Origin of the sequence: Streptomyces sp. NPDC093094 (assembly GCF_044754345.1) — a bacterium.
In the GTDB taxonomy this organism is placed as follows: domain Bacteria; phylum Actinomycetota; class Actinomycetes; order Streptomycetales; family Streptomycetaceae; genus Streptomyces.
On sequence record NZ_JBIVOX010000005.1, the window covers coordinates 113,416 to 169,435 of the forward strand.

The 56,020-nt window shown below is 72.0% G+C and carries 50 protein-coding genes, 1 tRNA gene and 1 pseudogene (2 of these 52 running past the window's edge); 29 read left to right on the plus strand and 23 right to left on the minus strand.

Features of this window, described 5'->3' with window-relative positions; genetic code table 11:
- Positions 1–185: the 5' portion of a cell division protein CrgA gene (crgA, locus tag ACIQGV_RS11615; RefSeq protein WP_053711550.1), read on the minus strand. 70 nt of this gene lie to the left of the window's left edge; the window shows 185 of its 255 coding nt (coding positions 1–185); the start codon lies at positions 183–185; its stop codon lies beyond the left edge, outside the window.
- Positions 186–325: 140 nt separating this feature from the next.
- On the opposite strand from crgA, the gene ACIQGV_RS11620 reads away from it, so the two are divergent.
- From ACIQGV_RS11620 to ACIQGV_RS11645, 6 genes and pseudogenes are all read left to right on the plus strand, one after another.
- On the plus strand, positions 326–1,105 hold the full coding sequence (locus ACIQGV_RS11620; protein WP_402493369.1) for a DUF881 domain-containing protein: 780 nt from the start codon (positions 326–328) through the stop codon (positions 1,103–1,105).
- Between the two features lie 19 nt (positions 1,106–1,124).
- The gene (locus ACIQGV_RS11625; protein ID WP_402493371.1) at positions 1,125–1,826 is read left to right on the plus strand and encodes a class E sortase; all 702 of its coding nucleotides are present in this window, start codon (positions 1,125–1,127) and stop codon (positions 1,824–1,826) included.
- Between the two features lie 15 nt (positions 1,827–1,841).
- Positions 1,842–2,040 (plus strand): annotated as a pseudogene (locus tag ACIQGV_RS11630) (hypothetical protein).
- Positions 2,037–2,675: an aminodeoxychorismate/anthranilate synthase component II gene (locus tag ACIQGV_RS11635; protein ID WP_402493373.1), complete on the plus strand. Its 639-nt coding sequence runs from the start codon at positions 2,037–2,039 to the stop codon at positions 2,673–2,675. The pseudogene ACIQGV_RS11630 and the gene ACIQGV_RS11635 overlap by 4 nt, the downstream one beginning before the upstream one ends.
- On the plus strand, positions 2,672–3,979 hold the full coding sequence (locus tag ACIQGV_RS11640) for a class E sortase (RefSeq protein WP_402493375.1): 1,308 nt from the start codon (positions 2,672–2,674) through the stop codon (positions 3,977–3,979). Before ACIQGV_RS11635 ends, ACIQGV_RS11640 begins: the two co-directional genes overlap by 4 nt.
- Positions 3,980–4,017: 38 nt before the next feature.
- Positions 4,018–4,776 carry a class E sortase gene (locus ACIQGV_RS11645; RefSeq protein ID WP_402493376.1) on the plus strand — a complete coding sequence of 253 codons (759 nt, stop codon included), beginning with the start codon at positions 4,018–4,020 and terminating at the stop codon, positions 4,774–4,776.
- Between the two features lie 59 nt (positions 4,777–4,835).
- Here ACIQGV_RS11645 and pknB read toward each other — a convergent pair whose 3' ends face one another.
- The 6 genes from pknB to ACIQGV_RS11675 form a co-directional block, all read right to left on the minus strand.
- Positions 4,836–6,836, minus strand: coding sequence for a Stk1 family PASTA domain-containing Ser/Thr kinase (gene pknB / locus ACIQGV_RS11650; RefSeq protein ID WP_402493378.1), 2,001 nt, complete (start codon positions 6,834–6,836; stop codon positions 4,836–4,838).
- Positions 6,837–7,005: 169 nt separating this feature from the next.
- Entirely contained in the window at positions 7,006–8,475 is a 1,470-nt protein-coding gene (locus ACIQGV_RS11655) for a penicillin-binding transpeptidase domain-containing protein (protein WP_402493380.1), read from the minus strand.
- On the minus strand, positions 8,472–9,908 hold the full coding sequence (locus tag ACIQGV_RS11660) for an FtsW/RodA/SpoVE family cell cycle protein (RefSeq protein WP_402493382.1): 1,437 nt from the start codon (positions 9,906–9,908) through the stop codon (positions 8,472–8,474). The genes ACIQGV_RS11655 and ACIQGV_RS11660 overlap by 4 nt, the downstream gene beginning before the upstream one ends.
- A gap of 27 nt (positions 9,909–9,935) precedes the next feature.
- On the minus strand, positions 9,936–11,465 hold the full coding sequence (locus ACIQGV_RS11665) for a Stp1/IreP family PP2C-type Ser/Thr phosphatase (RefSeq protein ID WP_402493384.1): 1,530 nt from the start codon (positions 11,463–11,465) through the stop codon (positions 9,936–9,938).
- A 132-nt stretch (positions 11,466–11,597) separates the two neighbouring features.
- Entirely contained in the window at positions 11,598–12,113 is a 516-nt protein-coding gene (locus ACIQGV_RS11670; RefSeq protein WP_402493386.1) for an FHA domain-containing protein, read from the minus strand.
- Positions 12,114–12,123: 10 nt separating this feature from the next.
- On the minus strand, positions 12,124–13,023 hold the full coding sequence (locus ACIQGV_RS11675) for an FhaA domain-containing protein (protein ID WP_402493388.1): 900 nt from the start codon (positions 13,021–13,023) through the stop codon (positions 12,124–12,126).
- A gap of 483 nt (positions 13,024–13,506) precedes the next feature.
- Here ACIQGV_RS11675 and ACIQGV_RS11680 point away from each other — a divergent pair.
- The 4 genes from ACIQGV_RS11680 to ACIQGV_RS11695 all read left to right on the plus strand — a co-directional run bounded on the left by ACIQGV_RS11680 (position 13,507) and on the right by ACIQGV_RS11695 (position 16,751).
- Positions 13,507–13,590 (plus strand) — tRNA-Leu (locus tag ACIQGV_RS11680).
- A 299-nt stretch (positions 13,591–13,889) separates the two neighbouring features.
- Positions 13,890–15,293: a DUF2252 domain-containing protein gene (locus ACIQGV_RS11685; protein WP_402493390.1), complete on the plus strand. Its 1,404-nt coding sequence runs from the start codon at positions 13,890–13,892 to the stop codon at positions 15,291–15,293.
- Between the two features lie 68 nt (positions 15,294–15,361).
- The gene (locus tag ACIQGV_RS11690; protein WP_402493391.1) at positions 15,362–16,396 is read left to right on the plus strand and encodes a hypothetical protein; all 1,035 of its coding nucleotides are present in this window, start codon (positions 15,362–15,364) and stop codon (positions 16,394–16,396) included.
- A 25-nt stretch (positions 16,397–16,421) separates the two neighbouring features.
- On the plus strand, positions 16,422–16,751 hold the full coding sequence (locus ACIQGV_RS11695) for a rhodanese-like domain-containing protein (RefSeq protein ID WP_402494105.1): 330 nt from the start codon (positions 16,422–16,424) through the stop codon (positions 16,749–16,751).
- A gap of 10 nt (positions 16,752–16,761) precedes the next feature.
- On the opposite strand, the gene ACIQGV_RS11700 is transcribed toward ACIQGV_RS11695, so the two are convergent.
- From ACIQGV_RS11700 to paaA, 6 genes are all read right to left on the minus strand, one after another.
- Positions 16,762–17,907 (minus strand): acyl-CoA dehydrogenase family protein, encoded by a 1,146-nt coding sequence (locus ACIQGV_RS11700; RefSeq protein WP_402493393.1) that lies wholly within the window; start codon positions 17,905–17,907, stop codon positions 16,762–16,764.
- Positions 17,908–18,066: 159 nt separating this feature from the next.
- Complete coding sequence (locus tag ACIQGV_RS11705; protein ID WP_402493394.1) at positions 18,067–19,131, minus strand: 2Fe-2S iron-sulfur cluster-binding protein; 1,065 nt, start codon at positions 19,129–19,131, stop codon at positions 18,067–18,069.
- Positions 19,131–19,667 carry a 1,2-phenylacetyl-CoA epoxidase subunit PaaD gene (gene paaD / locus ACIQGV_RS11710; protein ID WP_402493396.1) on the minus strand — a complete coding sequence of 179 codons (537 nt, stop codon included), beginning with the start codon at positions 19,665–19,667 and terminating at the stop codon, positions 19,131–19,133. Before paaD ends, ACIQGV_RS11705 begins: the two co-directional genes overlap by 1 nt.
- Positions 19,661–20,395 carry a 1,2-phenylacetyl-CoA epoxidase subunit PaaC gene (gene paaC / locus ACIQGV_RS11715; RefSeq protein WP_402493398.1) on the minus strand — a complete coding sequence of 245 codons (735 nt, stop codon included), beginning with the start codon at positions 20,393–20,395 and terminating at the stop codon, positions 19,661–19,663. The genes paaD and paaC overlap by 7 nt, the downstream gene beginning before the upstream one ends.
- Entirely contained in the window at positions 20,392–20,679 is a 288-nt protein-coding gene (gene paaB / locus ACIQGV_RS11720) for a 1,2-phenylacetyl-CoA epoxidase subunit PaaB (protein WP_402493400.1), read from the minus strand. The genes paaC and paaB overlap by 4 nt, the downstream gene beginning before the upstream one ends.
- Entirely contained in the window at positions 20,676–21,695 is a 1,020-nt protein-coding gene (gene paaA, locus ACIQGV_RS11725; protein ID WP_402493402.1) for a 1,2-phenylacetyl-CoA epoxidase subunit PaaA, read from the minus strand. Before paaA ends, paaB begins: the two co-directional genes overlap by 4 nt.
- A gap of 1,081 nt (positions 21,696–22,776) precedes the next feature.
- Here paaA and ACIQGV_RS11730 point away from each other — a divergent pair.
- The 3 genes from ACIQGV_RS11730 to ACIQGV_RS11740 are packed head-to-tail and all read left to right on the plus strand — an operon-like array spanning position 22,777 to position 25,617.
- Positions 22,777–23,535 carry a DUF5819 family protein gene (locus tag ACIQGV_RS11730; RefSeq protein WP_402493404.1) on the plus strand — a complete coding sequence of 253 codons (759 nt, stop codon included), beginning with the start codon at positions 22,777–22,779 and terminating at the stop codon, positions 23,533–23,535.
- Positions 23,532–24,833, plus strand: coding sequence for an HTTM domain-containing protein (locus ACIQGV_RS11735; protein WP_402493405.1), 1,302 nt, complete (start codon positions 23,532–23,534; stop codon positions 24,831–24,833). Before ACIQGV_RS11730 ends, ACIQGV_RS11735 begins: the two co-directional genes overlap by 4 nt.
- 10 nt (positions 24,834–24,843) lie before the next feature.
- A complete protein-coding gene (locus tag ACIQGV_RS11740) occupies positions 24,844–25,617 on the plus strand; it encodes a TrmH family RNA methyltransferase (RefSeq protein ID WP_402493407.1) in 774 nt (257 codons plus the stop codon).
- On the opposite strand, the gene paaN is transcribed toward ACIQGV_RS11740, so the two are convergent.
- A complete protein-coding gene (paaN, locus tag ACIQGV_RS11745; protein WP_402493409.1) occupies positions 25,614–27,305 on the minus strand; it encodes a phenylacetic acid degradation protein PaaN in 1,692 nt (563 codons plus the stop codon). The two genes, ACIQGV_RS11740 and paaN, sit on opposite strands and share 4 nt — an antisense overlap.
- Positions 27,306–27,464: 159 nt before the next feature.
- Between paaN and ACIQGV_RS11750 the strand changes: the two genes are divergently transcribed.
- Both ACIQGV_RS11750 and ACIQGV_RS11755 read left to right on the plus strand, forming a co-directional pair.
- Entirely contained in the window at positions 27,465–28,982 is a 1,518-nt protein-coding gene (locus ACIQGV_RS11750; RefSeq protein ID WP_402493411.1) for a 3-hydroxyacyl-CoA dehydrogenase, read from the plus strand.
- Positions 28,979–29,569 carry a TetR/AcrR family transcriptional regulator gene (locus ACIQGV_RS11755; protein WP_402493413.1) on the plus strand — a complete coding sequence of 197 codons (591 nt, stop codon included), beginning with the start codon at positions 28,979–28,981 and terminating at the stop codon, positions 29,567–29,569. The genes ACIQGV_RS11750 and ACIQGV_RS11755 overlap by 4 nt, the downstream gene beginning before the upstream one ends.
- 132 nt (positions 29,570–29,701) lie before the next feature.
- Here the strand turns inward: ACIQGV_RS11755 and ACIQGV_RS11760 are convergent, their stop codons facing one another.
- Positions 29,702–30,187 (minus strand): Lrp/AsnC family transcriptional regulator, encoded by a 486-nt coding sequence (locus ACIQGV_RS11760; protein ID WP_402494107.1) that lies wholly within the window; start codon positions 30,185–30,187, stop codon positions 29,702–29,704.
- A gap of 188 nt (positions 30,188–30,375) precedes the next feature.
- Here ACIQGV_RS11760 and pdhA (ACIQGV_RS11765) point away from each other — a divergent pair, with 188 nt between their 5' ends.
- The 5 genes from pdhA (ACIQGV_RS11765) (at position 30,376) to ACIQGV_RS11785 (ending at position 36,383) form a co-directional block, all read left to right on the plus strand.
- Complete coding sequence (gene pdhA / locus ACIQGV_RS11765; RefSeq protein WP_402493415.1) at positions 30,376–31,518, plus strand: pyruvate dehydrogenase (acetyl-transferring) E1 component subunit alpha; 1,143 nt, start codon at positions 30,376–30,378, stop codon at positions 31,516–31,518.
- A complete protein-coding gene (locus tag ACIQGV_RS11770; protein ID WP_402493417.1) occupies positions 31,515–32,519 on the plus strand; it encodes an alpha-ketoacid dehydrogenase subunit beta in 1,005 nt (334 codons plus the stop codon). Before pdhA (ACIQGV_RS11765) ends, ACIQGV_RS11770 begins: the two co-directional genes overlap by 4 nt.
- Positions 32,519–34,054 (plus strand): dihydrolipoamide acetyltransferase family protein, encoded by a 1,536-nt coding sequence (locus tag ACIQGV_RS11775; RefSeq protein ID WP_402493419.1) that lies wholly within the window; start codon positions 32,519–32,521, stop codon positions 34,052–34,054. The genes ACIQGV_RS11770 and ACIQGV_RS11775 overlap by 1 nt, the downstream gene beginning before the upstream one ends.
- 92 nt (positions 34,055–34,146) lie before the next feature.
- Positions 34,147–35,046, plus strand: a complete 900-nt coding sequence (locus ACIQGV_RS11780; RefSeq protein WP_402493421.1) for an NTP transferase domain-containing protein — start codon at positions 34,147–34,149, stop codon at positions 35,044–35,046.
- On the plus strand, positions 35,043–36,383 hold the full coding sequence (locus ACIQGV_RS11785) for a molybdopterin molybdotransferase MoeA (RefSeq protein WP_402493423.1): 1,341 nt from the start codon (positions 35,043–35,045) through the stop codon (positions 36,381–36,383). Before ACIQGV_RS11780 ends, ACIQGV_RS11785 begins: the two co-directional genes overlap by 4 nt.
- 81 nt (positions 36,384–36,464) lie before the next feature.
- Here the strand turns inward: ACIQGV_RS11785 and ACIQGV_RS11790 are convergent, their stop codons facing one another.
- Positions 36,465–37,580, minus strand: a complete 1,116-nt coding sequence (locus tag ACIQGV_RS11790; protein ID WP_402493425.1) for a potassium channel family protein — start codon at positions 37,578–37,580, stop codon at positions 36,465–36,467.
- A 114-nt stretch (positions 37,581–37,694) separates the two neighbouring features.
- Between ACIQGV_RS11790 and ACIQGV_RS11795 the strand changes: the two genes are divergently transcribed.
- The gene (locus ACIQGV_RS11795) at positions 37,695–38,345 is read left to right on the plus strand and encodes a potassium channel family protein (RefSeq protein ID WP_402493427.1); all 651 of its coding nucleotides are present in this window, start codon (positions 37,695–37,697) and stop codon (positions 38,343–38,345) included.
- A 51-nt stretch (positions 38,346–38,396) separates the two neighbouring features.
- On the opposite strand, the gene ACIQGV_RS11800 is transcribed toward ACIQGV_RS11795, so the two are convergent.
- Positions 38,397–39,245, minus strand: coding sequence for an ABC transporter permease (locus ACIQGV_RS11800; protein WP_402493429.1), 849 nt, complete (start codon positions 39,243–39,245; stop codon positions 38,397–38,399).
- Positions 39,242–40,291, minus strand: coding sequence for an ATP-binding cassette domain-containing protein (locus tag ACIQGV_RS11805; protein ID WP_402493431.1), 1,050 nt, complete (start codon positions 40,289–40,291; stop codon positions 39,242–39,244). Before ACIQGV_RS11805 ends, ACIQGV_RS11800 begins: the two co-directional genes overlap by 4 nt.
- A gap of 137 nt (positions 40,292–40,428) precedes the next feature.
- On the opposite strand from ACIQGV_RS11805, the gene ACIQGV_RS11810 reads away from it, so the two are divergent.
- Complete coding sequence (locus ACIQGV_RS11810; protein ID WP_402493433.1) at positions 40,429–41,454, plus strand: NAD(P)H-quinone oxidoreductase; 1,026 nt, start codon at positions 40,429–40,431, stop codon at positions 41,452–41,454.
- 113 nt (positions 41,455–41,567) lie between these two features.
- Here the strand turns inward: ACIQGV_RS11810 and ACIQGV_RS11815 are convergent, their stop codons facing one another.
- On the minus strand, positions 41,568–42,491 hold the full coding sequence (locus tag ACIQGV_RS11815; protein WP_402493435.1) for a hypothetical protein: 924 nt from the start codon (positions 42,489–42,491) through the stop codon (positions 41,568–41,570).
- A 562-nt stretch (positions 42,492–43,053) separates the two neighbouring features.
- On the opposite strand from ACIQGV_RS11815, the gene ACIQGV_RS11820 reads away from it, so the two are divergent.
- On the plus strand, positions 43,054–43,596 hold the full coding sequence (locus tag ACIQGV_RS11820; RefSeq protein WP_402493437.1) for a bacterial proteasome activator family protein: 543 nt from the start codon (positions 43,054–43,056) through the stop codon (positions 43,594–43,596).
- A 94-nt stretch (positions 43,597–43,690) separates the two neighbouring features.
- Here ACIQGV_RS11820 and ACIQGV_RS11825 read toward each other — a convergent pair whose 3' ends face one another.
- Complete coding sequence (locus ACIQGV_RS11825; protein ID WP_402493439.1) at positions 43,691–44,131, minus strand: hypothetical protein; 441 nt, start codon at positions 44,129–44,131, stop codon at positions 43,691–43,693.
- A gap of 272 nt (positions 44,132–44,403) precedes the next feature.
- Complete coding sequence (locus ACIQGV_RS11830) at positions 44,404–46,044, minus strand: protein kinase (RefSeq protein WP_402493441.1); 1,641 nt, start codon at positions 46,042–46,044, stop codon at positions 44,404–44,406.
- A 342-nt stretch (positions 46,045–46,386) separates the two neighbouring features.
- Between ACIQGV_RS11830 and ACIQGV_RS11835 the strand changes: the two genes are divergently transcribed.
- From ACIQGV_RS11835 to ACIQGV_RS11850, 4 genes are all read left to right on the plus strand, one after another.
- On the plus strand, positions 46,387–48,039 hold the full coding sequence (locus ACIQGV_RS11835; protein ID WP_402493443.1) for a protein kinase: 1,653 nt from the start codon (positions 46,387–46,389) through the stop codon (positions 48,037–48,039).
- Between the two features lie 563 nt (positions 48,040–48,602).
- Complete coding sequence (pdhA, locus tag ACIQGV_RS11840) at positions 48,603–49,790, plus strand: pyruvate dehydrogenase (acetyl-transferring) E1 component subunit alpha (protein ID WP_402493445.1); 1,188 nt, start codon at positions 48,603–48,605, stop codon at positions 49,788–49,790.
- Positions 49,791–49,792: 2 nt separating this feature from the next.
- Positions 49,793–50,773 carry an alpha-ketoacid dehydrogenase subunit beta gene (locus tag ACIQGV_RS11845; protein ID WP_402493447.1) on the plus strand — a complete coding sequence of 327 codons (981 nt, stop codon included), beginning with the start codon at positions 49,793–49,795 and terminating at the stop codon, positions 50,771–50,773.
- A 10-nt stretch (positions 50,774–50,783) separates the two neighbouring features.
- Positions 50,784–52,220, plus strand: coding sequence for a dihydrolipoamide acetyltransferase family protein (locus ACIQGV_RS11850; RefSeq protein WP_402493449.1), 1,437 nt, complete (start codon positions 50,784–50,786; stop codon positions 52,218–52,220).
- A gap of 73 nt (positions 52,221–52,293) precedes the next feature.
- Here ACIQGV_RS11850 and ACIQGV_RS11855 read toward each other — a convergent pair whose 3' ends face one another.
- A complete protein-coding gene (locus ACIQGV_RS11855) occupies positions 52,294–53,196 on the minus strand; it encodes a D-alanyl-D-alanine carboxypeptidase family protein (protein ID WP_402493451.1) in 903 nt (300 codons plus the stop codon).
- Between the two features lie 185 nt (positions 53,197–53,381).
- On the opposite strand from ACIQGV_RS11855, the gene ACIQGV_RS11860 reads away from it, so the two are divergent.
- Both ACIQGV_RS11860 and ACIQGV_RS11865 read left to right on the plus strand, forming a co-directional pair.
- Positions 53,382–54,032, plus strand: a complete 651-nt coding sequence (locus ACIQGV_RS11860) for a GntR family transcriptional regulator (protein ID WP_402493453.1) — start codon at positions 53,382–53,384, stop codon at positions 54,030–54,032.
- The gene (locus ACIQGV_RS11865) at positions 54,029–55,333 is read left to right on the plus strand and encodes a nitrate/nitrite transporter (RefSeq protein WP_402493455.1); all 1,305 of its coding nucleotides are present in this window, start codon (positions 54,029–54,031) and stop codon (positions 55,331–55,333) included. The genes ACIQGV_RS11860 and ACIQGV_RS11865 overlap by 4 nt, the downstream gene beginning before the upstream one ends.
- Positions 55,334–55,468: 135 nt before the next feature.
- Here the strand turns inward: ACIQGV_RS11865 and ACIQGV_RS11870 are convergent, their stop codons facing one another.
- Positions 55,469–56,020 carry the 3' portion of a maleylpyruvate isomerase family mycothiol-dependent enzyme gene (locus tag ACIQGV_RS11870; RefSeq protein WP_402493456.1) on the minus strand. The gene runs 273 nt beyond the window's last position, so only the last 552 of its 825 coding nucleotides appear in the window; its start codon lies off the right edge, out of view — the gene reads right to left on this strand; the stop codon is at positions 55,469–55,471.

Below are 56,020 nucleotides of genomic sequence, written 5' to 3' on the forward strand. Positions count from 1 at the left end.
TCCAGGCTGTCGATCGGCAGGGATCCGTCGGTCACGTAGAAGACGACGATCCAGGCCAGACCGATGAGGAACATGGCCAGCATGACGGGCGCGACCCAGGCGCGGTTCGTGAGCTTGATGGCCTGCGCCTGCTTCGCGGGCGGCGGCGTGTAGTCGGCCTTCTTGCGGATACGTGACTTCGGCACGAGGGTCTCTCCTGTCGATGCGCTGCGTGGCCGCGCAGGGTCTGGGTCGGGCTCGGGGCAGCGTACTAGGGGACACTGAGTGCTCCCCCGGGCGTCCGTTAGCGTAGTGCTTCCGTGGCGCCGAAGGAGATAAGGGTACGTTGAGCAATTCTGCCGACTTCCCCCAGCCGGGATCCAGTCCCGACCGCAGAGGACGTTTCCGTCCCGTGCGTGTGCTCACGGTCGCCGTCTTCGCCTTGGCGGGCCTCATCTTCTTCACCAGCTTCAACACCGCCAAGGGCACCAACATCCGCACGGACGCGTCCCTGCTGAAGCTTTCCGACCTGATCCAGGAGCGCAGCCACAAGAACGGCGAACTGGACGAGTCGAACGCCGCCCTGCGCGAGGAGGTGGACTCCCTCGCCGACCGCGACGACGGCAGCACCGAGGCCGAGGACGCCCGGCTCGCCGCGCTGGAGAAGAACGCCGGCACCCAGAAGCTCACGGGCGAGGCCCTCACCGTCACCCTGAACGACGCCCCGCCCGACGCCACCGCCAGGCTGCCCGGCTACCCCGAGCCGCAGCCCGACTACCTGGTCATCCACCAGCAGGACCTCCAGGCCGTGGTGAACGCCCTGTGGCAGGGCGGCGCCCAGGGCATCAAGGTCATGGACCAGCGGCTGATCTCCACCAGCGCGGTGCGCTGCGTCGGCAACACCCTGATCCTCCAGGGCCGCGTCTACTCGCCGCCGTACAAGATCACTGCGGTGGGCGACCCGGAGAAGCTCCAGAAGGCCCTGAGCGCGAGCCCGGCCATCCAGAACTACATGGTGTACGTCAACGTCTACGGCCTCGGCTGGAAAGCGGAGGAGAACGGGACGGTGACTCTGCCGGGCTATTCGGGCACAGTGGACCTGCACTACGCCAAGCCCGTGGAGTGACTCCCCTCTGGAGGCGCCGGTGCGCGTCGTCGTGAGGACCGTCAGCGAGCTCTGCATCACCGTCGGCACCGTCGTCGTGCTGTTCGTCGTCTACGCGCTGTTCTGGACCGGGGTGCGCGCCGACGACGTCATGGACGAGCAGATCGACCGGCTCCAGGAGAGATGGGCCCAGGAGCGAGAAGTCCGGGACCGGGGTACCGGGGAGCCCGCCCGTCCCGCCGCCACGGCCCCTGCGCGGCCGGCGCCGTACCGGAACGGGCAGCCCTTCGCGGTCATGTACATCCCCCGGCTCGGTCCCACGTGGAACAAGCCGGTCCTCGAAGGAACGTCCACCGGCACCCTGAAGAAGGGCCTGGGCCACTACGCCGCCACCGCGCGGCTCGGGGAGCGGGGAAACTTCGCCGTCGCCGGCCACCGACGCACCCACGGTGATCCCTTCAAGGACTTCCCCCGGCTGCGGCGCGGGGACGCGGTGGTGCTCACCGACGGCACGACCTGGTTCACCTACCGCGTCGACAGAGGCCCCCACCGGACCGTCCCCGCCGATGTGGCCGTCGTCGACCCCGTCCCCCGCGCGTCCGGCTACACCCGCCCCGGCCGCTACCTCACGCTCACGACCTGCGACCCGGAGTGGGGCCACAGCCACCGGCTGATCGTCTGGGCCCACCTCGACAGGACCCGGCCCGTGGAGCAAGGCGAACCGGAGGCGCTGCGCCGTTAATCTGGTCCGGGCGGCGTGAGTCTGGTGCCGTGGTGCGGACGGAAGGGACGGCATGTACGGCTGGATCTGGCGGCATCTGCCGGGCAACGCGTGGGTGAAGGCCCTGATCTCACTTCTGCTGCTCCTGGCCGCGGTCTACGTCCTGTTCCAGTACGTCTTCCCGTGGGCCGAACCGCTGCTTCCCTTCAACGATGTGACGGTGGACAACCAGTGAGCGCGCGCATTCTCGTCGTCGACAACTACGACAGCTTCGTCTTCAACCTCGTGCAGTACCTGTACCAGCTCGGCGCGGAGTGCGAGGTGCTGCGCAACGACGAGGTGTCGACCGCGCACGCCCAGGACGGCTTCGACGGCGTCCTGCTCTCGCCCGGTCCCGGCGCTCCCGAGCAGGCCGGCGTCTGCATCGAGATGGTCCGCCACTGCGCGGCCACCGGCGTCCCCGTCTTCGGTGTCTGCCTGGGCATGCAGTCGATGCAGGTGGCGTACGGCGGTGTCGTGGACCGCGCGCCCGAGCTGCTGCACGGCAAGACCTCGCCGGTCGAGCACGAGGGCAAGGGTGTCTTCGCCGGACTGCCCTCGCCGTTCACGGCGACGCGCTACCACTCGCTCGCCGCCGAACCCGCCACGGTCCCGGCCGAGCTGGAGGTCACCGCCCGCACCCACGACGGCATCGTCATGGGGCTGCGCCACAGGGAACTCCCCGTGGAGGGCGTGCAGTTCCACCCCGAGTCGGTGCTGACCGAGCACGGCCACCGGATGCTCGCCAACTGGCTGACGGAATGCGGGGATCCGGGGGCGGTGGCGCGGTCCGCGGGGCTCGCCCCCGTGGTGGGCAGGGCCACCGCGTGACGTCGGACTGGTACGGCGCGGAGGGATACGCGGGAGCGCGGGAGCAGCCGTACGCCCCGTACCCGCCGGACGCGCCGTACCAGGCGCAGCAGCAGGTGCACGACACGCAGCGGCAGCCGTACGGGACGCAGCAGCCGTCGTACGAGGCCCAGACGCAGGCGTATGCGGCGCAGCAGCCGTACGACGCCCGGCAGCAGCCGCAGCCGTACGAGCCGCAGCCGCAGCCGTACGAGCCGCAGCCGCAGCCGTACGAGGCGCAGGCCCCCTCGTACGGGGGCCGGGAGGGGGCCTACGGCGCCCAGGAGCATCCCTACGAGCCCGACCCCGGTCCGCTGTCCGGCGCCCCCGCGGCGCCGCGTCTCGACGACGAGACGGTCGCCCTGCGGATGCCTCCCGTCCCCGGCGAGTCCATACCGGGCCCTCTGAGCGCCTCCGGGACCCCCGGGGGTGATGAGCACCCGGCGGGCGGGCGTGCGGCCCGCAGAAAGGCCGCCAAGCGCCGTCACGGGCGTCACGGCGGCACCACCGGGCCCTCCCACACCGATGACACCACCGACACCGCGGACACCGCGCCGGCCCCCGACCGCTCGCTCTCCCGCGTCGAGGCCCGCCGGCAGGCGCGGGCCCGCAGGCCGGGACCGGCCGTGATCGCCAGCCGGGTGATCGGTGAAATGTTCATCACCACCGGTGTGCTGATGCTGCTGTTCGTCACCTACCAGCTGTGGTGGACCAACGTCCGGGCGCACGCCCAGGCCGGCAGCGAGGCCGAGGACCTCCAGAAGGACTGGGCCAGCGGCAGGCGCAGCCCCGGTGTGTTCGAGCCCGGCGAGGGCTTCGCGATCCTGCGCATCCCCAAGCTGGACGTGGTGGTGCCCATCGCCGAGGGCGTCAGCGGCAAGAAGGTGCTCGACAAGGGCATGGTCGGCCACTACGGCGAGAAGCCGCTGAAGACGGCGATGCCGGACGCGAAGACCGGCAACTTCGGGCTGGCGGGGCACCGCAACACCCATGGCGAGCCGTTCCGGTACATCAACCGGCTCCAGCCGGGCGACCCGATCGTCGTCGAGACCCAGGACACGTACTTCGTCTACAAGATGGCGTCGATCCTGCCGGTCACCTCGCCGAGCAACGTGAGCGTCCTCGATCTCGTGCCGAAGGGCTCGGGTTTCACCGGTCCGGGGCGTTACATCACCCTCACGACATGCACGCCGGAGTTCACCAGCAAGTACCGGATGATCGTCTGGGGCAAGATGGTCGAGGAACGGCCGCGCAGCAAGGGCAAGCCCGATGCGCTCGTCAGCTAGGGCGCAGGCCGACGCGTTCAGTTAAGGGCGGAGCAACAGTGGCAGCGACGACCGACGGCACCGAAGAGCACACCGCGGCCCCCGGGTACGCCCCCGCCCGGAGGCGCCGCCGCCGCGGTGCCGGCCGGATCGCCACGGCGGTCAGCGTCTTCGGCGAACTCCTCATCACCGCGGGGCTGGTCCTCGGCCTGTTCGTCGTCTACTCGCTGTGGTGGACGAACGTCCTCGCCGACCGCAAGGCGCACAAGGAGGGCGACAAGGTCCGCGACCAGTGGGCCCAGGACGCCGCCACCGGTCCCGGTGCCCTGGACACCAGGGACGGCATCGGCTTCCTGCACGTCCCCGCCATGGGCGAGGGCGAGATCCTCGTCAAGAAGGGCACCTCGGCGGAGCTCCTCAACGACGGCGTCGCCGGCTACTACACCGATCCGGTCAAGGCGGTCCTCCCCGCCTCCGGGAAGAACGGCAACTTCTCCCTCGCCGCCCACCGCGACGGACACGGCGCCAAGTTCCACAACATCGACAAGCTGGACGTGGGCGACCCGATCGTCTTCGAGACGAAGGACAAGTGGTACGTCTACAAGGTCTACGCGGCGCTGCCCGAGACCTCGAAGTACAACACCGCCGTGCTGAAGGCCGTCCCCGAGGGCTCCGGCACGAAGAAGGCCGGCAAGTACATCACCCTGACCACCTGCACCCCGGTCTACACCTCGCGCCACCGCTACGTCGTCTGGGGCGAACTGGTCCGCGTGCAGCAGGTCGACAACGCCCGCACCCCGCCGAAGGAACTCGGCTGACAGCACGGAGCCCCGGCCCCCTGTGAGGGGACCGGGGCTTTGTCGTGTGCGGATCGGGGCTAGCCCGCCGGGCCGCCGAAGACGATCGTGCCGCCCTGGTTGTTGCCGCCCTGGTTGTTGCCCTGGCCGAAGCTGACGGTCTTCAGGGTGATCTGCGTCCCCGCCGGGTCCTCGGTCTTCTTGTCCGGCTTCGGGTCCTGGTCGATGACGAACGCGGTGTCGCTGCCGTCGCCGTCGAACTGGATGTTCGTGAACCCGGCGGCGTTCAGGATCGCCTTGGCCTCCGCCACGGTCCGGTTGCGGACCTCGGGGACCTGGATCTCCTGCTTCTCCTTCTTGCCGACGCTGATGTTCACGCTGGAGCCGGGCTCGACCTCCTGGCCGGCCTGCGGGGTGGTGCTGACGACCTTGCCGTCCTGGTTGTCGTCCTGGACCGGCGTGTCGGTGCAGTTGCCGACGAGGTTGCTGGCCTCGAGCTGGGCCTTGGCCTCGTCGCAGGAGCGTCCGATGACGTCCGGCACCGTCTCCTTGGCCTCTTCCTTGGCCACGGTGAGCGTGATCGTGGAGCCCTTCTCCACTTCCTCGCCCAGGCCCGGGTCCTGCTCCAGGACCGTGTCCTTCTCCTCGGTCGACGACTCCTCGTACGTCACCTTGACGTCGAAGTTGTACTTGTCGTCCGAGAGCTCCGCCTTCGCGTCCTCCAGGCTGTCGCCGGTCACGTTCGGCACGACGACCTTGGGCGCGCCCGTGGACAGCACGAGTGTGACGGTCGACTCCTTCTCGACCTCCGTGCCCGGCGCCTTGTCCTGGTCGCAGATCTTGCCCTTGGCCGTCTCCTCGCACGGTTTGGGGTCGAAGGACAGCTTGAGGTGGACGTTGCCGGCCTGTTCCTCGGCCTGTGCCTGCGTCAGGTCGACGAAGTTGGGCACCTTGGCGGTGGTGTTCCCCACGCCGTTGCCGCTGAAGATCCACTTGCCGATCAGGACCGCGCCGACCAGGACCAGGACGGCCGCCACCGCCAGCAGGACCGTGGAGGTGTTGGACTTCTTCTGGCGCCGCCGGTCGGGGCGGTCGTCGTAGCCGAAGCCGCCGTCGTCCGGGTTCGTCGGGGGCAGCATCGTGGTCGCGCCGCCGTCCGCCTGGCGCAGGGCCGTGGTCGGCTGGTCGTCCGGGTAGCCGCCGTAGCCGACCGAGCCCATCGCGGCCGTGGCCGCGACCGGCTGCCCGTCCAGGCACGCCTCGATGTCGGCGCGCATCTCGTCGGCCGACTGGTATCGGTAGTTCGGGTCCTTGACCAGGGCCTTGAGGACGATCGCGTCCATCTCGGGCGTGATCTCGGGGTCGAAGACCGACGGCGGCTGCGCCTCCTCACGGACGTGCTGGTACGCCACCGCGACCGGGGAGTCGCCCACGAAGGGGGGACGCACGGTCAGCAGCTCGTACAGCAGACAGCCGGTGGAGTACAGGTCGGAGCGCGCGTCGACCTGCTCGCCCTTGGCCTGCTCCGGGGAGAGGTACTGGGCGGTGCCGATGACGGCGGACGTCTGGGTCATCGTCATGCCGGAGTCGCCCATCGCCCGCGCGATGCCGAAGTCCATCACCTTGACCTGGCCGTTGCGCGTCAGCATGACGTTCGCCGGCTTGATGTCACGGTGGACGATGTTGTTGCGGTGGGAGTACTCCAGCGCCTGGAGGATGCCGATGGTCATCTCCATGGACCGCTCGGGCAGCAGCTTGCGGCCGCTGTGCAGCAGTTCCCGGAGTGTGGAGCCGTCGACGTACTCCATGACGATGTACGGGATCGAGACCCCGTCGATGTAGTCCTCGCCCGTGTCGTAGACCGCGACGATCGCGGGATGGTTGAGCGAGGCGGCCGACTGGGCCTCCCGGCGGAACCGGGCCTGGAAGGACGGGTCGCGCGCGAGATCCGCGCGCAGCGTCTTCACCGCAACGGTGCGGCCCAGACGGGTGTCATGCGCGAGGTACACCTCGGCCATGCCACCACGGCCGAGCACTTGGCCCAGCTCGTACCGGCCGCCGAGGCGACGCGGCTCTTCCATAGCTACCTACCAGCCCTCTCCGTCGGTCCCGCCCCGCACGTCTGTGCGGGTGGAGGCTGCCGTCCGGCCCTACCGTACCCGGCTCTGTTTGTGCCATCCGGTCAAGCCCTTCACCCGATACAGGACCGGTATCGCAACGTGCACCGATGCGAGGGGGGCGTGATCGGCGTCACTTCTTGCTGTCGATGACCGCCTTCATCACATCCCGCGCGATGGGGCCGGCCAGACCGCCACCGCTGATGTCGTCACGGTTGGCGGCGCCGTCCTCGACGACCACGGCGACGGCGACCGGCGCACCGTCCCCGACCTTGGCGTAGGAGATGAACCACGCGTACGGCTTCTCGCTGTTGTTGAGGCCGTGCTGGGCGGTACCGGTCTTGCCGCCGACCGTGGCCCCCTCGATCTTCGCGCTGGAGCCGGTGCCCTGCGGGTCGTTGACGACCGTCTCCATCATGTCCTGGAGCATCTGCGCGGTGTCGCCGGAGACCGCCTGGGACAGCTCCTCGGGCTCGGTGGTCTCAAGGGTGTCGAGGTTCGGGGCCTTGAGCTGGTCGACCATGTACGGCTTCATCAGCTTGCCGTCGTTGGCGATCGCCGCGGCCACCATCGCCATCTGCAGCGGGGTGGCCCGGTTGGACGCCTGGCCGATGCCGTCCATGGCGTTCTGCGGCGCGTTGTCCTCGGGGTAGATGCTCTCCGCGGCGCGGACGGGGGTGTCCAGCTCCTTGTTGTTGTAGCCGAACTTCTCCGCCTGCTCGATCATGCCCTTGTTGGTGACCGAGTCGGCCAGCTTCGCGAAGACGGTGTTGCAGGAGACCATGAGCGCGTACCGCAGCGTGGCGTTCTTGCACTCGCCGTGCTGGTTGGTGAGGTCGGTCGTGGTCTGCGGCAGCTTGTACGGGTCCGGCGTCTTGGTCTTCTCGTCGATGCCGCTGACGATCTTGTTCTCCAGGGCCGCGGCCGCGGTGACCACCTTGAAGGTCGAACCGGGCGGGTAGACCTCGCGCAGCGCCCGGTTCAGCATCGGGTCGTCGGGGTTGTTCTTCTTCTGGACGGCGTTCCACGCCTTCTCGTCGTCGCCGGAGGTCCCGGCGAACTTCGACGGGTCGTACGACGGCGTGGAGACCAGGGCGAGGATCTTGCCGGTGGCCGGCTCGATCGCGGCGACGGCGCCCTTCTTGTTGCCGAGTCCCTCGAACGCGGCCTTCTGCGCGGCGGCGTTCAGGGTGGTGACGACGCTGCCGCCCTCGCGGTCCTTGCCCGTGAGCATGTCGAGGGTGTTGCGGAAGAACAGCTGGTCGTCGGTGCCGGAGAGGATGCCGTCCTGGAGCTTCTCCAGCTGGTTGGCGCCGAACGCCTGCGAGGAGTAGCCGGTGACCGGTGCCCACATGGGACCGTTCGTCCAGGTCCGCTTGTACTTGAAGTCGCCCGACTTGTTCTCGGTCGAGCCGGTGATGGGCTTGCCGTCGACGATGATGTTGCCGCGCGGGATCGAGTAGCGCGCGATGTTGACGCGGCGGTTGTCGTCGTCGGTGGCCAGCTCGTCCGCCTTGACGTACTGGAGCCAGTTGTCGCGGAGCAGCAGGGTCAGGATGAGCAGTCCGCAGAAGATCGCGATCCGGCGCAGGGGCTTGTTCACGGTCGGACCACCTGCGTCATCTCGGCGTCGGGGTTGGGGGCGGGGGAAGGTGCCGGGCGGCGCGCGGTGTCGCTGATCCTGAGCAGGATGCCCACCAGAGCCCAGTTGGCGATGACGGACGAACCGCCGTACGCCAGGAACGGCATGGTCATACCGGTCAGCGGGATCAGGCCCATGACGCCGCCGGCGACGACGAACACCTGGAGGGCGAACGCGCCGGACAGGCCGATGGCGAGCAGCTTGCCGAAGGGGTCGCGGGCGGCGAGGGCGGTGCGCACGCCGCGCTCCACGATCAGTGCGTAGACGAGCAGGACCGCCATCAGGCCGGCCAGGCCCAGCTCCTCGCCGAAGGTGGCGAGGATGAAGTCGGAGTTGGCCGCGAAGCGGATCAGCTCGGAGTGGCCCTGGCCCCAGCCGGTGCCGAGGGTGCCGCCGGAGCCGAACGCCCACAGCGCCTGCATGGCCTGCTCGGAGTGGCCGCCCACGCCCTGGCGGGAGAGCGTGTACTCGCGCATCGGGTCCAGCCAGGCGTCCACACGCTGCTGGATGTGCGGCTCGAAGCTCGCCACGCCGACGGCGCCGACCGCGGACATCAGCATGCCGAAGACGATCCAGCTGGTCCGCTCGGTGGCGACGTACAGCATGATGACGAACATTCCGAAGAACAGCAGCGACGTACCGAGGTCGGTCTCGAAGACCAGGATGAGGATCGAGATCATCCAGACGACGATGATCGGGCCGAGGTCGCGGCCGCGCGGCAGGTACAGGCCCATGAAGCGGCGGCTGGCCAGCGCGAGCGCGTCGCGCTTCACCATCAGGTAGCCGGCGAAGAAGATCGCGAGGACGATCTTCGCGAACTCACCGGGCTGGATGGAGAAACCGGCGACGGAGATCCAGATCTTGGCGCCGTAGATGTTCTGGCCGAGGCCCGGCACCAGCGGCAGCAGCAGCAGGAACAGCGCGCCGACCATGGAGATGTACGTGTAGCGCTGCAGGACGCGGTGGTCCTTGAGGAAGATCAGCACCACGATGAACAGCGCGATGCCCATCGCCGTGTACAGCAGCTGACGGGGCGCGGCCGTGCCGGCCTGCCCGATCGACTGCAGCAGCTTCGACTGGTCCAGCCGCCAGATCGCCACGAGCCCGAGCCCGTTGAGCAGCGTCGCCAGAGGCAGCAGCAGCGGGTCCGCGTACGGTGCGAACTTGCGGACGACGAGGTGGCCGACGCCGGCCAGCAGGCCGAGGCCGAGGCCGTAGGCCAGCAGGCCGGACGGGACCTCGTCGTTGATCGCCAGGCCGACGTTGGCGTAGGCGAAGACCGGGATGACGACGGCGAACACGAGGAGCGCCAGCTCGGTGTTGCGCCTGCTGGGCGCGCCGATGGCGCCGATCGTGGACGTGTGATGCGTCGACTGGTTGGTAGTACTGCTCATCGTGTGACGGGGCCTCTCACGGCTCGCCTACTGCTTACCGCACAGCGAGGCGACCTTCTGCTCTTCCTCCGACAGGCTCGGGCCGGGGCTGGGAGTGGTCGCGGTCGGGGACGTTGACGGTTTCGGGGACGATGCCGACGGTGTCGGTGTCGGCGACGCCTTGGACGTGAACGAGGCGCGAGTGGTTCCCATGGTGCCGCCGGCCTCGCCCTCTCCGGTCTTCGCGTTCTTCTCGATCTCGGCCGCGTGCTGCTCGGCCTTCTTCCGGCAGGCGGATGCCTGCACGGACAGCTCGTCGATCTTCGCCTGGGCGTTCTTCAGTCCGCCTTCGGCGATGGTCGCCTTGACCGCCTTCTGCTGGTAGGGCGGGAGGTACTTGAGTTCGATCTCGGGGTGGTCCCGCTCCACCTTCGACAACGACACCCAGGCCAGGTCCTGGCTGATGCCGCGGTAGAGGGCGACGTGCTCGCCGTTGGTGCCGACGTAGTACTGCGTCTGCGTCCAGCGGTAGCCGCCGTAGAGACCGCCGCCGATCACGGCGAGCGCCAGTCCGCCGTACAGCGACCGCTTCAGCCACCTGCGGCCGGGGCGCTGCTTGACGAAGTCGTCGTCGCCGTAGGCGCCGAAGCCGTCGGTGGGGATGAAGCCGGTGACGTCGCCGGATCCGGGCGGGCCGAACTCGCCGCCGCCCTGCTGCGGCCTGCGGCCGAGGCCGGAGGCGCGGCCGGCGGGGGTCTGCATGATGCCGTTGTCGTGCAGCGGGTGCTGGTTCTCGGCGACCGCGCCGACCACCACGGGGGCGTCGGAGATCTGGCCGGCCAGGGTGTCCCCGGTGTCCAGGTCGAGGACGTCTGCGATGATCACGGTGATGTTGTCGGGGCCGCCGCCGCGCAGCGCGAGCTGGATCAGCTCGTGCACGGTCTCCTGCGGGCCCTGGTAGCTGGCGAGGGTCTCCTCCAGCGTCTGGTGGGACACCACGCCGGACAGGCCGTCGGAGCAGATCAGATACCGGTCGCCGGCCCGTACCTCGCGGATCGACAGATCGGGCTCGACATGGTCGCCGCTGCCCAGCGCGCGCATCAGCAGGGAGCGCTGCGGGTGGGTGGTGGCCTCTTCCTCGGTGATCCGGCCCTCGTCGACGAGGCGCTGCACCCAGGTGTGGTCCTGGGTGATCTGCGTCAGGACGCCGTCGCGCAGCAGATAGGCGCGGGAGTCGCCGACGTGGACGAGACCGAGACGCTGGCCGGTCCACAGCAGGGCGGTGAGCGTGGTGCCCATGCCTTCGAGCTGGGGGTCGTCCTCGACCATGGAGCGCAGCTGGTCGTTGGCGCGCTGCACGGCGGCGCCGAGGGAGGTCAGCACGTCGGAGCCGGGGATGTCGTCGTCGAGGGCGACGATGGTGGAGATGGCCTCGGAGGAGGCGACCTCACCGGCGGCGGCGCCGCCCATGCCGTCGGCGATGGCGAGCAGGCGCGGACCGGCGTAACCGGAGTCCTCGTTGCCCTCGCGGATCATGCCCTTGTGCGATCCGGCGGCGAAGCGCAGTGACAGACTCATGCCCACCTCGCCCGTCGGCTCCGCATGCAGCCGGTCGTGTCGAGCCACACTGCCCACCCTCCGGTCGGGAGCGCGCCGGGGCCCGGGGTGCCGGCCACCGCTGCTCGCTCGCTCCGCTCGCTCATTGTCGTACTACTTCCGCAGCTCGATGACGGTCTTGCCGATGCGGATCGGCGCACCCAGCGAAATCGGTGTGGGAGTCGTCAGCCGGGCGCGGTCGAGGTAGGTGCCGTTCGTGGAGCCGAGGTCCTCGACGATCCACTGACCGTCTCGGTCCGGGTAGATCCTGGCATGCCGACTGGAGGCGTAGTCGTCGTCCAGCACGATCGTGCTGTCGTGCGCGCGGCCCAGCGTGATGGTCTGGCCCTGGAGGGCCACGGTGGTGCCCGTGAGTGTGCCTTCGGTCACCACCAGCTTGGTGGGAGCGTTACGGCGGCCCCGGCCGCCTGCGGCGGCGGGTTGCTGGCGCTGCTGGGGCGGCGCCTGGCGCGCGGCCTGCTGCGGCCGCCCGGCTTCACGTCGCGACCCGCGCTGTGTGACGCGCGTGCCGAACAGATCGCTGCGGATGACCTGCACGGCCACGATCACGAACAGCCACAGTACGGCCAGAAAACCCAACCGCATGACCGTGAGGGTCAGCTCTGACATTGCCCCCGGATCACCCTTCGGCTTGCCTATAGATAACGGTGGTGCTGCCCACGACGATCCGCGAGCCGTCGCGGAGCGTAGCGCGGGTGGTGTGCTGCCCGTCCACCACGATGCCGTTGGTGGAGCCGAGATCCTGGATCATCGGGGGCGTTCCGGTCCGGATCTCGCAGTGCCGACGGCTCACACCGGGGTCGTCGATCCGCACGTCGGCCTCGGTGCTGCGACCCAGCACGAGCGTCGAGCGGGAGATCTGGTGGCGGGTGCCGTTGATCTCGATCCAGTAGCGGGTGCGTCCGCCGGCCGCGGGGCCGCCGGATGCCGCGCCGGGCCGCTGGGCGGCCGCGGGCTGAGGGTAACCGTAACCGCCGGGCCGGGCGCCGGGCGGCGGCGCGGACGGCATGGGAGGGGCGCCGGCCGACGAGGGGCCGGGTGCGGCTCCGGGTGCGGCGCCGGGCTGGGGATAGCCGTAGCCGCCACCGCCCTGGCGCTGGCCCGCGGCGGGACCGCCGGGGCCGGGAGGCGGGTTCTGGCTGCTGGAGGAGGCCAGGGTGCGGCTGCGCACCCGGTACAGACCGGTGTCGAGGTCGTCGGCCTTCTCCAGATGGACCTTGATCGGGCCCATGAAGGTGTAGCGCTGCTGCTTGGCGTAGTCGCGGACCATGCCCGCGAGCTCGTCGCCGAGCTGGCCGGAGTAGGGGCTGAGCCGCTCGAAGTCGGGTGTGCTCAACTCCACGATGAAGTCGTTGGGCACGACGGTCCGGTCGCGGTTCCAGATGGTCGCGTTGTTGTCGCACTCGCGCTGGAGCGCGCCGGCGATCTCCACGGGCTGGACCTCGGACTTGAACACCTTGGCGAAGGTGCCGTTGACCAGACCTTCGAGGCGTTGCTCGAACTTCTTCAGGACTCCCATGGGGCACCTCCTCCGTCGCTGTCGTCCTGCGTGCTTCTGCTGCTTACCCGGCTGCTTCGTACTTGGTACTGCTTACTGATCGTATCCACGCAAGGGTGGATCGGCTGGTTCCCCCTGGTGAACCGGCCGACAGGTGTCGACGGGCGCCGGTGGACGCCCACAGGTCCGGCACGGGCGCCGACTGGTTGCCGACGCCTGCGACAGTTCCCCCCGCGGGCCTTCTTCGAACTCCGCCCGGGCCCCCTCCTGCCATGGATCGTAGAGGCGGCCCCCGACCAGTGTCCCGCACCCGGCTGTGGTCTCGGTCCGGCTCCTGGGAGGACGGACAGGACCGGTACAGGGTTGATACGTGCCACCTGCCTCCCGGAGCCGCCGTGGGCGCCCGCCGGAAAGGGATGTGAAGCCACCCTGTCCAGCGTGCTAATGTTCTGCATGTCGGAAGGCGCCGCACCGCAAGGAACGGAGCCGGAGGACACACCCAATGCGCGGGTGGCGGAATAGGCAGACGCGCTGGATTCAGGTTCCAGTGCCCGCAAGGGCGTGGGGGTTCAACTCCCCCCTCGCGCACCGGACGAGACGGTCGTCATCGGAAACGATGGCGGCCGTTTCGCGTTGTTCTGATTCTTCGTTCTGATTCTTTCCCTGTGTCGAGGCTCTCGTCTTTTCCCGCGTCCGGGGTTCTCCTGTGACGAAGGCCACGGTGGTGCGGCCGGCCGTCCCCCGCCGGAGGGTTGGGGCTGTCCACCTGCGTGGAGTTGTCCACAGGGTCTGACGTGTTTCGGCCACCGGCTGTACGGTCTGCACGACTTGATGTTCGTGTCGGTGCGGGCGCGTGGGCGGCCGCGAGTACGGGGGAGGCGGTCCGGGTGACCGAGTCCGGTGCGGAGCGACGGCTGCCGCGGGTGCGGGGGTTCGCCGAGTGGCCTGCCGCGGGATCGCCCAAGGACGAGGGCAAGGAACTGCGCGAGGTGGTGCCGCGCCGTGCCCACGCCGCCCTCGACCTCGACGCCGCCCGGCCCGACGCCGTGAGCGCGGTGCGGGAGTCCGGCCTCGGCCGCATCCCCGAGCTGACGCCGATCAGGGTCGGCAGGATGACCGCCACGCCCTTCGCCTTCCTGCGGGGCTCCGCGGGGCTGATGGCCCACGATCTGGCCCGTACGCCGATGACCGGGATCCGCGCCCAGATCTGCGGCGACGCCCACGCGGCGAACTTCGGGCTCTACGGCGACGCCCGCGGCGGCCTCGTCATCGACCTGAACGACTTCGACGAGACGGTCGTCGGCCCCTGGGAGTGGGACCTCAAGCGGCTCGCCGCCTCGCTGGTGCTGGCGGGCCGGGAGGCCGGCGCCGACGAGGACACCTGCCGTGCGGCCGCCCATGACGCGGCCGGCGCCTACCGGCGCACCCTGCGGCTGCTGGCCAAACTGCCGGCGCTGGACGCGTGGAACGCCATCGCGGACGAGGAGCTCGTCTCCCACACCGACGCCCATGACCTGCTCGGCACCCTGGAGCGGGTCATGGAGAAGGCCCGGGCCAACACCAGCGGGCGCTTCGCGGCCAGGTCGACCGAGCCGGCCCCCGACGGCGGACGCCGCTTCCTGGACGCCCCGCCGGTGCTGCGCCGGGTGCCGGACGCGGAGGCCGCCGCGGTGGCGGCGTCCCTGGGGGACTACCTGGGCACGCTCTCCGAGGACCGGCTGCCGCTGCTCGCCCGGTACGCCGTGCAGGACGTGGCGTTCCGCATAGTCGGCACCGGCAGTGTGGGCACGCGCTCCTATGTCGTACTGCTTCTCGACCATCGTGGGGAGTCCCTGGTCCTCCAGGTGAAGGAGGCCCGTCCGTCGGCGCTGCTGCCGCATCTGGCCGCGGCCGGCATCGAGGTGCCGCCGGTGGGGCACGAGGGGCGCCGGGTGGTGCTGGGGCAGAAGCGCATGCAGGTCGTCAGCGACATCCTGCTGGGCTGGACCTCCGTCGACGGGCGGGACTTCCAGGTCCGGCAGTTCCGCAACCGCAAGGGCAGCGTCGACCCGGCCGCGCTCGCCGCCGACCAGGTCGACGACTACGCCCGGATGACCGGCGCCCTGCTGGCCCGTGCCCACGCGCACAGCGCGGACCCCCGGCTGCTCGCCGGGTACTGCGGCAAGAACGAGGAGCTGGACGAGGCGATCGCCGCGTTCGCCGTCGCCTACGCCGACCGGACCGAGGCGGATCACGCGGAACTGGTCGCCGGTGTGCGGGCGGGGCGGATCGCGGCGGAGACCGGCGTGTGAGGGTGTGGGGTACTCGGGGCGGATTTCAGGATTCCGGAGGTCGTCGGGGCGTGGCCTACGCTGGGCGGGTGACTAGCTCGGAAGCTGAGCAGGGTGAGGGCGTGACCGGTGCGACCGGTGCGGCGCCCGAGGACGGTACGTCGGCGGCCGCAGCGGCCGAGGCGCCGGAGGGAACGGCCGCGGAGACGCCTTCGGCGGCGCCTTCCGGCGCTTCCGGTGTCTCCGGGGCTCCTGATGCCTCCGGGACTTCTGAGGCGCCGGGGGCTTTTGGGGCCTCGTCCTCCGGGGCGGCTTCGCCCGCGGCCGAGGCCGCGCCCGAGGACCGGCTGGAGCGGGCCGTGCGGGCGGCCGAGCAGGCGCTGATCGAGTTCGAGATCGCGGTGGAGACCTTCCGGATCGAGGTCGAGAACTTCTCGCGGCTCCACCACCAGCGGCTCGGCCCCGTGTACGCCCGGCTGGAGGAGCTGGACGCGCTGATAGCCGAGGTCAGGGCGGCCGGCACCGGTGACCCGGAGGATCTGCGCCGGGCCCGGGAGCTGCGCGCCCGGGTGCTGCCGATGCCCAGCGTCGAGGAGCTGTTCCACGGCTGGATGGACGGCGACGGGCTGTTCCCGGAGGCCGTGGCGATGCTCACCGAGCAGGCCGTGCAGCCCCCGCAGCGGGTGCGGCCGAGCGAGGAGGCCCGCAAGCTCTATCGCGAGCTGGCCCGCAGGGCCCATCCCGACCTCGCGCAGGAGGACGGCGAGCGCAAGCGGCGTGAGGAGTTCCTCACCCGTGTGAACACCGCCTACGCCCGGGGCGACGAGGCCCAGCTGCGTGAGCTGGCGCGGGAGTGGGAGGCCGGACCGGCCCCCGCGGAGCGTGGCCCGAGCCGCAGCGAGGAGCTCTACGCCCGCCTCGACTGGCTGGCCCGGCGCAAGGAGATGCTCGCCGTGATCGCCAAGGACCTGGAGGAGGGCGCGATCGGCTCGATGCTCCGGCTCGCGCCGGACGACCCCGACCGGCTTCTGGACGACATCGCCGAGCAGCTGCTGGCGGAGGTCGCCAAGCGGGAGGCGGAGCTGGCGGAGCTCCAGGGCCGCACGAGTCCCGAGGTCGGGTAGCGTCGGAGGCATGAATTTCGGAGGAGTGCCCACGGTCGAGGTCGCGGACCTCAAGGACGACGACTTCCTGCTGGACGTCCGCGAGCACGACGAGTGGCAGGCCGGCCACGCCGAAGGCGCGCTGCACATCCCCATCAGCGAGTTCGTGGCCCGCTACGGCGAGCTGACCGAGGCCGCGCCGCAGGACGGCCGTGTCCATGTGATCTGCCGGTCCGGCGGGCGTTCGGCCCAGGTCACCATGTACCTCGCCCAGCAGGGCATCGACGCGGTGAACGTCGACGGCGGCATGCAGGTGTGGGAGGCGGCGGGACGCCCCGTGGTGACGGACGAGGGCAAGCCCGGCTTCGTGCTGTGAGCCGGGCGGCTCAGCCGCCGAGCGGGTGGGCCGCCAGGAGATCGCCGAGCGTCTCCTCATGGGCCGCGGCGGGGCCGAGGGAGAGCTCCAGCTGCTTGGCCCAGGCGTGATAGCGGTGCAGGGGGTAGTCGGTGTCCGCGCCGAAGCCGCCGTGCAGATGCTGTGCCGTCTGGACGACGCGCCGCACGCCTTTCGCCGCCCAGATCTTCGCCACGGCCACATCGCCGTGCACGGGCAGCGCGCCCGCCGCTCCGGCGCCGATCCGCCAGGCCGCCTGCCACAGCGTGACCTCCATCGCGCGCAGGTCGATGTAACGGTCGGCGGCCTGCACGGCGACCGCCTGGAACGTGGCGAGCGGATGCCCGAACTGCTTCCGCCCGCCGGTGTACTCGGCCGTCATCCGCAGCACCCGCTCACCGAGCCCCAGCGCCAGCGCGCACGTCCCCGTGGCCAGCAGGTCCCGCAGCCGTTCCCACGCCCCGTCCGACCGTACGACGTACCGGTCCGCCAGCCGTGCCGATTCCAGGCGCAGTTCGCCGAGGCGCTCGCCCGTGGTGGAGATCTGCCCGGACAGGGCGGTGCCGGGGTGTCCGCGGGGAACCAGGGCGAGGACGGTGCGGTCGGTGCCGTCGCCGGCGGTGTGCGCGGGGACGAGGACGTGATCGGCGTCGAACGCCCAGGGCACCGCGGTCTGTACACCGTCCAGCACCCATTGCGGGCCGTCCCTGCGGGCGGTGACGGCCCGGTCGGCCGGGTCGTGCCCGGTGCGGCCGTGCGCGGCCACGGTCAGCACGGTCTCGCCGCGGCCCGTCCCGGCGAGCAGCTCCGACACCAGCTCCGGCTCGGCGTGGGCCTGGAGCACCGCCGCGGCGGCGCAGCTCTCCAGCAGGGGCACACGGGACAGCGTCCGGGCGGACTCGCGCAGCACCAGACACAGGGCGACCGCGTCCAGGCCCGCGCCGCCGTGCTCCGGGGCGAGCAGCAGGCTCAGCAGGTCCGCCGCGGCGAGCCTCGCCCACAGCTCCCTGTCGAAGCCCTCGGCGACGGCGCCCTGGGTGAGCGCGGGGCTGGGCACGGAGTCGGGCGCGACGTCGGCGAACACCCCGCGCGCCGCCTCGGCGGCCGCCTGCTGCTCCTCGGTGAAGGTGAAGTCCACGGTCCCGTCCTCCCGACGACTCCGCCGGTCCGGCGGGGCCGCCGGACCTGACGGGGCGTCAAGATAGAACAGGTTCTAGAAGAAGGGAATGCTGCCGCCGGACCGGCTCCCGCCTCCCGGCCGTCCGCCGGGGTGGGGCCGGTCAGGCGGCGCGGCCGGTCAGCGGTCGAAGTCCAGTTCCACCTTCTCCGTCACCGGGTGGGACTGGCAGGCCAGGACGTAGCCGGCCTCCGTCTCCTCCGGTTCCAGCGCGAAGTTGCGGTCCATGCGGATCTCGCCGGAGACGAGGAAGGCCCGGCAGGTGCCGCAGACGCCGCCCTTGCAGGCGTACGGCGCGTCGGGGCGGTTGCGCAGCACCGTGTCCAGCAGGGACTCCCCGTCCTGCACCGGCCAGGTGCCGCCGCGGCCGTCGAGCCGGGCGGTGACGCTGCTGTGCGCGGGGGCGTCGGTACGGGCCCGGACCGACGCCTGCGCGTCGACGTGGAAGATCTCCTCGTGGACCCGGGTGCGGGGCACGCCCAGGCCGTTCAGGGCCTGCTCGGCGCCCTGCACCAGACCGTAGGGCCCGCACAGGAACCAGCCCGCGACCTCCGCCACCGGGAGCAGCGACGGCAGCAGCCCGGTCAGCCGCTCCCGGTCGAGCCGTCCGGAGGGCAGTCCGGCCTGCTGCTCCTCCCGGGAGAGGACCGTGACCAGCTGCAACCGCTCGGGGTAGCGGTCCTTGAGGTCCGCGACCTCCTCCAGGAACATCGTCGACGCCGTCGTACGGTCGCTGCGTATCAGGCAGAACCGGGCTTCCGGTTCGCGTGCCAGCAGCGTGGAGACGATCGAGAGCACCGGGGTGATCCCGCTGCCGCCGACGACCGCCGCGTACAGCCCGGGGGCCGGGTCGAGGGTGAAGCGGCCGGCCGGGGTCATGACCTCCAGCTCGTCGCCCGGGTTCACCTCTTTCAGCGCGTACGTCGAGAAGGCGCCGCCGTCCACCAGGCGTACGCCGACGCGCAGGGTGCGGGGGCCGTCGCCGCCGGGCTCGGGGGCGGGGGCGCAGATCGAGTACGTCCGCCGGAGCTCGGTGCCGTCGGCCTGTCGTCGCAGCGCCAGGTGCTGGCCGGGGGCGTAGCGGTACGCCTCGCGCAGTTCCGGCGGCACGGTGAGGGTGAGGGCCACGGAGTCGTCGGTGAGCCGGTCGACCGCGGCCACCGGGAGCGTGTGGAAGCGGGCCATCACAACTCCTTGAAGTGGTCGAAGGGTTCACGGCAGGACAGGCAGCGGCGCAGGGCCTTGCAGGCCGTGGAGGAGAAGCGGGTGAGCAGCTCGGTGTCGGCGGAGCCGCAGTGCGGGCAGGCCACGGGCTCCGGCCGGTCCGTGGCGGGGACGGCCGTGCGGGTCGGGCCGAGCGTCAGGGCCACCGGCTCGTGGTCGTGGCTTACACGCGGGGGCGCGATGCCGAACTCCCGCAGTTTGCGGCGGCCTTCGGCCGATATGTCGTCCGTGGACCAGGCGGGCGAGAGCACCGTACGGACGGTGACCTCGCGCACCCCGTGCTCGTGCAGGGCGCGTTCGATGTCCGCGGACATCGTCTCCAGCGCGGGGCATCCGGTGTAGGTCGGGGTCAGTTCGACCTCGACCGTGTCCGCGCCGTGCACGTGCACCGCGCGCAGGACGCCCAGTTCCTCCAGGGTGAGCACCGGCAGTTCGGGGTCGGGCACCGAACCGGCGACGGCGAGCAGCTCCGCCTCCAGCGGGGTGACGGTCACCATGACGCCCCCGGGTGGCTGCGGTGCAGGTGCTGCATCTCGGCGAGCATGCGGCCGAACGACTCGGTGTGCAGGCCCTCGCGGCCGGCTCCGGCCGCCCAGGCGCCGGTGCGCGGTCCCTCGGGGACGGTCAGGGTGGCCCGCCGCAGCACCTCGTGCACGGAGTCGAGCCAGGCCGCCTCCAGCGCCTCGGTGTCCACGTCGACCCCCGGCACCGGACGGAACATCTCGCCGGTGAACCGCCAGAGCGCCTCGCAGGCACGCTGCATGCGTTCATGGCTGGTGCCGGTGCCGTCGCCCAGGCGCAGGGTCCACTGCTCGGCGTGGTCGCGGTGGTAGGCGACCTCCTTGACCGCCTTCGCGGCGAGGGGCGCGAACGGGCCGTTCCCCGCGGCCAGTTCCGCGTACAGCAGGTGCTGGTAGGTGGAGAAGTACAGCTGGCGGGCGATCGTGTGGGCGAAGTCCCCGTTGGGCTGTTCCACCAGCTGGAGGTTGCTGAAGGCGCGCTCCTCGCGCAGATAGGCCAGCTCGTCCTCGTCGCCGGCCAGCGACAGCAGCACACGGGCCTGGCCGAGCAGGTCCAGCGCGATGTTGGCGAGGGCGACCTCCTCCTCCAGGACGGGGGCGTGGCCGGCCCACTCGCCGAGGCGGTGGGAGAGCACCAGGGCGTCGTCGCCGAGGGCGAGGGCCGCCGCGGCGGGGGCGGTCGTCGTCGTGTCGGGCGTGGTCACAGGTGCTTCACCCCCTCCGGGATGTCGTAGAACGTGGGGTGCCGGTACGGCTTGTCGGCGCTGGGCTCGAAGAAGGAGTCCTTCTCGTCCGGCGAGGACGCGGTGATCGCGGAGGACGGCACCACCCAGATCGAGACGCCTTCGCCGCGCCGGGTGTACAGATCACGGGCGTTGCGCAGGGCGAACTCCGCGTCCGGTGCGTGCAGGCTGCCCGCGTGGGTGTGGGACAGGCCGCGGCGCGAGCGCACGAAGACCTCCCACAGGGGCCAGTCGGTGGTGCTCATGCGTGCGCCTCCTCGCGCTCACCGGTGTGCTTGGTGCTGTGCTTGGCCGCGTAGGCGGCGGCCGCCTCGCGTACCCAGGCGCCCTCTTCGTGGGCCCGCCTGCGCTGGTTGATCCGCTGGTCGTTGCACGGGCCGTTGCCCTTGAGGACGTCCCAGAACTCCGTCCAGTCGATCGCGCCGAAGTCGTGGTGCCCCCGCTCCTCGTTCCACTTCAGGTCCGGGTCGGGCAGGGTCAGACCCAGGGACTCGGCCTGGGGGACGCAGATGTCGACGAAGCGCTGGCGCAGCTCGTCGTTCGAGTGGCGCTTGATCTTCCACTCCATCGACTGGGCGGAGTGCTGCGACTCGTCGTCCGGCGGGCCGAACATCATCAGCGACGGCCACCACCAGCGGTCCACCGCGTCCTGGGCCATCGCGTGCTGCTCGGGAGTGCCGTTGCTCAGGGCCAGCAGCAGCTCGTACCCCTGGCGCTGGTGGAAGGACTCCTCCTTGCAGACGCGGATCATCGCGCGTGCGTACGGTCCGTAGGAGCAACGGCACAGCGGCACCTGGTTGGTGATCGCGGCGCCGTCCACCAGCCAGCCGATCGCGCCGACGTCGGCCCAGGTCAGGGTGGGGTAGTTGAAGATCGACGAGTACTTCTGGCGGCCGCTGTGCAGCTTGTCGAGCAGCTCGTCGCGGCTGGTGCCGAGGGTCTCCGCGGCGCTGTACAGGTACAGCCCGTGGCCCGCCTCGTCCTGGACCTTCGCCATCAGGATCGCCTTGCGGCGCAGCGAGGGCGCGCGGGTGATCCAGTTGGCCTCCGGCTGCATGCCGATGATCTCGGAGTGCGCGTGCTGCGCGATCTGGCGTACGAGGGTCGCGCGGTAGGCGTCCGGCATCCAGTCGCGCGGCTCGATGCGCTCGTCGGCCTCCACGGCGGCGTCGAACACACGCTGGTACGCCTCGGCGTCGGTGTCGTCCGTGCCTGGGCGCGCCGGTGTGCGGGCCGTCTGGTGCGCGGCTGCTGTAGCCATGAGGTCCCCCTCGACCACGGGCTCTGCGGTGAGCTTGTCCCGACCGATCGTTCGGTCCGTGCGATTCCATGGTGGGACGGGCGCCGTATGGTGTCAACCGTTGTGGATGACCGGCACGGCTCGGCCCGTCGGCCTTCGGGGGGCCGCGGCTGCCGGAAGGGGCTGTGCCGGGCGGGTGGGGCTGAGTACCGTTCCGCGTGCGAGCGGCGGGCCCGTCGGCGGCTTGCCGGACCGACCGGGGCGACCGGACCGGCCGACCGGACCGACCGGGCGGGGCGACCGACGGGGTCGACGGCACATCGAAAGCACTAGGACATCGGGGTATCGGGGCGTGAACTGCACGCAGGGGCCAGACGACGCGGACGACGGGTGCACCGGCGCCCGGAGCGAGCCGCCGCCGGATCCTGCGGACGCGCCTCGGCAGAGGGACGCGCGGGAGCCGGGGGCCGGGGCTGCGGACGAGGGCGCAGGAGCCGGGGTCGGGCCCGGGGGCGAGGCCGCTCGGGAGCCTGCCAGGGCCGAGGCCGGGCCTGTGGGCGGGGCCGCCCAGGCCGAGGGCAAGGTTGTGCGGGAAGGCGCCGAGAGCGGGGCCGGGGCTGCGGACGAGGGCACCGGAGCCGGAGCCGGGGTCGAGGCTGCTCGGGAGCGTGCCGGGGCCGGGGCCGAGAGGGGCGAGGCCGAGGGCGCCGGGGCCGGGGCTGTTCCGGAGGGCCTCGGGGCCGGCGTCGAGTCTGTGCGCGAGGGTGCCGTGCCCGGGGCCGCGCCCCGTGGCGAGGCGGCCACGGTGTCCGGCGGTGAGTCCGTGGACGGGGGCGTGGATGCCGTCTCCGGGGGCGGGTCCGCGGAGAGGGACGCCGTGCCCGGGGCCGCCGTGCCCGGGGCCGGTGCCGCCGGGGCCGGTTCCGTGAGAGAGGAGGTCCCGGAGGCCGGGGCCGGGCCTGCCGGATCGGAGGGTGTGCCTGCCGGATCGGAGGGTGTGCCTGTCGGATCGGAGGGTGTGCTCGCCGGATCGGAGGGTGTGCCTGCCGGATCGGAGGGTGTGCCTGCCGGATCGGAGGGTGTGCCTGCCGGATCGGAGGGTGTGCCTGCCGGACCGGAAGGTGTGCTCGCCGAGCCCGTCCGGCGCGTCTCCCTGCCTCTCTTCGCACCTCGGTCGCCCGTCCTGGGCGTCCCCTCCCCCCGTGAGGGGGCCCGTACCGGGATCGCCGCCCTGTCGCCCAGGTATCAGGTCGGAGTGGCGCTGGCGCTCGCCGTCGTCGCGGTCGCCGTCTGCGTCCACGTCGGCATGGTGTTTCTGCACGTCGCCCCGTCGAACACGGTTTCGAAGCGGCATGCGAAGACGATCGACGAATGGGTGTACCCGGAGTTCGAGCAGAACTGGAAGCTGTTCGCGCCCAACCCGCTCCAGCAGAACATCACCGTGCAGGTGCGTGCCCAGATCGGGTCGCCCGACGGCAGCCGGCGCACCACGGCCTGGCAGGATCTGTCGGCCCAGGACGGCCGGGCGATCGACGGGAACCCGCTGCCGAGCCACACGCAGCAGAACGAGCTGCGCCGGGCCTGGGACTTCTTCCTGGCCACGCACGACGCCGACAACCGGGCGTCCGGGATGCGCGGCCTGCTCGCCGAGTCGTATCTGCGCCGTATCGGGGTGCTGCGCCTGGACCGGGCGGGCGTGGTCGGCCCGGGCGCGGTCGTCGAGCGGCTCCAGATGCGCTCGCGCACCGCCAACGTGGCGCCGCCGGAGTGGAGCGAGGAGAAGGTGCCGCTGGAGCCGGTGCACCGGGTGCTGCCCTGGTGGACGGTGTCCCGGGACGAGGCCGAGGGGGTCGAGGGATGAACCGCTTCTCCTTCGCGGTCTCCGGCGCCATCGCCCGGATCACGGAGAGGGCCCTGGGCCCGTACCAGACCGCCGTCGTCCGGATCGGCTTCGCCTCGACCTGGCTGCTGTTCCTGCTGCGCGAGTTCCCCCACCGTCATGAGCTGTACGGCCCGGACGGCCCCTGGAGCTGGGAGCTGGGGCAGCAGCTGCTCGGCCTCAACCACGCGTTCACCGTGCTGATGTGGTCGGACAGCCGGTTCTGGTTCGAGTCGGTGTACCTGCTTGCCGCCCTCTCCGCCGCCCTGCTGATGCTGGGCTGGCGCACCCGGACGATGTCCGTGCTGTTCATGGTCGGTGTGCTGTCGCTCCAGAACCGCAGCGTCCTCGTGGGCGACGGCGGCGACAACGTCCTGCACCTGATGAGCATCTACCTGGTGTTCACCCGCTGCGGCCGGGTGTGGTCGCTGGACGCCCGCCGGGAGCGGCGCCGGGCGGCGGCACACGCGCGGGGCGAGCGGGTGCCGGACCGGGCCGGGCCGGTGCTGTGGGGCCTGTCCGGGCTGGTGCTCCTCGCCTCCACCCTGGCCGCGAAGCTCGGCGAGGACTGGCTGCTGAAGGCGACCGATTCCGACGAGACGGGCGTGGCGCGGCTGACGTGGACGTTCGCGGAGTCGGCGGTCAACGGGCCCGGGATGGTGCCGGCGCTGCTGTGGGCCGCGTGGGCGGCGCAGGGGCTGTGGTGGTGGGTCCGCCGCCGGGCCGGGAACCCTCAGCCGCGCATCCTGCTCGATGTGGTGGCGAACGTCCTGCACAACGCCGCACTGCTGGTGATCATGGTCGAGGCGTGCCTGATCTACGCCACGGCCGGCTGGTACAAGATCCAGGGTTCGCGCTGGCAGGACGGCACGGCCGTCTACTACCCGCTGCACCTCGACTACTTCTCGCCGTGGCCGGCGCTCGGGGACCTGCTGTCCGCGAGCGGCACCCTGGTGATGCTCGTGACGTACGGGACCGTGCTCGTGCAGGTGGCCTTCCCGTTCACGCTGCTCAACCGGCGGGTCAAGAACGTCCTGCTCGCAGCAATGATCACGGAGCATGTCGTGATCGCCGTGGTGCTGGGGCTGCCGTTCTTCTCCCTGGCCATGATCGCGGCGGACGCGGTGTTCCTGCCCACCGCGTTCCTGCGCCGGCTGGGCGCGCTCGTGGCACGCGCGCGTGGACGGCTGCTTCCGCGCCGGGAGCGCTCCGCGCCGTCCGGGGCGCGGGTCCCGGAGCCCCGTGAGCACACGCAGCACACCGGTTCCGCGCGCACGTAGGCTTCGCGGCATGAACGACCTCGTGGACGACCCCGTCGGTGTCTGGCGCCGTGCGGCGGCAGGTGCCGACGCCTGCGTCCTGCTCGACGGCTTCCACGCCCTCAAGCACGCGCTGCGCTTCGGCGCCGAGGTCCCGGTCGCGGTCACCGCCGACCGGGACGCCGCGCTCGCCCTGGCCGACGAACTGGCGCCCGACGTGCGCCCGGCGCTCCAGGCGCTGCTGGCGGAGGTGCCGCAGGCGACGTACGCGTCGCTGGTGCCGCGGCCGCACCCCACGGCGGTGGCCGCGCTCGCGCTGCGGCCCTCCCGCGGGAGCAGCCTGGCGCGGCTCGCCGGGGCCTCGCGCACCGCCCCGGTCGTGGTGCTCGACAACCCGCGCAACCTCGGCAACGCGGGCGCGGTGATCCGTCTGGCGGCCGGGTTCGGGGCGACCGGTGTGGTCACCACCGGCACGCTCGACCCCTGGCATCCCACGGTGGTGCGGGGCGGGGCGGGGCTGCACTTCGCGACCACCGTGGAGCGGCTGGAGCCGGCCGAGCTGCCCGCCGGGCCGCTGTTCGCGCTCGACCCGGACGGCGACGACATCCGGGGTGTCCGGATCCCGGACGACGCCGTCCTCGCCTTCGGCTCCGAGCGCACCGGGCTGTCGGCCGGGCTGCGCGCGCGGGCCGACCACCTGGTGGCGCTGCCGATGCGCCCCCAGGTCTCCAGCTACAACCTCGCGACCAGCGTGGCCATGACGCTGTACCACTGGAGCCTGGGCGGCGCCCACGACAGGCTCTAGGCCGGCCTGCGGACCTCGATGACGCGGAACCGGCCGGCCACGAACGCCCCGTCGCACAGGGCGGCGTTGGCCGCCGGGTTGCCGCCGGAGCCGTGGAAGTCGGAGAAGGCGGCGGTCTGGTTGACGTACACCCCGCCGGTGAGGTTCAGGGACAGCTGGGCGGCCTCCTCCAGGCACACCTCCTGCACGGCCTGCTCGACCTCGGAGTCGGTGGTGTAGGCGCCGACCGTCATCGCGCCCTTCTCGCGCACGGTGCGCCGCAGCAGCTCCACCGCGTCGGCGGCGGAGTCGACCGCGACGGCGAAGGAGACCGGCCCGAAGCACTCGCTCATGTAGGCGGCCTCGTCGTCCGGCTTGGCGCCGTCCAGCTTCACGATCACCGGCGTGCGCACGACCGCGCCCGGGAACTCCGGGTTGGCGACCTCGCGCGAGGCCAGCGCGACCTCGCCGAGCCCGGCGGCGGCCTCCAGACGGGCCTTGACGTCCGGGTTGACGACCGCGCCCAGCAGCGCGTTCGCGCGGGCGTCGTCGCCGAGCAGGCCGTCCACCGCGCGGGCGAGGTCGGCGGTGACCTCGTCGTAGGACTTCGGGCCCTCGTCGGTGCGGATGCCGTCGCGGGGGATCAGCAGGTTCTGCGGGGTGGTGCACATCTGGCCGCTGTACAGCGACAGCGAGAACGCCAGGTTGGACAGCATGCCCTTGTAGTCGTCCGTGGAGTCCACGACGACCGTGTTGACGCCGGCCTTCTCGGTGTAGACCTGCGCCTGGCGGGCGTGGGTCTCCAGCCAGTCGCCGAAGGCCGTGGAGCCGGTGTAGTCGATGACCCGGATCTCGGGGCGGGTGGCGAGGGCCTTGGCGACGCCCTCGCCGGGGCGCTCGGCGGCCAGGGCCACGAGGTTCGCGTCGAAGCCCGCCTCCGCGAGGACCTCGCGCGCGACCTGCACGGTCAGGGCGAGCGGCAGCACCGCGCGCGGGTGGGGCTTGACCAGGACGGCGTTGCCGGTGGCGAGGGACGCGAACAGGCCCGGGTAGCCGTTCCACGTCGGGAAGGTGTTGCAGCCGATGACCAGGCCGATGCCGCGCGGGACGGGTGTGAACTGCTTGGTGAGCGCGAGCGGGTCGCGCTTGCCCTGGGGCTTGGTCCACTCGGCGGTGTCGGGGGTGCGCGCCTGCTCCGCGTACGCGTACGTCACGGCCTCCAGGCCGCGGTCCTGCGCGTGGGGGCCGCCCGCCTGGAACGCCATCATGAACGCCTGGCCGGAGGTGTGCATGACCGCGTGCGCGAACTCGTGCGTCCGGTCGCTGATCCGCTTGAGGATCTCCATGCAGACCACGGCCCGCAGCTCCGCGCCCGCGTCCCGCCAGGCGCGCTGTCCGGCCTTCATGGCGGCCAGCAGGACGTCGACGTCGGCGTGCGGATAGCTGACACCCAGCTCGATGCCGTACGGGGAGACCTCGCCGCCCACCCAGTCGTCGGTGCCGGGCTGGCCGAGGTCGAGGCGGCTGCCGAGGAGGGCGTCGAAGGCGGCCTTGCCCGCGGCCGCGTCCAGGCTGCCGTTCTCGCCGTACGCCTTGGGGTGCTCGGGGTGCGGGGACCAGTACGCGCGGGTGCGGATCGCCTCCAGCGCCTGGTCGAGGGCGGGCCGGTGGCGGGCGATCAGCTCGTGCGCGGTGAGTTCGGCGGCCATGCGGGACCAACTCCTAGTCTCTGAGCTCTTCCTTGAGCTCGTCGGCCTGACAGAAACATGGGCAGGTTCAGGCAGTCAGAGTTAGAGTAACCGAACGATCGGTCGGTTCAAGGGGGTCCGCCGCATCTGTGGAAAACCCCGTGCGGGAGGATCGCGTCCATGACAGCACTCGACCTCAGCAGCCCCGTGGCAGTCGTCGGCACCGGCACCATGGGCCAGGGCATCGCCCAGGTCGCGCTTCTCGCCGGCCATCCCGTACGCCTGTACGACACCGCGCCCGGACGGGCCCGGGACGCGGCGGGCGCGATCGGCGCCCGGCTGGACCGGCTCGTCGAGAAGGACCGGCTCGCCGCCGCCGCCCGGGACGCCGCCCGCGCCCGTCTGGAGCCCGTCGAGGACCTCACCGGCCTCGCCGACTGCACGCTGGTCGTCGAGGCGGTCCTGGAACGGCTCGACGTCAAGCAGGAGCTGTTCCGCGCGCTGGAGGACGTCGTCTCCGACGACTGCCTGCTCGCGACCAACACCTCGTCCCTGTCCGTCACCGCCATCGGCGGCGCCCTGCGCAACCCCGGCCGTTTCGTGGGCCTGCACTTCTTCAACCCCGCACCGCTGCTGCCGCTGGTCGAGGTCGTCTCCGGGTTCGCCACCGACGTCTCCTCGGCCACGCGCGCGTACGAGACCGCCCGCGCCTGGGGCAAGACCCCGGTCGCCTGCGCCGACACCCCCGGCTTCATCGTCAACCGCATCGCCCGGCCCTTCTACGCCGAGGCGTTCGCCGTCTACGAGGCACAGGGCGCAGACCCCGCCACCATCGACGCCGTGCTGCGCGAGTCGGGCGGTTTCCGCATGGGCGCGTTCGAGCTGACCGACCTGATCGGACAGGACGTCAACGAGTCCGTCACCCACTCCGTGTGGCAGTCCTTCTTCCAGGACGTGCGCTTCACGCCCTCGCTGTCCCAGCGGCGTCTGGTGGAGTCCGGCCGCCTCGGCCGCAAGAGCGGGCACGGCTGGTACGACCACGCCGAGGACGCCGAGCGTCCCGAGCCGCACACCGCGGAGGAGGCCCGGCCGCCCGCCTACGTCGTCGCGGAGGGCGATCTGGGCCCCGCCTCCGAGCTGCTCGCGCTGATCCGCGAGGCGGGCATCCAGGTGCGCGAGGAGGAAGAGGATCACGGCACCCGTCTGGTGCTGCCCGGCGGAGGCCAGCTGGCGCTCGCCGACGGCCAGACCTCGGTGGAGTTCCGTGACGTCGTCTACTTCGACCTCGCCCTGGACTACCGCCGGGCCGGCCGGATCGCCCTGTCCGCCTCCCAGGACACCTCCGCACAGACCCTCACCGAGGCCATCGGCCTGTTCCAGGCGCTCGGCAAGAAGGTCAGTGTCATCGGGGACGTGCCCGGCATGATCGTCGCCCGTACGGTCGCCCGGATCGTGGACCTCGCGCACGACGCCGTCGCCAAGGGCGTGGCCACCGAGGAGGACGTCGACACCGCGATGCGGCTGGGCGTCAACTACCCCCTCGGCCCCTTCGAGTGGAGCCGCCGGCTCGGCCGGAACTGGGCGTACGCCCTGCTGGACGACCTGCATCTGCGGGACCCCTCCGGCCGCTACGCGCCCTCCCTCGCGCTGTACCGCCACGCGTACGCCTCCGGCAAGCGGGAGGGGAGCACCTCATGACCACCGCCAAGCGCGACACGTACACCCCCGAGACGCTGCTGTCGGTCGCCGTCCAGGTCTTCAACGAACGCGGCTACGACGGCACGTCCATGGAGCACCTGTCCAAGGCGGCCGGCATCTCCAAGTCGTCGATCTACCACCATGTCGCAGGCAAGGAGGAGCTGCTGCGCCGCGCGGTGAGCCGGGCGCTGGACGGGCTCTTCGGGATCCTGGAGGAGGAGCACGCGCGCGGGGGGCGTGCCGCCGACCGGCTGCGGTACGTCGTACGGCGCATGGTCGAGGTGCTCATCGCCGAACTGCCGTACGTGACGCTGCTGCTGCGGGTGCGCGGCAACACCGCCACCGAGCGCTGGGCGCTGGAACGGCGGCGCGAGTTCGACCACCGGGTCGCCGAGCTGCTGAAGGCGGCCGCCGCGGACGGGGACGTGCGCGGTGACGTGGAGGTGCGGCTCGCCACCCGGCTGGTCTTCGGGATGATCAACTCGATCGTCGAGTGGTACCGCCCCGACGGCCGCGGCATGAGCGAGCGCGAAGTGGGCGAGGCGGTGGCCCGGCTGGTCTTCGGGGGCCTGGGCGGGACCGGCTGACACCGGCGGCGGACCGGGACCGGCTGACACCGGCGGCGGACCGGGACCGGCTGACACCGGCGGCGGACCGGGACCGGCTGACACCGGCGGCGGACCGGGACCGGCGGGGGACCGGCCGGCCCGGCGCTCGCGCTATCCCTGCGGCTCCAGGTCCTCCTCCTCGAACACCAGCAGCGTGCGGCTGCTGAGGACCTCCGGGATGGCCTGGAGGCGGGTGAGCACCAGTTCGCGCAGGGCCCGGTTGTCGGAGACGTGCACCAGCAGCAGGACGTCGAAGTCGCCGCCCACCAGGGCGATGTGGGCGGCACCGGGCAGCCGGCGCAGCTGCTCGCGCACGGTGCGCCAGGAGTTCTGGACGATCTTCAGGGTGATGTACGCCGACGTGCCCTGGCCCGCGCGCTCATGGTGGACGCGCGCCCCGAAGCCCCGGATCACACCGTCCTCGACGAGACGGTTGATGCGGGCGTAGGCGTTGGCCCGCGAGACATGGACCCGCTCGGCCACGGACCGGACGGAGGCGCGTCCGTCGGCCTGGAGCATGCGCAGGATGTCCTGATCTATGGCGTCCAGCGGACGCGGCGCCGATGACGCGGCACCGGCCTCCGGTCCCTCGGCCATTTGTTCAGGTGCCATGTCCCCCCGCTTCCCTGCCGTGGACGTACTGCATCCATCTCAGGCTGTGGAGAACCGTTTGTCCACAGCCTGGTGCCGCCTGTAGCCAAAATGTGCCGGCGACCGAACAATCGGTAGGTGAGGCGCATCACAGGAGCTGCGCCTCCTAGCCGCTCCCACGAGGAGGTGCCGTCATGACGGTCATGGAGCAGCGGGACGGGTATCGGCCGTCGCCGCCGCCCGCCTGGCAGCCCCGCACCGACCCCGCGCCGTTGCTGCCCGACCCGGAGCCCTACCGCGTCCTCGGCACCGAGGCTGCCGCCAAGGCCGACCCGCAGCTGCTGCGCCGGCTCTACGCGCAGCTGGTGCGCGGCCGCCGCTACAACGTCCAGGCCACCGCGCTCACCAAGCAGGGCCGGCTCGCCGTCTACCCCTCCAGCACCGGCCAGGAGGCGTGCGAGGTCGCCGCCGCGCTCGCCCTGGAGGACCGCGACTGGCTCTTCCCCAGCTACCGCGACACCCTCGCGGCGGTCGCCCGGGGCGTGGATCCCGTCGACGCGCTCACCCTGCTGCGCGGCGACTGGCACACCGGTTACGACCCGCACGAGCACCGTGTGGCCCCCCTGTGCACCCCGCTCGCCACCCAGCTCCCGCACGCCGTCGGCCTCGCCCACGCCGCCCGCCTCAAGGGCGACGACGTCGTGGCGCTCGCCATGGTCGGCGACGGCGGCACCAGCGAGGGCGACTTCCACGAGGCGCTGAACTTCGCCGCCGTGTGGCAGGCCCCGGTCGTCTTCCTCGTCCAGAACAACGGCTTCGCCATCTCCGTCCCGCTCGCCAAGCAGACCGCGGCTCCCTCCCTGGCCCACAAGGCCGTCGGGTACGGCATGCCGGGCCGCCTGGTCGACGGCAACGACGTCGCCGCGGTCCACGAGGTCCTCAGCGACGCCGTGCGCCACGCGCGCGCGGGCGGCGGCCCGACCCTCGTGGAGGCGGTGACCTACCGGATCGACGCCCACACCAACGCCGACGACGCCACCCGCTACCGCGGTGACGCGGAGGTCGAGGCATGGCGCGACCACGACCCGATCCTGCTTCTCGAACGGGAGCTCACCGCGCGCGGCCTGCTCGACGAGCAGGCGGTCCAGGCCGCCCGCGAGGACGCCGAGACCATGGCCGCCGCCCTGCGCGAGCGCATGAACCAGGACCCGGTGCTCGACCCGATGGACCTGTTCTCCCACGTCTACGCCGAACCCACCCCCCAGCTGCGCGAGCAGCGGGAGCAGCTGCAGGCCGAGTTCGAGGCCGCACAGGCCCAGGAAGGTGCGCAGCCATGACCACCGTCGCGGTGAAGCCCGCCACCATGGCGCAGGCCCTCACGCGCGCGATGCGCGACGCCATGGCCGCCGACCCGTCCGTGCACGTCATGGGCGAGGACGTCGGCACCCTCGGCGGTGTCTTCCGCGTCACCGACGGCCTGGCCAAGGAGTTCGGCGAGGACCGCTGCACCGACACCCCGCTGGCCGAGGCCGGCATCCTCGGCACGGCCGTCGGCATGGCGATGTACGGCCTGCGCCCGGTCGTGGAGATGCAGTTCGACGCCTTCGCCTACCCGGCGTTCGAGCAGCTCATCTCGCACGTCGCCCGCATGCGCAACCGCACCCGCGGCCGGATGCCGCTCCCGATCACCATCCGCGTCCCCTACGGCGGCGGCATCGGCGGGGTCGAGCACCACAGCGACTCCTCCGAGGCGTACTACATGGCGACTCCGGGGCTCCATGTCGTCACGCCCGCCACCGTCGCCGACGCCTACGGCCTGCTGCGCGCGTCCATCGCCTCCGACGACCCGGTCGTCTTCCTGGAGCCCAAGCGGCTGTACTGGTCGAAGGACTCCTGGAACCCGCAGGAGCCGCAGAGCGTTGAGCCGATAGGCCGCGCGGTGGTGCGGCGCCCGGGCCGGAGCGCCACACTCATCACGTACGGTCCGTCCGTGCCCGTCTGCCTCGAAGCCGCCGAGGCGGCACAGGCCGAGGGGTGGGACCTCGAAGTCGTCGACCTGCGCTCGCTGGTGCCGTTCGACGACGAGACGGTCTGCGCCTCGGTGCGGCGGACCGGACGGGCGGTCGTCGTGCACGAGTCGGGCGGGTTCGGCGGACCGGGAGGGGAGATCGCGGCCCGGGTCACGGAGCGCTGCTTCCACCATCTGGAGGCGCCGGTGCTGCGGGTGGCCGGGTTCGACATCCCCTATCCGCCGCCGATGCTGGAGAAGCACCACCTGCCCGGCGTCGACCGGATCCTGGACGCCGTGGCGCGTCTGCAATGGGAGGCCGAGAGCTGATGGCACAGGTGCTGGAGTTCAAGCTCCCCGACCTCGGGGAGGGGCTCACCGAGGCGGAGATCGTCCGCTGGCTGGTGGAGGTCGGTGACGTCGTCGCCATCGACCAGCCGGTCGTCGAGGTCGAGACGGCCAAGGCGATGGTCGAGGTGCCCTGCCCCTACGGCGGTGTGGTCACCGCCCGCTTCGGCGAGGAGGGCACCGAACTGCCCGTCGGGGCGCCGCTGCTGACGGTCGCCGTCGGCGCGGACGCCTCCGACGCCCTGGCCGGCGGGCCGGACGGGGCCGCGGGTGAGCGGCCGGCGGGTGCCGGTCCGGCCGCGGACACGACCCGGGGCACCGGCTCGGGTCCGGGCACCGGCTCCACGGCGGGCCCGCGCTCCGGCAACGGCTCCGGCTCGGGTCCCGGCTCGGGCGAGGGGTCGGGCAACGTCCTCGTGGGCTACGGCACGAGCGCGCCTTTGGAGCGACGCCGCAGGGTCCGCCGCCCGGTCGTCCCGGTGGCCTCGACGGCCGCCGCGACCGCGCCCTCCGGGACCTTCGCGAACGCCGCTCCCACGGCCCCGGCCGCGCCCGGCGAGGGCCCGCTGCCCGTGATCTCGCCGCTCGTGCGCCGCCTCGCCCGCGAGAACAACCTCGATCTGCGGGAGCTGACGGGCTCCGGCCCCGAGGGTCTGATCATGCGGGCGGACGTGGAGTACGCGCTGCGGGCGGCCGCCGTGCAGGCCCGGCCCGGCCGGCCGGTGACCGAGCCCCACCCGCGTGTGGCCTCCGCGCCCGCCACGGCCCCGCTCTCGGCCCCGGCGAGCGCTCCTTCGGCACCGATCCGTTCCTCCGCCGCCGTCCACGGCGAGGTGCGCGTCCCCCTCAAGGGCATCCGCGGCGCGGTCGCCGACAAGCTCTCGCGCAGCCGGCGCGAGATCCCGGACGCGACCTGCTGGGTGGACGCCGACGCCACGGAGCTCATGCGGGCACGCACCGCCATGAACGCGGCCGGCGGGCCGAAGATCTCCCTGCTCGCCCTGCTGGCCCGGATCTGCACGGCCGCGCTCGCCCGGTTCCCCGAGCTCAACTCCACGGTCGACCTGGAGGCCCGCGAGATCGTCCGGTTCGACCAGGTCCACCTCGGCTTCGCCGCCCAGACCGACCGCGGTCTGGTCGTGCCCGTGGTGCGTGACGCCCACGCGCGCGACGCCGAGGGACTGACCGCCGAGTTCGCACGGCTCACCGAGGCGTCCCGGACCGGCGCGCTCACGCCCGCGGACCTGACCGGCGGCACCTTCACGCTGAACAACTACGGCGTGTTCGGCGTCGACGGATCCACTCCGATCATCAACCACCCCGAGGCCGCCATGCTCGGTGTGGGCCGCATCGTGCCCAAGCCGTGGGTGCACGAGGGCGAGCTGGCCGTGCGGCAGGTGGTGCAGCTCTCGCTCACCTTCGACCACCGGGTGTGCGACGGAGGCACCGCGGGCGGCTTCCTGCGGTACGTGGCGGACTGCGTCGAACAGCCGGCGGTGCTGCTGCGCACGCTCTGAGCGACCGCGGCACACGAGACGGAGCCCTGCCGGGCGTGTTCCGGCAGGGCTCCGCCGTTCTCGCGCACCGCGCAGGGCCGCATACTCAGGAGGTGACCGAGAACGCGCCTGCCGAGCCCGGGTACGACGCCGTCGTGCTGGCCGGTGGTGCCGCGCGGCGGCTCGGCGGCACCGACAAGCCCGGCGTGCGCGTGGGCGGACGGGCCCTGCTCGACCGGGTGCTGGCCGCCTGCGCCGACGCCCGCACCACCGTCGTCGTCGCCGATCCGCGCCCCACGGCCCGGGCCGTGCGCTGGACACGCGAGGAACCCGCCGGCGGGGGACCGCTGGCCGCGCTGGACGCCGGACTGCGCCACAGCGGCGCGCCCCATGTGATCGTGCTCTCCGCCGACCTGCCCTTCCTGCGGGAGGGCACGGTCCGGCGGCTGCTGGCCGCCCTGCGCGCGGACACCGCCGACGGGGTGCTGCTCACCGACGCCGACGGACGCGACCAGCCGCTCGTGGCGGCCTACCGGGCGGCCGCCCTGCGGCGCGGACTGACCGCACTCACCGCCGAGCACGGCTCCCTGACCGGTCTTCCGCTGCGCCGGCTCACCGGGGGACTCGTTCTCACCCGCCTCACCGACCCCGTCGCGGCCTTCGACTGCGACACCTGGGACGACATCGCCATCGCCCGAGCACGCATCAGGGAGCATGAGCACGTGTTGGATGAATGGATCTCCGCAGTCAAGGACGAGCTGGGCATCGACCTGGACGTCGACACCGGCGCCCTGCTCGACCTGGCCCGGGACGCCGCGCACGGAGTGGCCCGGCCCGCCGCGCCCCTGACGACCTTCCTGGTCGGCTATGCCGCCGCCCGCGCCGAAGGCGGTCCCGAGGCGGTCGCCGAGGCATGCCGCAGGGCCGCCGCCCTGGCGCAGCGCTGGGCCCAGGAGGACACCGGCGACGCGAAGCCCGACGCCGCCCCCGGCACGAGCCCGGACGCCGGATGACCGCCCGGGGCCTGGGACGGGACGCCGACGACCTCGACGTCGAGGAGGCCCTCGCCCTGGTGAAGCGGCCGGCCGGCACCGAGACCGCCGTGCCGCAGCCGTCCGCCGGGGCCGCGCCGCGTGCGGCGGAACGGCATCACGCCACGCCCTGGCCCGAGGCCCGTGCGATCGCCGCCCGCGCGAGCCGCGGGGCCCGGCGCCGCCCGCCCGTCGCGGTGTCCCTCGACGCGGCTCTCGGCCTCGTCCTGGCCGAGCCGCTGACCGCCCGGACCGACCTGCCCTCGTTCGACACGTCCGCCATGGACGGCTGGGCGGTCGCCGGACCGGGCCCGTGGAGGGTGCGGGACGAGGGCGTGCTGGCCGGACACGGCGAGTCCGTCCGGCTCGACGACGGAGAGGCCGCCCGGATCGCCACCGGAGCCCGGATCCCCCCGGACACCACCGCCGTACTGCGCAGCGAGCACGGCCGCACCGACGACAAGGGCCGTCTGCATCCGCTCCGTGATGTCGCCCACGGCCAGGACATCCGCCCGCGCGGCCAGGAGTGCCGCAGCGGGGACCACCTCCTGCCCCCGGCGACCCTGGTGACCCCGGCCGTCCTCGGGCTGGCCGCGGCAGCCGGCTACGACACGCTCGCCGTCGTCCCGCGCCCGCGCGTCGAGGTGCTCGTCCTGGGTGACGAACTGCTCACCGAGGGCCTGCCGCACGGCGGTCTGATCCGGGACGCGCTCGGCCCGATGCTGCCGCCCTGGCTGCGTGCACTGGGCGCCGAGGTCGTCGCCGTGCGACGGCTGGGTGACGACGCCGAGGCCCTGTACAAGGCCGTGAGCGGAAGTGACGCCGACCTGGTGGTCACCACCGGCGGCACCGCGGCGGGACCCGTCGACCACGTCCATCCCACCCTGCGCCGCATCGGTGCGGAACTCCTGGTCGACGGGGTGAAGGTGCGCCCCGGTCATCCGATGCTGCTGGCCCGCACCAAGGAGGACCAGTACCTCGTCGGTCTGCCCGGCAACCCCCTCGCGGCCGTCTCCGGCCTGCTCACCCTGGCCGAGCCGCTGCTGCGCACGCTCGCCGCCCGCCCTGTCCCGGAGCCGTACGGGCTGCCGCTGCGGGACGCGGTGCAGGGGCATCCGCACGACACCCGGCTGGTCCCCGTCGCCGTGCGCACCGGCCACGCGATGCCGCTGCACTACAACGGCCCGGCGATGCTGCGCGGTGTCGCGGCGGCCGACGCCCTGGCCGTCGTACCGCCCGGCGGGGCAGTCAAGGGGCAGGACGCGGAGCTGATCGAACTGCCCTGGACGTCGGCCGGGAGCGGTGCCTGTTTCACGTGAAACAGGGTTGAGTGTGCGCGTTTCATGTGAAACGCCGCCAACAGGGTGCGTTTCACGTGAAACAGGGGCCCCGGTGAGGATCTACTCCTCCGTCTCCACCACCACATGGCGCACGGTGACGACCCGGTCGCCCGGCCGGAGCGTTCCGACCTGGTCGTCGCTGTAGTCCAGCACCTTCCGGTCGCGGACGACGGCCATGACCAGCTCGGTGCAGTCGCGCGGGTTCTTCCCCGCCTCGGCCTGCGTCACCGGGCGTTCGACCAGGTCGAGTCCGGCACCCAGGGTCATCAGGTCCTCCAGAGTGCGGGCCACGACCGGGCTGACCATGGAGACGCCGAGCAGACGGCCGGCGGAGCTGGAGCTGGTGACGACGGTGTCCGCGCCGCTCTGCCGCAGCAGCGGCACGTTCTCGTCCTCCCGTGCGGCCGCGACGATGGTGGCGTGCCGGTTCAGCTGGCGGACGGTCAGGGTGATCAGGGCCGCGGTGTCGTCGCGCTGCGGGGCGACGATGACCCGGGAGGCGGTCTGGGCCTCGGCCTTCAGCAGGGTCTCGGACCGGGTGGCGTCACCGCTGATCGAGACCAGGCCGTCGTCGCCTGCGGCGGTCACCGCCTTGCGCTGGGAGTCCACGACCACGATGCGTGCCTTGTCCACGCCCTGCCCGATCAGGGTCCGCACGGCGTGGCGCCCCTTGGTGCCGTAGCCGACGACCACGATGTGGTCCCTGATCCGGCTCCGCCAGCGGTGGACACGGACCTGCTGCCGGGTGCGCTCGGTGAGGGCCTCCAGGGTGGTGCCGACCAGGATGATCAGGAAGACCACGCGCAGCGGCGTGATGACGAAGATGTTCACCAGCCGCGCGCCGTCACTGGCCGGGGTGATGTCGCCGTAGCCCGTGGTGGAGAGGGTGACGGTGGCGTAGTAGGCGGAGTCGAGGAAGGTGACGGTGCCGTCGGAGTTGTCGTTGTAGCCGGAGTGGTCGGCGTAGACGATCAGGGTGGTGAGGACGAGCACCCCGAGGGCCAGCATCAGACGCCGCAGAACCTGCTGGAGCGGATGCAGGGAGCTGCGGGTGGGCATCTCGATGGACCGGCCCGCCTCGGCGTCGTCACGGGCCTCCCGGTGCGAGCGGTACCAGAGGTAGCGCAGCACGGAGGTCTTGGCCGGTCTGGTCGCGGTCTTCTCGTCCTGCCTCATTGCCCTGCCCCACGGTCGTGATCGGAAGACGTCGGCACCATGGTCGCGGGCGAGTGCGCGCACCATGGTTCAGTACGTCCGACCCATCGAATCACCCGCTGCACTGGAGGCCCCGTGCGTGACCACACCGTCGTCGTCGGATTCGGTACGAAGGGGCGCACGGCGCTTCGGACAGTCTGCGGCGCGGGACTGAAGAAGGACCAGGTCGTGGTGATCGACCCCAGTGCCAAGGCGATGACCGCGGCGGCCGTGGAGGGCTTCGAGGCGGTGGCCGGGGACGCCACGCGCAGCGATGTGCTGCGCCAGGCCGAGGTGCAGCGCGCGGGGAAGATCATCGTCGCGACCCAGCGGGACGACACGGCCGTGCTGGTCGTGCTCACCGCCCGCCAGCTCAACCCGTCGGCGAAGATCGTGGCCGCGGTCGCCGAGGAGGAGAACGCCCCGCTGCTGCGGCAGTCCGGCGCGGACGAGGTCGTCACCGGCGCGAGCGCCGCCGGACGGCTTCTCGGGCTGTCCGTGCTCACGCCCGCCGCCGGTCTGGTCATGGAGGACCTGATGCGCCAGGGCAGCGGCCTCGACATGGTCGAGAGGCCGGTCACCAAGGCGGAGACGGGCCGCGGACCGCGCGATCTCGACGACCTGGTCGTCAGCGTCGTACGGGGCCATCGGGTGCTGGCGTACGACGATCCGGCCGTCGGCGTGCTGGAGCCGATGGACCGGATCGTGTCGATCGTGCGGCGGGAGGGCAACGGCACCGGCAGGTGAGGTGCTGCGCCGCTGCCGTCCCGGGGTGCCGGCGGGCCGGAGCCCGCCGGTTCACCTGCGGTTGTACAGGCGCATCGTGATCGGGCCGAAGACCAGCACGAACAGGCCCGCCCAGCCGAGGGACCAGGCGATCTCGTCGGCCGGCCAGTCGCCCGCCATCAGTCCGCGCACGGCGGAGGCGAGGTGGGTGATCGGGCTGTTGTTGACGAACGCCTGGAGCCAGCCGGGCATGGTGGTGGGGTCGACGAAGACGTTGGACAGGAAGGTGAGCGGGAAGATCACCATCATGCTGACGCCCATCACCGACTTCTCCGAGCGCAGCATCAGCCCGAACATCGTCCAGATCCACGAGAACGCGAACGAGAAGACGATCAGCAGCGCCACCCCGGCGACCACCCCGGCGACCCCGCCGTCCGCGCGGTAGCCGAGGACCATGCCGACCACGAGCATGACCACGGACGCGATGGTGTAGCGCAGGGCGTCGCCCAGGAGGTAGCCGACCATCGTGGACGGCCGCCAGATGGGCAGGGACCGGAAGCGGTCGAAGACGCCCTTCTCGATGTCGGTGTTCACCGATACGCCGGTGTACATCGTGATCATCACGACCGACATCACCAGGATGCCCGGCAGCAGGAACTGGATGTACTCCTTCGGCGAACCGGCCAGCGCCCCGCCGAACAGGTACGTGTACATCAGCACCATCATGATCGGGAACGCGGTGACGTCGAAGAGCTGCTCCGGCACGTGCTTGATCTTCAGCACCGCCCGCCAGCCGAAGGTCAGCGAGGCCGACCAGGCGCTGGGGCGCGGCGGGCGCTCCTTGGCCACGAGCAGCGCGGCCAGCGACTCGGCGCTGACGGGGGCGAGTTCCTTGGTCTCGGTCGTCGTCGCGGTGCTCATGCCGCAGCCTCGCCTTCCGTGCCTTCGGTGTCCTCGGTGTCCGCTGTGCCGTCCTGGGCCGCGGGGTCGCCCGTCCGGGTGCCGTGGCCGGTCAGGGCGAGGAAGACCTCGTCCAGACTGGGCTGGCCCAGGGAGAAGTTGTCGACGGTGATGCCGCCGCGGGCCAGCTCCGCGAGCGCGCGGGCCGCCTGTTCGGCCGCGCCCTGTCCGTTCGCGGCGCCGCCGACCCGGGCTGTCAGCGCGACGGGGTCGGGCTCCAGCTGCACGTCCGCGTCCAGGACCAGCCGCAGCACCCGCTCGGCCTCGGGCCGCTGTGCGGGGTCGCGCAGCCGCAGATGGACGGATCCGGCGCCGACGGACGACTTCAGCTCGCCCTTGGTGCCCTCCGCGATCACCTTGCCGCGGTCGATGACGGCGATCCGCGACGCGAGCTGGTCGGCCTCGTCGAGGTACTGCGTGGTCAGCAGGACGGTGGTGCCCTGGGCGACCACCGCGCGCACGATGTCCCACACCTGGTTGCGGCTGCGGGGGTCGAGGCCGGTGGTGGGCTCGTCCAGGAAGAGCAGGTCGGGGGTGCTGAGGATCGACGCGGCGATGTCGATACGGCGCCGCATGCCGCCCGAGTAGTTCTTGACCTGCTTCCCTGCGGCGTCCGACAGCCCGAAGGCCGTCAGCAGCTGCTCGGAACGGTCGCGTGCGGCCTTCTTGCCGTGGCCCAGGAGACGTCCGAGCAGCACCAGGTTCTCGGTGCCGGTGAGGTCCTCGTCCACCGAGGCGTACTGCCCGGTCAGGCTCACCAGGCCGCGTACCGCGTCCGCCTCCCGCACCACGTCGTGGCCGAAGACATGGGCCTGGCCGCCGTCGGGCCGAAGGAGGGTGGCGAGCATCTTCACCGTCGTCGTCTTGCCCGCGCCGTTCGGGCCGAGGACGCCGTAGACCGTGCCCGCGGGCACCGAGAGGTCGACTCCGTCGACCGCCCTGGTCTCACCGAACGTCTTCACCAGGCCCGCGGTCTCGATGGCCAGGCCGGAGGTCTGCTGGCTCATGGTGGGTGTCCTTCCGCGTTCATGGGTCACGCATGGGAAGACCTTTACCGTCGCGCAAACTCATCGGTCGCGCACAGGGTTTTCCGGGCGGCCCGAAGGCGGGGCGCCGTCCGGGCGGAGGCAGTAGCGTCCGTTTCATGTATGCGATCACGATTCCCGAACCCGGTGGGGCCGAGGCGCTGGTGTGGGCCGAGGTGGCCGATCCGGTGCCCGGACCGGGAGAAGTGCTGGTCGAGGTGGCGGCCAGTGCCGTGAACCGGGCCGACATCCTCCAGCGGCAGGGCTTCTACGACCCGCCGCCCGGCGCGTCCCCGTACCCCGGCCTGGAGTGCTCCGGGCGGATCGCCGCGATCGGCTCGGGCGTCTCCGGCTGGTCGGTCGGCGACGAGGTCTGCGCGCTGCTCTCCGGCGGCGGCTACGCCGAGAAGGTGGCCGTCCCGGCCGGTCAGCTCCTCCCCGTGCCCAAGGGCGTGTCCCTGACCCGGGCGGCGGCGCTGCCCGAGGTGGCCAGCACGGTCTGGTCGAACGTCTTCATGATCGCCCACCTGCGCCCGGGCGAGACCCTGCTGGTGCACGGCGGCTCCAGCGGCATCGGCACCATGGCCGTCCAGCTCGCCAAGGCCGTCGGCGCGAGGGTCGCGGTCACCGCGGGCAGCGCCGAGAAGCTGGAGCGGTGCGCCGAGCTGGGGGCGGACATCCTGATCAACTACCGGGAGCAGGACTTCGTCGCCGAGATCGGCAGGGCCACGGACGGGGCGGGCGCGGACGTCGTCCTGGACAACATGGGGGCCAAGTACCTGGACCGCAACGTCCGCACCCTGGCCGTCAACGGGCGCCTGGCGATCATCGGTATGCAGGGCGGCGTCAAGGGCGAGCTGAACATCGGGGCGCTGCTCGGCAAGCGGGCCGCCATCAGCGCGACCTCGCTGCGGGCGCGGCCGCCGGAGGAGAAGGCGGCCATCGTCGCGGCGGTGCGGGAGCATGTCTGGCCGCTGCTGGAGGCGGGCCACGTCCGGCCGGTCGTCGACCGGGAGCTGCCGATGAGCGACGCCGCGGCGGCCCACCGGGTGGTGGAGGAGAGCGGCCACGTGGGCAAGGTGCTGCTGGTCACCCCGGCGGGCGAAGGACAGCCGGACGAGGAGCGTGCGCCGGACAGGCGCTAGCCGAGGAGCGGCGTCCGGGCCGGCCCGGCCCGGAAGGTGCGGCTCCTTCTGCCGGCCCCGGCCGGTCCCGCCGCGCCCGCACGGTCGCGCCCGCACGGCCCGGACGGCAGCCCCTAGTCGCGTCTCAGCCGCAGGCCGAGGAAGGCGAGGGCCAGGCCGAGGCCGACGAGCATCAGGCCGCTGCCGAGGGGCAGGACGTGCAGCATGGGTTCGGCGGGTGTGCCCGCCTGCGGTGCGACGGCCCGGGGTGAGCCGTCCTGCGGCGGGTCGGCCTGCCGTGAGGCGGCCTGGGGCTCGGTCGGACCGACCGAGGCGGTGCCGGCAGGGGGCTGAAGGCCGCCGGCCTCGTCGTGTCCGTCCCCGCCGTCGCGCTCCCCGCTGTCGGCGGTCCCTGCGTCGCTCTCGTCCGCGGACGGCTCCGGCTGCTCGGACGCCTCCGCCGACGTCTCCTCCTCGCCCGGCTCCCGTTCCTTCTCCTGCGGCCGCCCGGGCCGCTGCCTGCCTTCCCCGGCCCGGCTCCCGGCCCGCGACGGCTCGTCTTCCGCGGGCTCGGAGGGCACCCGTACGACACCCGCCCCGTGGGCGCCCTCCGCGGCGCCGCCCTCGGAGTGCTTCGGCCACGGTCTCCCGGCGGAGGCGGAGGGGGAGACCCGGACCGGTTCATGGGGAGAGGACGAGCCGGGCGAGCCGGATGCGCGGGAGTCCCCGGAGGGGGAGGGCCGTGGGGCCCGGCCGTTCCCGGAGTCCCGCGCGCCGGAGGCGGAGGGCCTGGAGGACCGCACGGACTCCCCGTAGGGAGCGGCCCACGAGGCCGCCCCACCGGCGGGGTTCCCGGCGGCGGGGCCCCGCGCTCCCGGATCCACGGCCGGGACCCGCGGGCCCGGCCCGGCCGCGGCGGAGCTGCTCGCGGGCGAGGTGCGCGGGGCCTGCGCGGCGGCGGCCGGGCCGCAGACGGCCAAGGGCATCGCCAGCCCCGCCATCAGCACGACCGGCACCACCCCGCGCACCCTCAGGCCGACGCCCTGCCGGGCGGTCACCCGCGTCCCCGTGCCGTCGCCCCGCCGGGCAGCTCCCCGCGCCGTCACGCCGATACCCCGCCGGGCAGCTCCCCGCGCCGTCACGCCGATACCCCGCCGGGCAGCCTCCCGCACCGCCATACCGAAGCCCTGCCGGACAGTCTCCTGGGTCCCCGTGCCGTCGCCCCGCCGGGCAGCCTCCCGCGCCGCCATGCCGAAGCCCTGCCGAACGGCGGTCCTCCGCGCCCTCACCCCGACGCCTCGCAGGGCGGTCCCCTGCATCGCCGCTCCGACGCCCCGCAGCGCGGCTCCCCGCGTCCACCGGCCCGGCGCAGCCGCATCCGGCACGGCCGCATCCGGTGCGGCCCCGTCCCGCCCCCGTGCCACCGACATCGAACGAGTCACATCCCTACCCTCACACCACCCAACATTCCCGGCATTCCGGGATACGCCGGTCTGCCGGAACGTGACCTGAGCGCCGCGACAACGGGATGTGAAGGAATCACCCGTGACGGAAACGGTGGATCACGCCCCCGCGGGGGCACCACGATGATGAGCTGTAGGAGTGCGAGAGAATGGCGGCATGGAGATGCCGAGGAACGAAAGGTCGCCGGAGAACCCGCAGATCCTGGTCGTGGGCCAGGACGGCATGGCGCTCAGCGGCGGCACCGGGGACGAGGACTCCCGCGAGATTCCGGTGACGGAGCAGGTCGAGCAGCCGGCGAAGGTCATGCGGATCGGCAGCATGATCAAGCAGCTGCTGGAGGAGGTGCGGGTCGCGCCTCTCGACGAGGCGAGCCGGGTCCGGCTGAAGGAGATCCACGCCAGCTCGGTGAAGGAGCTGGAGGACGGCCTGGCGCCGGAGCTCGTGGAGGAGCTGGAGCGGCTGTCGCTGCCCTTCACGGACGACGCCACCCCGACCGACGCGGAACTGCGGATCGCGCAGGCGCAGTTGGTCGGCTGGCTGGAGGGCCTCTTCCACGGCATCCAGACGACGCTGTTCGCCCAGCAGATGGCCGCCCGGGCGCAGCTGGAGCAGATGCGCCGCGCCCTTCCGCCGGGCGTCGGCGGCCACGAGGACGGCGAGCACCACCCGGGCGCCCGCTCGGGCGGGCCGTACCTGTGACCACTGGTCCACGATCGCCGAAGGGTCCGGCAGCACAGGCTGCCGGACCCTTCGCTCTCCCGTTCGGTTCAGCGGCACCAAGGCCGCGCAGGTGTCAGAACAGCGGGTTGAACTTGCCGCCGGAGTAGCAGTAGACGCTGATCCCGGGCTTGTTCACCTCGGCGCTGCCGTCGTAGAGCTGAACCTCGACGCCGGCGTGCTTGATGCCGCGGGTGTCCTCCGCGTAGGTGTTCCACGTCTCGGAGGCGCCGCTGCCGCCGTAGACGTGGTGCCAGGACCAGGTCTTGACGGTGCTGCCCGTGTACGTCACCAGACGGACGGCGGGGTGGTACCCGTCGGCCTTGGTGTCCTTCACAGTGATCGACAGCGGGTTGAGCTTGGTCCTGCTGGCCCAGGTCCAGCTCGCGGACCCGGTTCCCCCGGTGACCGAGCAGGAGGCGCTCGCGCCCGCCGCCGCGGCCGGGCTTGCCGCCAGCGGGACGAGAACGGCCGCCAGTGCGCCTGCGGTGAGGAGCCCTGCCTTGTATGTGCGCATAAATCTCTCCAAGATCACCTTGATTGACATGGGCACACTAAGTGGCGCGGTCCGTGAAACGCAAAGAGATTCGACGCGAGGGCTGCGGACACGCGCTCCCCGCACGCGAGGGGCCAGACGTACGCGAAGACTCCGGCGTACGCGAAGACTCCGGCGTACGCGAAGACTCCGGCGTACGCGAAGACTCCGGCGTACGCGAAGACTCCGGCGTACGCGAAGGGCCCGGCAGCCCAGTGCCGCCGGACCCTCCTACGCCACGGATCGCGCGGACGTCACGCCGGGTTGCCCGTCGAGACGCGCAGCTGGATCTCGCCCGGGTCCTTCGGGTCGACGTCCGTGCCCGGTGCCGGGAACTGGTCCAGGACCGTGCCGTCGCCCCAGGTGTTGTTGTCGACTTCCTTCTTCGTCATGTTCCAGTTCGCCGCCGCGAGGCACTCCCGCACCGAGGTGAGGTCCTTGAACCGGAAGTCGGGGAGCTTGACCTTGTCCGGGTCGTTGTACGCCTCGGTGGGCTCGCTGCACTCGGTCGCCTCGATGGTGCGCGAGTGGTCCGGCGGCCGGTAGCCCGGCTTCTGCGACGAGGACGCCGAGGTGCTCGGGTCGCCGCCCTTGCCCTCGTTCTTGTCGCCGCCGCCCAGCTGCACCGCGGCGATCAGCCCGCCGACGGCGACGAGCGCCACCACGATCGAGCCGATGACGACCGATCGGTTGCTCTTGCGGCCACCGCCCGGCGCGGGCGCCTGCTGCGGGGCGATGTTGTACGGCGGCGGAGTCGCGGCACCCTGCGGCGCGTACCCGGACGCCGCGTGCGGCTGCTGGTAGCCGCCCTGGTGCGGATAGCCGTACGCCGGAGCAGGCGCGGGCGTGGGCACCGGGGTGCTGTACGGGTTCGGCGGCGGCGTCGGCTGGTACGGCGTCTGGACCGGGCCCGTGGGGGCCGGGGCCGTCTGGTCGACCGGCGGGAACACCGCGGAGCCCACGCCCGCGCCGCTCGCGGTCGGCGCGCCGGGCACGATGCTCGGCGCGGCCGGCTGGAGGGAGGCGGCGACGCGCAGGCACTCGTCGCGCATGGCGACGGCGGTCGGGAAGCGCTCGTTCGGGTTCTTCTTCAGCGCGCGGGTGATCAGCGCGTCCACCGCCGGAGGCAGCGCACGGTTGATGGCGGAGGCGGCGACCGGCTCCTCCTGCACATGCGCGTACGCGATCGCCAGCGCCGAGTCCGCCTCGAACGGCAGCCGCCCGGTGACCAGTTGGAACAGCATGATGCCGACCGAGTACAGGTCGGAGCGGGCGTCCACCCCGCGGCCGAGGGCCTGCTCGGGAGAGAGGTACTGGGGGGTGCCGACGACCATGCCGGTCTGGGTCATGGAGGTGACGCCGGACTGCATGGCGCGGGCGATGCCGAAGTCCATGACCTTGACCACACCGCGCTTGGTCGTCATCACGTTGCCCGGCTTGATGTCGCGGTGGACCAGGCCCATCTCGTGGCTGATCTCCAGCGCCGCGAGCACATCGGCCGTGATCTTCAGCGCCTTGTCGGCGGGCATCGCGCCGTACTGCCGTACGTCCTCGTCGAGCACCGAGCCGAGCGGGCGGCCCTCGATGTACTCCATGACGATGTACGGCGTCGTCATGCCGTCGACCTCGTCCTCGCCCGTGTCGAAGACGGAGACGATGTTGGTGTGCGTGAGCTTGGCCACGGCCTGCGCCTCGCGGCGGAAGCGCTCGCGGAAGGCGGCCTCGCGGCCCAGATCGGTGTGCAGCGTCTTGATGGCGACCTGGCGGTCGAGGACACTGTCGTACGCGAGATGGACCGAGGCCATGCCGCCCTGGCCGAGCAGGTCGCGCAGTTGGTAGCGGCCGCCGGCGAGTGCCCGCGCCGTATAGCGGTCCTGTGCGCCGTCCTGGCTCATCGTCTTGCGTCCCCCATCGGCGCCGGCAACAGCGGCTGCTGTGCTCCCGCGTGATCGAAATGAGTTATTCCCGGCCAAGTCTGCCCCAGGGCAGTGACACGTCAAGCTCGGTGCCCGTTCCGTGACCGTACGCGAAAGAAGCGTCGCGGAAGCGTTACAGCGCCCGTACAAGCGGTGCACACGATTTGCGCCACGGCTGGAAATCACGGTTTCATGACCGGTCGGTCTCCTGCCCACGACGGGGCCATCTCGGACCGGCGGATCGCGCGGAGGCTGTAGCGTGGCCGACGGAGACCGTAACAACACCGCGCGCACCGCGGGCAGAAACGACGGCGAGGACTGATGGCACAGCAGCAGCGCGCTCAGGGCCCGTCCGAACCCGAGGCGACTGGCGGCGGCATGTCGGACGCGCCGGAGACCTGGGGCAACGGAGGGCTTGTCGGGGACGGCCGGTACCGGCTGACCCGCAGGCTCGGCCGGGGCGGCATGGCGGAGGTGTTCGCCGCCGAGGACGTACGCCTCGGCCGCACCGTCGCCGTCAAACTGCTGCGCCCCGATCTCGCCGAGGACCCGGTCTCCAAGGCCCGCTTCACGCGCGAGGCCCAGTCGGTGGCCGGACTCAACCACCATGCCATCGTCGCCGTGTACGACTCCGGCGAGGACCACACGGCCGGCCAGTCGGTGCCGTACATCGTGATGGAGATCGTCGAGGGCCGCACGATCCGCGATCTGCTGCTCAACGCGGAGGCGCCGGGACCCGAGCAGGCCCTGATCATCGTCTCCGGGGTGCTGGAGGCGCTGGCCTACTCGCACCAGCACGGCATCGTGCACCGCGACATCAAGCCCGCCAACGTCATCATCACCCACAACGGCGCCGTGAAGGTGATGGACTTCGGCATCGCCCGCGCCCTGCACGGTGCTTCGACGACGATGACGCAGACCGGCATGGTCATGGGAACCCCGCAGTACCTGTCGCCCGAGCAGGCTCTCGGCAAGGCCGTCGACTACCGCTCCGACCTGTACGCGACCGGCTGCCTCCTCTACGAACTCCTCGCGCTGCGCCCGCCGTTCGTCGGCGAGACCCCGCTGTCGGTGGTCTACCAGCACGTCCAGGACATCCCGGTCCCGCCGTCGGAGGTCTCCGACGGCTCGCCGCCGGAGCTGGACGGCCTGGCGATGCGCGCGCTGGCCAAGGACCCCGACGACCGTTTCCAGACCGCCGAGGAGATGCGCGGTCTGGTGCAGTACGCCCTGCAGATGCTGTACGACCAGGGCGGCCACACCGGCACCTGGAACACCGGCCCGGTGATGATGCACGAGGGCCGGCACACCCCGGCCGGCGGTCTGGCCGGCACGTCGGTGCTGCCGCACCCGATGGACGGCGCCGGCACCGCCCAGATCCCGCAGCCGATCCTGCCTCAGTACGGTCATGGCGACGACGGCGGTTTCGAGGGGCACGGCAACAGGGGCAGCGGCCGGGGCAAGTTGTGGATCCTGGCCGTCCTCGCGGTGATCGCGATTGCGGCGGGTGTCGCGCTGGCGCTGAAGAACACCGGCAACGGCGAGAAGCAGCCCGGCACCACCCCGACCCCGACCGTCACCAAGTCCACCGAGAAGGAGACCGCCCCCGAGGAGCCGAGCGACGAGCCGACCGAGGAGCAGACGCAGGACGAGCAGGACGACGGCAGCGGTGGCGGCGGCAACGGATGGGGCGACTGGTCGCCCACGCCGACCCCGTCCTGGAGCCCGTCCTCGACCCCGTCGAGCACTCCGAGCGGTGAGCCGTCCGACCCCGAGCCCACGGAGACGGGCGGCACGGACACGGGCGGCACGGACACCGGTGGCACCGACACGGGTGGCACGGACACGGGCGGCACGGACACCGGTGGCACCGACACGGGTGGCACGGACACCGGCGGCACGGACACCGGCGGTACCGACACGGGTGGCACCGACACCGGCGGCGTCACCGACGGCGGCATCGTCGGCGGCTGATCCGCCGCCCCGAGGCCGCCCCCGAGGCCGCCCGAGCCGGCAGACAGGCCGGTCCATGAGCCGACACACGAGCCGGCCCGCTGCCCAGCAGCGGGCCGGCTCGTTCGGTCTGTGCCGAAGTCTTCATAAAACCCGAGGCGGTTTTGTCAGGTCGGCGAATTTATCCCTTCCGGTTACTGACTGGTTGGTCCAGTCTTTTCTTCCGCCGAGTACACATCCGGTGAACTCTTCCCGTGACCCGGTCCACCGGGATAACGTGCCGTAGTTCCGGCCCCCTGCAAGGCTGTGACCAGGAGTTGTTCCCGGCAATCGCGATTTACTTGGAAATCCAAGCAAAATCGCAGGTCAGGAAGGGTTTCACAGAAATGTGGAGCACTGGGTAACGTGCTTTTTGCAGGGCGCTCGCCGGGGCACCTGTCACGCCTGTCCCCGTTCGCGCCGCACCCACCCCGTGCGTCCGCGGGAAAGCAGGTGAGCCGCTCCCCCGGACTCCTGAACGGAGCCGGGGGGACCCCCAGGCAGCCCGGCGAACCCGGGGCAGCCGGACCGACGGAGGAGCACACGTGAGCGTGGAGAGCACTGCCGCGCGCAAGCCGCGAGGCGGCGCCGGAAGCAAGGCCGGCACCACCGGCGCCAAGCGCACCACCCGCACGAGCGCCAAGCAGGGCACGGACCCTGAGCTCGTGCAGCTGCTGACGCCCGAGGGCGAACGAGTCAAGAACGCCGAGTACGACAAGTACGTCGACGGCATCACCCCCGAAGAGCTCCGCGGCCTGTACCGCGACATGGTGCTCACCCGGCGCTTCGACGCCGAGGCCACCTCCCTGCAGCGCCAGGGCGAGCTGGGCCTGTGGGCGTCGCTGCTCGGCCAGGAGGCCGCCCAGATCGGTTCCGGCCGGGCGCTGCGCGACGACGACTACGTCTTTCCGACCTACCGCGAGCACGGCGTCGCCTGGTGCCGCGGGGTCGACCCGACCAACCTGCTCGGCATGTTCCGCGGCGTGAACAACGGCGGCTGGGACCCCAACAGCAACAACTTCCACCTGTACACGATCGTCCTCGGCTCGCAGACCCTGCACGCCACCGGCTACGCGATGGGCGTCTCCAAGGACGGCGCGGACTCCGCCGTGCTCGCGTACTTCGGCGACGGCGCCTCCAGCCAGGGCGACGTCAACGAGTCGTTCGTCTTCTCGGCGGTCTACAACGCCCCGGTCGTGTTCTTCTGCCAGAACAACCAGTGGGCGATCTCCGAGCCCATCGAGAAGCAGACCCGCGTCCCGCTCTACCAGCGTGCCCGCGGCTTCGGTTTCCCCGGTGTCCGGGTCGACGGCAACGACGTCCTGGCCTGCCTCGCGGTGACCCGCGCGGCCCTGGAGCGCGCCCGGCGCGGCGAGGGCCCGACGCTGGTGGAGGCGTTCACGTACCGCATGGCCGCCCACACCACCTCCGACGACCCGACCCGCTACCGCCGCGACGCGGAGCGCGAGGCGTGGGAGGCCAAGGACCCGATCCTGCGCCTGCGGGCCCACCTGGAGAACGAGGGCCACGCCGACGCGGCCTTCTTCGAGGAGCTGGAGACGGAGAGCGAGGCGCTCGGCAAGCACGTCCGCGAGGTCGTCCGGGCCATGCCCGTACCGGAGCACATGGCGATCTTCGACAACGTGTACGCGGACGGGCACGCGCTCGTCGACGAGGAGCGCGCGCAGTTCGCCGCCTACCAGGCGTCCTTCACGGGCGGAGAGGCCGAGTAATCATGGCTGTTCAGACACTTCCTCTCGCGAAGGCGCTCAACGAGTCGCTGCGCAAGGCCCTGGAGACCGACCCCAAGGTCGTCATCATGGGCCTGGACGTCGGCAAGCTGGGCGGAGTCTTCCGGATCACCGACGGCCTCCAGAAGGACTTCGGCGAGGACCGGGTCATCGACACCCCGCTCGCCGAGTCCGGCATCGTCGGCACCGCGATCGGACTCGCGCTGCGCGGCTACCGGCCGGTCGTGGAGATCCAGTTCGACGGCTTCGTCTTCCCGGCGTACGACCAGATCGTCACCCAGCTCGCGAAGATGCGGGCCCGCTCGCTCGGCGCCGTGAAAGTGCCGGTCGTCATCCGCATTCCGTACGGCGGCGGCATCGGCGCCGTCGAGCACCACTCCGAGTCCCCCGAGTCGCTCTTCGCGCACGTCGCGGGCCTCAAGGTCGTCACCCCGGCGAACTCCTCCGACGCCTACTGGATGCTCCAGCAGGCGATCCAGAGCGACGACCCGGTCATCTTCTTCGAGCCCAAGCGCCGTTACTGGGACAAGGGCGAGGTCGACACCGACGCCATCCCGGGCGAGCTGCACAAGGCCCGCGTCGCCCGCGAGGGCACGGACCTCACGCTCGCCGCGTACGGCCCGATGGTGAAGACCTGTTTGGAGGTCGCCGCCGCGGCCGCCGAGGAGGGCAAGTCCCTGGAGGTCCTGGACCTGCGCTCGGTCTCCCCGCTGGACTTCGACTCGATCCAGGCGTCCGTCGAGAAGACCCGCCGTCTGGTCGTCGTCCACGAGGCGCCGGTGTTCTTCGGTTCGGGCGCGGAGATCGCCGCCCGCATCACCGAGCGCTGCTTCTACCACCTGGAGGCCCCGGTGCTCAGGGTCGGCGGCTACCACGCCCCGTACCCGCCGGCCCGCCTGGAGGAGGAGTACCTGCCGGGCCTGGACCGGGTGCTCGACGCCGTCGACCGTGCCCTGGCGTACTGAGGAGAGGGACGTGACGACGATGACTGAAGCGTCCGTGCGCGAGTTCAAGATGCCCGACGTGGGCGAGGGACTCACCGAGGCCGAGATCCTCAAGTGGTACGTCCAGGTCGGTGACACCGTCACCGACGGCCAGGTGGTGTGCGAGGTCGAGACCGCGAAGGCGGCCGTCGAACTGCCCATCCCCTACGACGGTGTGGTGCGCTCCCTGCACTTCCCCGAGGGCACCACGGTCGACGTGGGCACCTCGATCATCGCGGTGGACACCTCCGGCGGGGCCGCGCCCGAGCCGGCCCCGGCCGAGCAGCCCGCCGCGCAGCCGGCCGCGCCCGCCGAGGAGCCGAAGCCGCAGGGCCGCCAGCCGGTCCTCGTCGGCTACGGCGTGGCCGCCACCTCCACCAAGCGCCGCCCGCGCAAGGGTCCGGAGGTGTCGGCCCAGGCGTCCACGGCGATCCAGAGCGAGCTGAACGGCCACGCCCCCACGGCGCAGGCTCCGGCTCCCGCGACGGCCGCGGCCCCGGTCCTGGACCGTCCGCTGGCCAAGCCGCCGGTGCGCAAGCTGGCCAAGGACCTCGGCGTCGACCTGGCCACGGTCGTCCCGACCGGCCCGGACGGCATCATCACCCGCGAGGACGTCCACGCGGCGGCGGCTCCGGCCCAGGCGGCCCCGGCCGTTCCGGTCCAGGCCCCCGCGCCGGCGGCCGCCCCGGCCCCCGTGGCCCCGGCGCCCGTCGCCTCGTACGACACCGCGCGCGAGACGCGGATCCCGGTCAAGGGCGTCCGCAAGGCGACGGCCGCGGCGATGATCGGCTCGGCGTTCACCGCGCCGCACGTCACCGAGTTCGTGACGGTCGACGTCACGCGCACGATGAAGCTCGTCGAGGAGCTCAAGCAGGACAAGGACATGCAGGGTCTGCGGGTCAACCCGCTCCTGCTGATCGCCAAGGCCCTGCTGGTCGCCATCAAGCGCAACCCGGACGTCAACGCCTCCTGGGACGAGGCGAACCAGGAGATCGTGCTCAAGCACTACGTGAACCTGGGCATCGCCGCGGCCACCCCGCGCGGTCTGATCGTCCCGAACATCAAGGACGCGCACGACCAGACGCTCCCGCAGCTCGCGCAGAGCCTCGGCGAGCTGGTCGCCACCGCGCGCGAGGGCAGGACCTCGCCCGCGGCGATGCAGGGCGGCACGGTGACGATCACCAACGTCGGCGTCTTCGGCGTCGACACCGGCACCCCGATCCTGAACCCCGGCGAGTCGGCGATCCTCGCGGTCGGCGCCATCAGGCTCCAGCCGTGGGTCCACAAGGGCAAGGTGAAGCCCCGTCAGGTCACCACCCTGGCGCTGTCCTTCGACCACCGCCTGGTGGACGGGGAGCTGGGCTCCAAGGTGCTCGCCGACGTGGCGGCCGTCCTGGAGCAGCCCAAGAGGCTGATCACCTGGGCGTGACGCCGTAGCAGAGACGCCCGAAGGGGCCCGCCGCTGGATCGCGGCGGGCCCCTTCGGCCATGTGCGGTGGGGCTCAGCCGAGCTTGGCGAAGCCGTAGTTCAGCAGCTTCGTCGCGTCCGACTGGCGGGTCGTGGCGTTGGTGGAGGCGAGGACGACGCCGTAGACCGTCTTGCCGCTGCGGGTGGCGGCGAAGGCGAGGCAGTAACCGGCCTCCGGGCCCGAGCCGGTCTTCACACCGGTGGCGCCGCTGTAGGAGCTGAGCAGCGGGTTGGTGTTGGTCCAGGGGGCCATCGTGCGGGTGGAGCCCGTCTTGGTGATGGTCTTCGCCGTGTACGACTTGGTCTTGACGACCGCGCGGAAGTTGGCGTTCGTCATCGCGCTGCGGGCGAGCTTGGTGAGGTCCTGCGGCGTCGAGTAGTTGGAGCCGTTGCCGATGCCGTCGAACGAGTCGAAGTGCGTGTTTGTCATGCCCAGGCTCCTGGCGGTGGTGTTCATCTTGCCGATGAACGACTTCACCCGGGCGTCGCGCGTGGTGCCGGTTCCGAACTTGTCGGCCAGCGCGTACGCGGCGTCGCAGCCCGAGGGCAGCATCAGCCCGTACAGGAGCTGGCGGACGGTGACCTTGTCGCCCACGATCAGACGCGCCGACGAGGCGTTCCTGGAGACGATGTAGTCGCTGTACGCCTTCTGGATCGTGACCGTGGCGTTCAGGTTGAGGTTCGGCTGCGCCAGCACGACCTTCGCGGTCATGATCTTGGTGGTGGAGCCGGTGGAACGCTTGGTGGTCCCGGCCTTCGAGTAGAGGGCTCTGCCGCTCGCGTCCGTGACGTAGGCGCCCTTGGCCGCGATCGTGGGCACGGCGACGGCCGCGTGCGCGGGGGCCGTGGCGGCCGCGCCGGCCGTGAGCATGGCACCCGTGGTGAGGCCGACCGTGATGGCCCTGCGGATCCGTGAGCCCGAAATGCTAGTGATCAAGAGGATTACCCCGTTTTGATCGAATTGTCGTCAAGTCCCTTTATGTGCAGCTCAGTTGAGAGGGGGTGGACTGGGCCGCACAGATGAGACTCACGAAGGGTGCCGAGGGTTGTGCGGCAATTTCCGGGACGTCCGCATCCTGGACGGGGCTCCTCATGGGTACGTGTTGTATCTATCCTGTCGGCATGAGCATGGCCGTGAAGCAACCTCCCGCCGCCGAGCGCGTCTACAGCCACGTCAAGCAAGGGGTCCTCGACCGCCGCTACGAAGGCGGCACGCTGCTCACCGAGGGCGAACTGGCCGAGGCCGTCGGGGTCTCCCGCACCCCGGTGCGCGAGGCGCTGCTGCGGCTGGAGGCCGAGGGGCTGCTCAAGCTCTACCCGAAGAAGGGCGCCCTGGTCCTGCCCGTCTCCGCCCAGGAGATCGCGGACGTCGTCGAGACCCGGCTGCTCGTCGAGGAGCACGCCGCCCGCAAGGCCGTTCCCGCGCCCGCCGGGCTCGTCGAGCGTCTGGAGGAGCTGCTGGAGCGGCAGAAGAAGGAGGCCGCCGCCGGGGACCTGGCCGCCGTCGCGGTCACCGACCGCTGCTTCCACGCCGAGATCGTCCGCAGCGGCGGCAACGAGATCCTCTCCCGCCTCTACGACCAGCTGCGCGACCGCCAGCTGCGGATGGGCGTGGCCGTGATGCACTCCCACCCCGACCGGATCGCCAAGAACATCACCGAGCACCGGGAGATCCTCGACGCGCTGCGCGCCGGGGACGCCGAGGCGGCCGTCGGCCTCGTCCGCGGGCACGTCGGCTGGTTCTCCCACCTGGCCCGGGGAGAGGTGCGATGAGCGCCGCCGTCCCCCCGGCCCTGCCGGGCGACCCTCCGGGAGGCCGGCGTGCCGCCGCCGTCTGGGGCGTCGGCGTCTCCGTCTACTTCGTCGCCGTCATCTTCCGCACGTCGCTGGGGGTGGCCGGGCTCGACGCGGCCGACCGCTTCGACGTGAACGCCTCGGCCCTGTCGACCTTCTCGATCCTCCAGCTGCTGGTCTACGCGGGGATGCAGATACCCGTCGGCCTGCTCGTCGACCGCCTGGGCACCAAGAAGGTGCTCGGCCTCGGCGTCGTGCTGTTCACGCTCGGCCAGCTGGGCTTCGCGTTCTCCCCGTCGTACGGCACGGCGCTCGCCTCGCGCGCGCTGCTCGGCTGCGGCGACGCGATGACGTTCATCAGCGTGCTGCGGCTCGGCTCGCGCTGGTTCCCCGCCCGGCGCGGGCCGCTGATCGCGCAGCTCGCGGGGCTGGCCGGGATGGCGGGCAACCTGGTCTCCACCCTCGTCCTGGCCCGGCTGCTGCACGGCATCGGCTGGACGCCCGCGTTCGCCGGCAGCGCGGTGGCCGGGGTGGTCGTGTTCGTGCTGTTGCTGCTGTTCCTGCGGGACCACCCGGAGGGACACGAGCCGGAGCCGTTCCCGCACCGGGGCGGGGCGTACGTCCGCCGGCAGATCGCGGCGTCCTGGCGGGAGCCGGGGACCCGGCTGGGGCTGTGGGTGCACTTCACCACCCAGTTCCCGGCGATGGTGTTCCTGCTGCTGTGGGGCCTGCCGTTCCTGGTCGAGGCGCAGGGGCTGTCGCGCGGGACGGCCGGGTCGCTGCTGACGCTCGTCGTCCTGTCCAACATGGCCGTCGGCCTGGTCTACGGCCAGGTCGTCGCCCGGCACCACGGGGCGCGGCTGCCGCTGGCGCTGGGGACCGTGGGGGCGACGGCCCTGCTGTGGGCCGTGACGCTGTACTGGCCGGGGGAGCGGGCGCCGATGTGGCTGCTGGTCGTGCTGTGCGGGGTGCTCGGGGCGTGCGGACCGGCGTCGATGATCGGGTTCGACTTCGCGCGGCCGGCGAATCCGCCCGAGCGGCAGGGCACGGCGTCGGGGATCACCAACATGGGCGGGTTCGTCGCCTCGATGACGACCCTGTTCGCGGTGGGGGTGCTGCTGGACGCGACCGGGGACGACTACCGGTCGGCCTTCTCCGTGGTGTTCGTCCTCCAGGCGCTCGGCGTGGTGCAGATACTGCGGCTGCGGCGGCGGGCGGCCCTGCGCGAGCGGGAGCGGCTGGTCGCGAGCAGGGTCTCCTCCGTGCACGTCCCCGTGTGAGGGCAGGGACGCCCGGGCCCCGGGCCTCCCGCCTCCGGCCCCGGGGGTTCATGCCGGGGCCCCGGGGGCTCCGCCCCCGGACCTCGCCCGTCGCTCGTCGTCCGCCGCCCGGAACGGTCCGTCGGGAGCCGGGCCCTACCGCGTCACCGTGAAGTTCCGCAGGATCGCCCGGACCAGCTCCGGGTCGCCCTCCGCCTTGACCCGGTCGCTCACCGCCTCCGGCGTCACACGGCCGCAGGCGAGACGGACGTACGTCTCCCAGTCGAGGGTGAACGCGGCGGCCGGACCGAGGGCGGGGGCGGTCTCCAGCGTGCCGCGGCCCTGGATGTCGACACGGATGGTGCGCAGGAACTCGACCGGACCGTGGACGTCGAGGACGACCGCGGAGCTGCGCGGGGCGTCCGCACGGACGGCGACGACGTCGGGCAGGGCCTCCAGCAGGACGTCCCGGACGATGTGCGCGCCGGGGGAGTCGAGGTTGCCGGGGCGGCCGAGGGCGGTGCGCAGGTCCTGCTCGTGCACCCACATCTCGAAGGCGTGGGTGCGCATGGCCTCCGCCAGCGTCGGCTCCGTGCCGAGCGGGCCGCGGACCTTGGCGCCGGGGTCACGGGACTCGTTGCGCAGCTGGCGGTTGCGGCGGATGACCGTGTACTCCAGCTCGGAGGTCATCTCCGGGGCCGTGTGGTG

Coding starts and splice junctions, on each gene's coding strand:
- ACIQGV_RS11755 (WP_402493413.1), top strand. CDS start 28,979: ATGACCACCGCCAAGCGCGACACGTACACCCCCGAGACGCTGCTGTCG.
- ACIQGV_RS11825 (WP_402493439.1), bottom strand. CDS start 44,131: ATGCGCACATACAAGGCAGGGCTCCTCACCGCAGGCGCACTGGCGGCC.
- pdhA (WP_402493415.1), top strand. CDS start 30,376: ATGACGGTCATGGAGCAGCGGGACGGGTATCGGCCGTCGCCGCCGCCC.
- ACIQGV_RS11770 (WP_402493417.1), top strand. CDS start 31,515: ATGACCACCGTCGCGGTGAAGCCCGCCACCATGGCGCAGGCCCTCACG.
- ACIQGV_RS11735 (WP_402493405.1), top strand. CDS start 23,532: ATGAACCGCTTCTCCTTCGCGGTCTCCGGCGCCATCGCCCGGATCACG.
- ACIQGV_RS11845 (WP_402493447.1), top strand. CDS start 49,793: ATGGCTGTTCAGACACTTCCTCTCGCGAAGGCGCTCAACGAGTCGCTG.
- ACIQGV_RS11835 (WP_402493443.1), top strand. CDS start 46,387: ATGGCACAGCAGCAGCGCGCTCAGGGCCCGTCCGAACCCGAGGCGACT.
- ACIQGV_RS11865 (WP_402493455.1), top strand. CDS start 54,029: ATGAGCGCCGCCGTCCCCCCGGCCCTGCCGGGCGACCCTCCGGGAGGC.
- ACIQGV_RS11750 (WP_402493411.1), top strand. CDS start 27,465: ATGACAGCACTCGACCTCAGCAGCCCCGTGGCAGTCGTCGGCACCGGC.
- ACIQGV_RS11705 (WP_402493394.1), bottom strand. CDS start 19,131: ATGGCCCGCTTCCACACGCTCCCGGTGGCCGCGGTCGACCGGCTCACC.
- paaN (WP_402493409.1), bottom strand. CDS start 27,305: ATGGCCGCCGAACTCACCGCGCACGAGCTGATCGCCCGCCACCGGCCC.
- ACIQGV_RS11670 (WP_402493386.1), bottom strand. CDS start 12,113: ATGTCAGAGCTGACCCTCACGGTCATGCGGTTGGGTTTTCTGGCCGTA.
- paaD (WP_402493396.1), bottom strand. CDS start 19,667: ATGGTGACCGTCACCCCGCTGGAGGCGGAGCTGCTCGCCGTCGCCGGT.
- ACIQGV_RS11665 (WP_402493384.1), bottom strand. CDS start 11,465: ATGAGTCTGTCACTGCGCTTCGCCGCCGGATCGCACAAGGGCATGATC.
- ACIQGV_RS11660 (WP_402493382.1), bottom strand. CDS start 9,908: ATGAGCAGTACTACCAACCAGTCGACGCATCACACGTCCACGATCGGC.
- ACIQGV_RS11805 (WP_402493431.1), bottom strand. CDS start 40,291: ATGAGCCAGCAGACCTCCGGCCTGGCCATCGAGACCGCGGGCCTGGTG.
- ACIQGV_RS11740 (WP_402493407.1), top strand. CDS start 24,844: ATGAACGACCTCGTGGACGACCCCGTCGGTGTCTGGCGCCGTGCGGCG.
- ACIQGV_RS11860 (WP_402493453.1), top strand. CDS start 53,382: ATGAGCATGGCCGTGAAGCAACCTCCCGCCGCCGAGCGCGTCTACAGC.
- ACIQGV_RS11820 (WP_402493437.1), top strand. CDS start 43,054: ATGGAGATGCCGAGGAACGAAAGGTCGCCGGAGAACCCGCAGATCCTG.
- ACIQGV_RS11775 (WP_402493419.1), top strand. CDS start 32,519: ATGGCACAGGTGCTGGAGTTCAAGCTCCCCGACCTCGGGGAGGGGCTC.
- ACIQGV_RS11675 (WP_402493388.1), bottom strand. CDS start 13,023: ATGGGAGTCCTGAAGAAGTTCGAGCAACGCCTCGAAGGTCTGGTCAAC.
- ACIQGV_RS11800 (WP_402493429.1), bottom strand. CDS start 39,245: ATGAGCACCGCGACGACGACCGAGACCAAGGAACTCGCCCCCGTCAGC.
- ACIQGV_RS11790 (WP_402493425.1), bottom strand. CDS start 37,580: ATGAGGCAGGACGAGAAGACCGCGACCAGACCGGCCAAGACCTCCGTG.
- paaA (WP_402493402.1), bottom strand. CDS start 21,695: ATGGCTACAGCAGCCGCGCACCAGACGGCCCGCACACCGGCGCGCCCA.
- ACIQGV_RS11760 (WP_402494107.1), bottom strand. CDS start 30,187: ATGGCCGAGGGACCGGAGGCCGGTGCCGCGTCATCGGCGCCGCGTCCG.
- ACIQGV_RS11810 (WP_402493433.1), top strand. CDS start 40,429: ATGTATGCGATCACGATTCCCGAACCCGGTGGGGCCGAGGCGCTGGTG.
- pknB (WP_402493378.1), bottom strand. CDS start 6,836: ATGGAAGAGCCGCGTCGCCTCGGCGGCCGGTACGAGCTGGGCCAAGTG.
- paaB (WP_402493400.1), bottom strand. CDS start 20,679: ATGAGCACCACCGACTGGCCCCTGTGGGAGGTCTTCGTGCGCTCGCGC.
- ACIQGV_RS11830 (WP_402493441.1), bottom strand. CDS start 46,044: ATGAGCCAGGACGGCGCACAGGACCGCTATACGGCGCGGGCACTCGCC.
- ACIQGV_RS11785 (WP_402493423.1), top strand. CDS start 35,043: ATGACCGCCCGGGGCCTGGGACGGGACGCCGACGACCTCGACGTCGAG.